Below are 45,334 nucleotides of genomic sequence, written 5' to 3'. Positions count from 1 at the left end.
AGAAGTCCTGTTTGGCTTCTTCTTTTTCCATTTTTATAGAAAAAAACGCCCATCCCTCTTCTTTCTCATGGAGGGATCGGCGTTTTTCGACAGTCTGGCACGTGACTCCTCGTCACGTGCTTTTTTATTAATTTCCACCAAACCAGCCGCTGATTTCATCTGTCACTTTGCCGCCAAATTCTTTAACTTTGCCAGCACCTTTTTTGATCGTTTCTCCAGCTTCACTGGCCTTGTCTTTCACCGAATTCCAGAAATCATTGCTTTCTTCTTCTTTTTTCGCTTCATCTGCTTTTTTCTTCTGCGTTATCTGGGCAGCACTCTTCGTTGCAAAGTCCTCCGGTTTCAAGTATCTCAGACCACTCTTCATGACATAGTGCGCCAAGTTTGCCACACCGCTTGAACTATTCGTTTTCAAATAATGGTTTTCATCCGTTTTGTCATAGCCCATCCAAACAGCCCCAACAAGATTAGGTGTATAACCTACAAACCACTGATCTTTCGTTCCACTCTTATCATCGAACGGCACCTGTGTCGATCCCGTTTTACCAGCCATTTCATAGCCAGCTACAGCTGCATTTTGCCCGGTTCCATTATTCACAACGTCAAGCAGCATCGAAGTCATTTCATTGGATACATCTTCTGAAATAATTCGCTTTGTTTCAGGTTCATGCTCATAAATCGTATTTCCAGATGGATCAACAATTTTGCTAATGACGTAGCCTTCCGTCGGTTTTACACCTTTATTGGCAAATGTTGCATAAGCCGTGGCCATTTCTACTGGCGTTGCCCCTTTGCTCAGTCCACCAAGCGCAAGTCCAAGCGTATCATCGCTTTCTTCAAGTGGGATCCCAAATCGTTCTACGGACTTCATGCCGCGCTTAATGCCAACTTCATTCAAGGTCCAAACAGCCGGCGCATTAATTGACTGTGCCACCGCCTCGTACATCGGAACTTCGCCTTGATAGGTGCCGCTCACATTTGTCGGCGTATAATTACCTTTATAGGTTTTCTTTTCATCTTTCAGCATGGTATCGACATCCCACCCTTTTTCAAGAGCCGGCACATAAGCTGCAAGAGGTTTCATTGTCGAACCAGGTTGGGCACGCATTTGTGTTGCTCGATTGAAGCCACGGAATGTGTGCTCACCACGACCGCCAATCAAAGCTCTAATGCCTCCCGTTGCTGGATCCATCAAGACCGCTCCCGATTGAATCAGTGTCCCGTCACTCGCACTTTGTGGGAAATTGTAATTGTTATCATAGATGCTTTCTAATGACGTTTGATAGTTTTGATCGAGCTCCGTATAAATTTTATAGCCTTTACGCATAATTTCATCTTGCGAAACATCCGCTTTATTCACTGCCTCATTAATGACAGCATCCACATACCACGGATATTTGTTAGCAAGCGGATCGGACGCTTTATTGTTTAGCGCTACTTTAGTATTCCGATACGTATTATATTCACTTTTACTGATTTTTTTATTTTCAAGCATGGTTTTTAAAACGACATTCCGTCTCTCAGTTGCTCGTTCTAAATGTTTGTACGGATCATAAGCACTAGGCGCCTGGAGCAACCCAGCAATCATTGCTGCTTCAGGAACTGTAAGCTCGGAAGCCTTTTTCCCAAAATATTTTTTCGAAGCATTTTCAACGCCCCATTCACCATTACCAAAATAAGAACGGTTTAAGTACATTTCCAAAATTTCATCCTTGGAATATGTCCGCTCAATTTCGCGCGCCATAAACAATTCTTTCGCCTTCCGCGTAAACGTTTGTTCTTGACTGAGGAGCGCATTTTTCGCAAGTTGTTGTGTGATCGTACTACCTCCGCCAGTGATTCCACCAGTTTTTACTAAGCCAAATGCCGACCGGAAAATTCCTTTTAAGTCAAAGCCATTATGCTCATAAAACTTTCGGTCTTCGACAGATACCACTGCATTTTGCACGTTTTTGGATATCTTATCAATTTTGACAAAAGTCGCATCCGTTGACGAAAGCTCCCCTGCCTTGTCGCCGTCTTTGTCATAGACAATTGTGGCCGTTTCCAGACCTTTTTTAAGCGCATCAATATCTGCAGACTTGGCTACAACCGTTAAATAAATAATGAATCCTAAAATCGCAAGTAGTACAAATAAAATAATCCATTTAATTACATGTTTATTTTTCATAAAGCGGCGTAATTTATTCCAAAAAATCTTAAGCCATTTCCAGATAAAGCTGAAAAATTGTTTGATTGATTTTAAAATCAGCTGTTTAAAATTTTCCAAACTTATCTCCTAACTTTCCTTTAAATTTAGTTCCAGTGTCAAATCGCACATTGAACTACGACTATTTTACGCTAAACGAAGAATTTTTTCTACCGCCCTAAGCCTCATTTTTTTCTCTTCCCATTTTCCTATGCCAAAATAGCTGAAAATAAAAAAGATGTTTCCCAAAAAACGAAACTGGGTAGACAACAAGTATGGACAGAGGGACTTTTTAGAAAGGCCTGCACAAAGACAACACGGAAAGGAATTAAAAATGCCAAAAAAATTGATTTATTTCTTGTCACAATCGCATATTCGCAGCTTGATCGCGGAAGCGTGGGCGAAGAAACTCAAACTTCCTGATGTGACCTTCATCAGCGGTTCTTGGCTTAAGGCTCGCAAAACACATTTTGTGTCTGAAGCGCTTCAAGAGTTTGCAATCGATACTCCGAGTAGTTTGTCTTATGTACCTAGTCAAAAACTTCTGGCAAAGGCCGATTTAATCATCACAATTTATGACTCCACTTATGAAATCGCGCCGCACTATCCAGAAGCACTTCAGAAAAAAGTTGTCTACTGGGATATCAAAGATCCAGAGCATGCTAAGAGCACTCATTCAAAATGGGCGATATATCAGGAAATTTGCGAACAAATTGCCGTTCTTGTTAAGAGTTTAAAGAAACAGTTTATTGAAGTTTAAATTTGTCTCTCCGAAACATTTCGGGGAGATTTTTGTATTGGAGGGCATTTAAATTGGAAGGCTATCAAGATATTAAAAAAGGAGAAAAAGCAGCTTTGCTGAGTATTTTAGCCTATCTATTCTTAGCTGCAATCAAAGTAATTGTTGGGTTACTTGGGCATTCTGATGCTCTTTTCGCCGACGGATTAAATAACACGACCGACGTGATCGCCTCAGTCGCCTTATTGATCGGACTTCGAATATCGCGCATCCCGCCCGATGCCGATCACGCTTATGGGCATCGCAGAACGGAAACGATTAGTTCGCTCGTCGCTTCTTTCATCATGCTACTCGTCGGTCTCGAAGTTATTTTTAGTTCCGTATCTAACTTATTTAAAGGAAATTTTGCTGCACCCAATACTTTGACAGCCATTGTTGCTTTTTTCTCCGGCATTTTCATGTTCGGTATTTACCTTTATAACATTCGTCTTGCGAAAAAAATCGAGAGTCAAGCAGTAAAAGCTGCCGCACTGGATAATCGCTCCGATGCTTTGGTAAGCTTTGGCGCTTTTATCGGCATTATTTTTGCACTATTTGGTCTCCCTTGGGTTGATGCGGTGACAGCACTTCTTGTTGGTATTTTGATCGGTTATACCGCAGTCAAGATTTTCTTCGATGCCGCACACAGTTTAACAGATGGTTTTGATGTCTCAAAACTTGAAACCATCCACGCTCTTGTTCACGACGTAGCAGATGTGAAAGAAATTAAAGATATCAAAGCTCGCTTCAACGGAAATCGCATTTGGATTGACTTAACCGTCGCCGTTGATCCCGATTTAAATGTCGTTCGCAGTCACGAAATAACGGAACAAATTGAGCAAGCCATTCGTTCTAAATTTCCAACAGCTTATACGCTTGTTCATATTGAACCCTTTTTTGAAAAGTAAAAGATTATTGTGTTCTTTTTCATTCTCCATTATAATTTAATTAACTTTACCATTTCGGAGAAGGAGGGGATTTTCGAATGGGGCAGTGCAACTAATTTTAAATTTAATTCATTATCCATCCAGTAGGCACTTCGCTTTGAGAATTTTCTCCTCTCAGCCAGACAGCCTACTTCTTTCTAAAAATTAAGTTTACCTAGGAGGTGGCAGTCATTTATAGATTCTTTCTATAAAATGACCTACGATTGATACTTACCATTAAATTTTTAATCATCGCACTTTTGATCGGCGTTTCGGCTTTTTTCGTAGCTACTGAATTCGCGATTGTTAAAATGCGACCAAGTCGACTCGATCAGTTGATAGCAGAAGGAAGTAAACGCGCAAACTTGGCTCGTTACATCTATAATCATCTAAATGCATACTTATCAGCTTGTCAGCTTGGAATCACGATCAGTTCACTTGGATTAGGTTGGCTCGGGGAATCAACTGTTGAAGCCGCTCTACATCCACTTTTTGAACTCTTACATGTACCAAGTTCAATTGTTACATTGCTTTCTTTTGTGATCGCTTTTATTCTCATCACATTCTTGCATGTTGTTGTCGGAGAACTTGTTCCAAAAACGCTTGCGATTGATAAAACAGAAGCTGTCGCACTTGCGGTTGCGCGACCACTTCATTATTTCTACAAAATCATGTTCCCATTCATCTGGTTACTAAATGAATCTTCCGTTCTTATTTCGAAGGCATTTGGACTAGAACCCGCGAATGAGCATGAAGTTGCACACACAGAAGAAGAGTTGCGTATTATCGTCGGAGAAAGCTACAAAAGTGGCGAAATTAACCAATCTGAATTCCGCTATGTAAATAAAATATTTGATTTTGACGAACGAATGGCAAAGGAAGTCATGATTCCGCGGACAGAAATCGTCACGATTGATGCCGGGTCGAATATTTCTGACCTATCCGATATTATGAAAACCGAGCGCTATACGCGTTATCCCGTGATTGATGGGGATAAAGATCACATTATCGGCGTTTTAAACTTAAAAGAAATTTTATCGGCTTACGTAGAACATGGTTCCGATAAAAAATTCAATATTGATCCTTATGTCAAACCGATTATTCGTGTGATTGAAACCATTCCGATCAAAGAACTTTTATTTCGAATGCAAAAAGAACGTTCGCACATCGCGATCTTGCTCGATGAATACGGCGGCACATCTGGACTCGTAACCGTTGAAGACATTATCGAAGAAATCGTTGGCGATATTCGAGATGAATTCGATGCAGACGAAATTCCAGAGATTCGCCGCATTAAAGATGGCCATTATATTGTCGATGCCAAGCTTTTAATTGATGAAGTGAACAACATTCTCGGAACTGATATTGAAGAAGAGGAAGTTGATACGATTGGTGGCTGGTTCCTAACGCAAAACTACGAAGTGGAAGTCGGCGATGAAATCGAATACGGCGGCTATATCTTCCGTGTTAAAGAAGCCGAACCGCATCACATTGAATACCTCGAGATCATCAAAATGGACAAACCTAAACCAGATCAAGATGATGATGAAGAAGATGACGATTAAAAAGGTTAAAGCTGGAGCTTTGCAGAAAGTTCCAGCTTTTTGCTGCCAAGGAGGCTAAGAAAAATGCTGAAAATCACCGTTCTCCCTGAATGGGAAAATCAAACGCTAACCGAACTTTTTCGGGATACTTTTCATTTAGGAAAAAAAGCACGGCATGAACTTCGGATGTCACCTGAGTTCACACTGGATGGCTCAGATAAGCCTAACTGGGAAGGGAAGCTTTCCGCCGGACAAATTTTAACAGTCCCGCTCCAGAAAGAGAATGCCGCAAAAATTGAGTCAGGCCCACTTGAGGTTTCATACGAAGACGATTTTATTCTCGTTTTAAATAAACCCGCTGGCGTCAAAACGCATCCAAACAGCCCGAGCGAAACCGGGACGCTCGCAAATTTTGCGGCAGCATATTTGAAGCATGATCCCACATCTTCTCCGTTTGCAGTGCACAGGCTCGATCAAGAAACGTCGGGGCTCGTCTTATTTGCCAAGAATCTCTTGAGCCTCGCAGCTTTTTCTTGGCAACTTGAAGCCCGCAACATCCACCGGACCTATCTCGCGCTTGTTAGTGGCAAAACCCCGGAAGCCCTTACCATCCAAGAACCGATTGGCACCGACCGCCATCATCCGAACAAAATGCGCATTAGTGCCAGTGGAAAAAACGCGATAACGCATCTGGAACGGCTTAAAACCTATCCGAATGACACCAGCCTTGTTCGATTGAAGCTTGAAACTGGGCGGACTCACCAAATTCGTGTTCATTTAAGAAGTATCGGGCACCCGATCATCGGAGACTATTTATACGGCGGTGCGAAACTTGCGAAGCGTACTTTGCTACATGCCGAAGAGCTCGAATTTTTCCATCCGTTTTTAAATCAAACATTAGTCGTAAAAAAAGAGCCGCCAAATGATTTTACAATCAAAAAAGCACCGACAAACGAAGCCTAACATCGTTTGGCGGTGCTTTTATTAACCATTTTCACGAGCATTTCGAAGTTGCTCTTCTTCGCGCTCCATACTTTCAAGAAAGTAAGCTAAGTCATCTGGATCTGGCCCTACATATTTTCCAGTCTCCAATTTACTCATCTTATACAAATCTTCACTGTCGAGTTCAAAGTATGCTAACTTCGAATTTTCTTTGATTCTCGAGGAGGCAATCGATTTTGGAATGATGATCGTATCTCGAAGCAAATGCCATTGCAGAATAACTTGATCCACCTGCGCCCCGTGCTTTTTCGCAATAGCTTGGATCACTGGATTTTGCATGAGCGTTCCCTTCGCAAGTGGCGACCAAGCAGCATGCGCAATCCCGTATTTTTTTAGGAATGCTCGCAGTTCATTTTGTGGGAGAAGCGGATGCGTCTCTACTTGGTTTAGGACTGGCAGTTCGTTCGCAACAGCCAAAAGGTCTTCTAGATGATGCTCTTTAAAGTTCGCCACACCAATTGCTTTCACCGCTCCCTCAGCGTAAAGTCGCTCCATCGCACGCCAAGTGTCCCGATACTTTCCTGCAAGTGGCCAATGAATTAAGTACAAATCGAGTTCGCTCAAGTTTAAGTTTTTGAGCGTCCGCTCGAAGGCGAACAGGGTTTCATCGTAGCCTTGATCCCCGTTCCAAATTTTCGAGCTGATGAAAAGTTCACTCCGTGAAACCCCACCCGCTCGAATCGCTTCACCAACTTCGCGTTCATTATTATAAACAGCTGCTGTATCAAACAAACGATAACCTGCATTGATCGCTTCTACAACAGCTTGGGTAACATATTTTTCTTCACTCATTTGAAAAATTCCAAGCCCAATATAAGGAATCTCACTTCCATTTTGCAGCCGGTACTTATCTTGTACGGTTTTTACCATCTGAAAGCCTCCTTCAAGCCGCTTTTTTCTTCAGAAAGTTCTATTCCCAGTATAACGAATTTCCGCTTTTCTTCCTAATAATAAGTTAATTTTTTGTGACAAAAAAAATAGTTGTTGCGCTATTCAACCCATTGTAACCGATTGCAGTCTTTTCACGCCTTATTTTAACCCAAAAAAAGTTTCCTATTTCGGTGCTCGATATGTTAGTATTATCATGTGGTAAATTTCAAGTAGATACGTTTTAATTTTTTGTAAGCAAATTGTTAAGAAAAACCTTTTAAATGTAGGGAATTCATTTGCAAAAATTACTTACTTAAAAGATCGGGGGAATTTAAGAAAATGGCTTTTAAAAATAAGAAAGACCGCTTTGCATCTTTGCTACATGATATTGCTGTGAATCTTCATGAAGGAGCAGACTTTTTTGCTACCTACAACATTGACTCACTTGGGGACTTACATACTTTTTCAGATAAAATGAAAGAATATGAAACTACCGGCGATACAATGGTTCACAAAATGATCATGGAACTAAACGATGCCTTCATTACACCTATCGAGCGTGAAGATATGCTTGAACTTACGAACCGTTTGGATGATGTAATGGATGGTCTTGAACAAACTGCTTTTTCACTTGAAATCTGTCAGATTACACATTATGACGAGTACATGTTGAAATTCATTAAAGCGATCCAAGAAAGCACCGTTGAGATCGAAAAAGCAGTCGATCTTGTTTTCAATAAGAAATTGAAAGAAGTGCGTAAGTTAGCCATAAAAATCAAAGATTATGAATCACAATGTGATGAAGTTTACCGCGAATCACTTATTAAATTATTCCAAGAAGAAACAGATGCGATTAAAATTATTCGTAAAAAACAAGTTTATGAAGATCTCGAAGAAGTTGCAGACAACTGTCAAAGTGTTGCCAATACACTTGAATCAATTGTCATGAAGAACGCATAAGGAGCCGAACAATGGAAGGATTATTTCTGATTACAGTGGTCATTGTACTTGCTGCACTTACGTTTGATTTAATCAACGGATTTCATGATACAGCAAATGCAATTGCTACAAGTGTTTCCACAAAAGCCCTTAAGCCTAGGCATGCTATCTTACTAGCGGCTGTGATGAACTTTATTGGTGCGATTTCTTTTACTGGTGTAGCAAAAACCATCACAAAAGATATTGTTGACCCGTTCAAAATCCCGCATGGTGAAATTGTCATTTTAGCTGCCCTTCTTGCTGCAATATTCTGGAACCTACTTACTTGGTACTTTGGAATTCCAAGTAGCTCTTCGCATGCGTTAATTGGCTCCATCGCCGGAGCAGCCATTGCTTCTGCTGGTTTTGCATCGATTGAGTACGGAGGTTTCGTAACCATTATTATCGGTTTGCTTGCTTCGCCGTTTCTTGCATTTATTGCCGGTTACACCATCTATACGCTGTTTAAGGTTTTCTTAAAGAACTTGAACTTATCGACAACAAATCGTAATTTCCGGTTTCTTCAAGTAGCAACAGCGGCGCTTCAATCTTATACACATGGTACGAATGATGCGCAAAAATCAATGGGGATCATCACCATGGCCTTAATTGCAAACGGCTTCCAAACGCAAGATGATGTTCAACTCTGGGTACAAGTTTCCTGTGCGCTCGCAATGGCAATCGGAACAAGTATCGGTGGTTGGAAAATCATTAAAACAGTTGGCGGCAAGATCATGAAAATCAAACCTGTTAACGGAGTTGCAGCAGACCTTGGTTCTGTTATCGTGATCTTTGGAGCTACTTTCATCCATCTACCCGTAAGTACCACTCACGTTATCAGTTCTTCTATTCTTGGAGTAGGAACTGCTCACCGCGTGAAAGGTGTAAAATGGGATACAGCGCAACGAATGATTGTAACATGGATCATCACCCTGCCAATTTCGGCTGCGGTAGCTGCACTCATGTTCTTCATCTTAAATCTGTTCTTATAAAATATCGAGTCATGACCCACACGCGGTTGTGACTTTTTTGTTAGCTTGATATCGTTTTAGCTCGTAAAAAGCGGGAATAAAACCCAAGAAAGGAGCAAAATTAATGCGCTATTATTTTAAAAAACCTCTGGCTCTCGTGAATAAACTGCCCGTAAAAGTGAATAAAGAAAACGGTAAACCTATCGGCACAATTATAAAATTCCCAGATAAAATTTCGTTTTTTCGTGATGCGAATCTTTTTTCAAGTGAACGACGTGAAAAACAAGAACTCGCGGCTTTAACATTTGAAATTGCTTGGCGCGAGGGCGATAATGCAGCAGTTGTTTTTCATGACTTAGAAAACGACAAAAAGCTTGCCTTTTATGAAGATGAAACCTCAATAGACTTCCTTCACCTATTTACAACCGAATCTGAATTCCCCATTGAAATCATCCAAAAAAATACAATGGACCGCATAACTATACTTTTTCACGGACAAGAAAGTGCTTTTATTATCATCCAAGATCAGCAAATCCTCTTACAGCTTATCGATGAGAATACGAATGTTCCTGATAGCTTTTTCTTTCTGAGTTATTTCATCGCTATTTTAAGCAAAATCGGTTTATAAAATACATCATTTATACATATAAATCAGTGCTTCTCTCCTTAAAATAAAAGTTTTTTAAATCTGCTATTGAATATTTAATCAATATCGTGTATTATTATTACATAGTAAATTTAGTAAAACGAGAAGGAGTTGCAGATATGCTTAATGTTAAACACCCTAAAAAACTAGCCATCATCAGTTTTATCGTCATTTTTATGCTTTCGCTTTGTATGCCGTTTCTTTCTGTCAAAGCGGCTAGCGATGATTCGCTGCAACAAATCAAAGATAAAAAAGAATTGGTAGTTGGCTTGTCGGCGGATTACCCGCCTTACGAATTTCATCAAACCATTAAGGGAAAAGATGAAATTGTCGGCTTTGATATCAGTATCGCTCAAAAAATCGCAGATGATATGGGTGTAAAACTGAGCATTAAAGAAATGGGCTTCGATAGTCTGCTTGGTGCTTTAAAGACTGGTAAAATCGACTTAATCGTCTCGGGAATGTCCCCCACACCAGAACGACTAAAAGAAGTTGATTTTTCCGATCCTTACATGGATGTTGAGCAAGAGATCGTCATTCGAAAAGCAGACAAAAATAAACTAAAATCCACAAGTGATTTTGGCGGAACAAAAGTAGGTGCACAGAAGCAAACTACTCAAGAAGAATTAGCTCAAAAAGAGTTGACCGGTTCAACAGTCACTTCTCTTCAAAAAGTTCCCGATTTAATTTTGAACTTAAAAAACAACAAAATTGATGCTGTTGTTCTCGAAGGACCCGTTGCTGAAGCCTATGCGAGTCAAGATGATACACTTGCGATTTCCGATGCAAGATTTGTGAACGGTGGGAAAGAAACATCTGTTGCTATGGAAAAAGGCGCAACCTCTTTAAAAGATCAGGTTAACCATTCGATCAAAGAAATCAAAGATAAAAAGTTGCTAAAAGAATATCAAAAAGAAGCAAATGAATTAATGTTTCAAAAAAGTAATTTCTTCAGCCAATATGGCAGTTACTTTTTAAAGGGAACTCTCTATACGATCGTTTTAGCAGCCATCGGCGTCTTTTGCGGCGCGATTTTCGGGGCTCTTCTAGCACTAATGAAGCTTTCCAAAACAAGATGGCTCCGCTGGCCTGCGACGTGGTATGTAGAATTCGTTCGCGGCACGCCGCTTCTTGTCCAAATTTTTATCGTCTTTTTTGGAACACAAGTTTTCGGGCTGAACCTTTCAGCTTTCGTTTCCGGCTGTATCGCGCTTTCACTGAACAGTGCTGCTTACGTCGCTGAAATTATCCGCGCGGGCATCACAGCGGTGAATAAAGGGCAAATGGAAGCCGCACGTTCACTTGGCATGACACAAAACCAATCAATGCGCTTTATCATATTGCCGCAAGCCATCAAAAATATTTTACCTGCTTTAGGAAACGAATTTGTCACAGTCATCAAAGAATCTTCCATCGTTTCGGTTATCGGTGTTGGCGAACTTATGTTTATGACTGGCGTTGTTCAAGGCGCAAGCTTCAAGCCATTTGTTCCGCTAATCATCACTTCACTCATTTACTTTGTCCTTACATTCAGTCTCTCCAGACTTTTGGGCATTGCGGAAAGGAGATTCAAAACTAGTGATTAATGTTCTGAACCTACACAAACACTATGGAAAAAATGAGGTTTTAAAAGGAATTGATTTAGAAATCGATGCTGGTGAAGTTGTCGTTGTGATTGGTCCTTCTGGTAGTGGGAAAAGCACTTTGCTTCGCTGTCTCAATTTACTCGAACAGCCTTCTTCTGGCCATGTTGTTTTCGAAGAGAATGACTTGCTCGCTAAAGGCACAAATATCAACAAGCTCCGCCAGCGCATGGGCATGGTTTTCCAGGCTTTTAACCTCTTCCCGCACAAAACCGTTCTTGAAAACTTAACCTTGGCGCCGACAAAAGTAAAAGGCGAAAGCGAAAAAGAAGCTAGCAAGAAAGCGATGGAATTGCTTGAAAAAGTTGGTCTTGCTGAAAAGGCCTCAAGTTACCCTGCCAATTTGTCGGGCGGTCAACAACAACGCGTAGCCATTGCGCGAGCACTTGCGATGAATCCAGATGTTATGTTGTTTGATGAACCGACGTCAGCACTTGATCCAGAAATGGTCGGTGAAGTGTTAAACGTTATGAAAGGACTTGCAAAAGAAGGCATGACAATGGTTGTCGTCACCCATGAAATGGGCTTTGCCCGTGAAGTTGCTGATCGTGTTGTTTTCATGGATGCCGGCGTTATCCAAGAGGAAGGAACGCCTGATGAAGTTTTTGGCAATCCGAAAAATGACCGTACGAAAGATTTTTTAGGAAAAGTACTCGCTTAATTTATGTTAAAATAAAAAGAAAAAGGAATGCAGCATTGCGTTCTTTTTTCTTTATGAGGAGGAATTAGGATGGATAAAAGCAACATCGCAAAGAAATTTCAAGAAACGCCTGTAAACATCTTAGCGGACATCGGCACTTTAGCTAAAAGAACGCCTAACATTCTGGATTTATCAATCGGCGACCCCGATTTAATCACGGATGAGTCCATCATTAATGCAGCATTTGCGGATGTTTCACGTGGCGCGACAAAGTACACAGAGTCCGGCGGCGACATTGAATTGATCCAAGCCATCCAATCGTTTTTCAAAAGAACATACAAGCTCGATTTTGCCGAAAATCAAATTCGGGCAACGGTTGGTGCGCTTCACGGCATGTATTTAGCACTTCAAGTTCTTCTTGATCCAGGCGATGAAGTCATTATTCACGAGCCATATTTTTCGCCTTACAAGGACCAAGTTTTAAATTCAGGTGGCACTCCCATCTTTATCCCAACCTATGAAAAAGATGATTTTATGATTAATGCGGACATTTTAGAAGCTGCTATCACCGAACGAACGAAAGCGCTCATTTTGAATTCGCCCAACAATCCAACTGGAGCCATCTTCTCAAAAGAAACACTTGAAAAAATTGCAGAGCTTGCGAAAAAACATGATTTCTACATACTTTCTGATGAAGTGTATGACGGCTTTTGCTTTTATGAAGATTTCACACCGATGGCTTCCCTTGCACCGGAGCATACCATTACTTTCGGTAGCATGTCGAAAAATTTCGCCATGACTGGTTGGCGTCTCGGGTACATGATTTCTCCACCATATATCAACGAAGCCGCTAAACTTCTGAACGAAGGCATCACCTATTCTGCGCCAACGCCTTCACAACGAGCTGCCATTTACGCTCTTAATCATGCAGAAGAGCTTATTCCAAAAGTGGCTGATATATTTAAAAAGCGACTCGAATACGTTCAAAAACGCGTAGCAAAAATCCCTTATCTGTCGCTCCATCCAGTAAAAGGTTCGATTTATGCCTTTTTAAACATCAGCCGAACCGGGATGGATTCCGTCACTTTTAGCGAATACCTTTTGCAAGAAACACAAGTCCTAGTCATTCCTGGACGCGCTTTTGGAGATAGTGGTGACGAATATGTTCGCCTCGCCGTCACCCAAGATCTAACAGTGCTAAAAGAAGCCTTTGACCGGCTGGAAAGCCTTAACTTTAATTAAATTAAAAAAACGGCTGGAAACTACCAGCCGTTTTTTAAAAATGATAAACATATTTCGTATATTGATGCCCTTTTTCTTGCATCACTGTCATCCATACCTTCGTAAGATCCGCAATATCTCGTGATGGCGTCTCAAAAACAATTTGGCAAGGAATCGCTTTCCCAAATTTTAGAACTGCAGAATGTCCATCTTCATCCAAAATATCTAACGCCTGACCTGAGCTCGCTTTTTCTGATGAAAGAAAAGTCTCTCCCAGCAGCTGACTTCTTATATTTTGATGCTTTTTATTTTCAATCAAAACAGAAACAATCAAATTCGACCAAGCCAGTTCCCCAGCTTCCTTTTGCTTCTCCTCTTTCACATCTAGCACTTTCAGCTTATAATCAGCCGTTTCTACCCACTTATCTTTCACGATCTTCTTCTCGCTCACCGCAAAATCGCGAAATGGTTGATTCGCATGAAGATATCCTAAAACAAGTAAAACCCCTAGCACTAGAACTGCAGGTATCGCTACCAATAATTTAATTCTACTCATTTTCATACCTCATACTGCTTGTCTATCAGTTTTCCACTTTTTATTTCAATCACTTCATCACAAACGCCTTCCAAAAAAGACCGATCGTGACTTGTCAAAATTAACGTTGCCCCATTTTCCCTTGCTTCCAGTAATAAGTGTTTCAAGTTTTCAACACTATCCTCATCTAATCCATTTGAAGGCTCATCTAGAATAAGTAATTCTGGATTTCCTATCAAAGCTTGAGCAAGTCCCACTTTTTGCTTCATCCCAAGTGAAAAACGCTTCACACGCCTTTTATCTTTTGGATCAAGTCCGACTTTTATAAGCAAGGCGCCAAGCTCCTTATCCGTTATCTTTTCTTCTTTCAGCGCCGCAATCAATTGCAGGTTTTTATAGGCGCTGAATTCAAAAACAAGCGAGGGGTTTTCTAGTAACAATCCTGTAGAAACAGGAAACCGCTTTTCAGCCAAAATCGGCTCACCGCAAACTTCTACTTTCCCGTCATTTAATCGAATCAATCCCAGAATGGCCCGCAAAAGCATTGTTTTCCCCGAACCATTTGCCCCTCTTAATCCGTATATCGACCCTTTTTGCAAGGTTAATGTGATCCCTTCAAGTACCATTTGCCCCTTTATTTTTTTGGTCACATTAAACAATTTAATATAATCCATGTTTCCCCTACTTTCTCAAGATGTCTTTTTGTCTGTAGATAAAAATAGCAAGATATATAAGCAATAAAAGTATGAAAAGTGCCATAAACAGCATTTTGATGCGTGTTAGTTCCGGATAATCCATCCAGCGACTACTAAACGTTGCGTTAACAATAGAATAAAACAAATAAAATCTTGTGGACAAAATCAAGAAAATACATGTCAGTAAAAGTGCTGAAATCGTGTTAAAAACGAGCTGAATCATAACTCCTAGAACATTAAGTAGCAAGAGCGCAAGCAAAAAGAAAGCAAGTTCTTCCAATTGATTTAAGCTATATTGACCAGTTTTAGAAAGGGAGAACAAGATATTTAAACCAACAAACACAAGCCAATATAGCCCTGCAAAACTCATAACAGTAAGCAACCTACTGCTGATAATCATTCGGCGATTCATCCCGTTTGCAATAAACATGGCTTTATCTTGCTGCTCTTCCCGTCCAAGATAATTATAAAGATGGAACAACTGGATAAAATAAAAAGCAAACCAGAGGATGGGAAATTGATAGAAGTTATTATCTAAATCCACTTTTGAAGGGCCACTTAACAACTTAGCCAGTAAGTTTTCATGCTCACTTATCTGACTAGCCTGCAAGAAAACCAGCAAAAATAATAAGATGAATGAGCATAAAATCTTCCATTTTTCTCGAAAAAAATAGACACTTACTTCTTGCTTATAAAGTTTAAAAATCATCTTTTCACATCTTTCTTATAAAAAATCATCCAAATACAAGCAAGAAGCAGACACGCTTTCCCCATAATTTCAAGTTGTTCCGTTAATTGAATAGCGAGATCAAAATTCGTGATTTTCGCAAATGTTGTTTTCCAAAAAAAGCTCCAACCAAGCTTTCCTGATATAAAAAGAGCATCACAAACGAATATTGAATAAGTGAGCATCAGCGCTATTCCCTTGTTTTTAATAAGAATAAGGAAAAACAAATAGAGAAGTTCTAGCAGTGAAAAGGCTTCAAGCCAAATTAAAGCATATGAACCGCCTACTGCCAGTAAATCAAGCCCTTGCAAATGAAGAAGCTTATATAGGTAAAAAACATATTGTAAGATGCACGGTAGTAAAACGACTAAGAATACTATAACAAATTTGATAAGATGAAAAGTTAAATAAAGTTGCCTTTTCCGGTAAATAGCCATTTCTAAAACGCTCACTTCAGGCAAAATGGTCATAAAAATGAGCAGACACGGGATAAAAACAAATAGAATGCCAGCTAAAGGGCTTAAAGCCATTAAAATTTGACTATCTGTGAAAGCATCATTAGACTCTGCCTGCAAAAAGGTCAAAACAAAATAAAGAGTGGTGAGACCACCAAAAAGCAAATAAATTCCGTAAAAGCGAGACAAGCGGATTCTTGCAAATTTTAAACTCTCAAAACGCTTCATTCTTTTTAACTCCACGAACGTATAGAAATAGTGTAATCAAAAAAAGGATTAGCCCATAAAGAAGCATTGCTAAAAAGCTTTTATCATACGTTGTTATCGCTTCTGGCAAAAAGCCAAAAGGTGAGAAGGCAACGTTTTTCAAGACAAATGAATTTACTGCAATGCTCAACAGTTGCAAGCAAAAAGGAAGAAGCAAAATTACCATTTTATTTTTAATATAAAAGGAAGCCGCAAGTGCAAAAGTCACAAAAAGTCCTGCAAATACAAAGCTGATGGCAATGTTAACGAGGGCATATATAAGTGGATGCGCATAAAACAAGTGGGGAAATAAATCACCGCTTCCTTCATAAATTCCAAGATTTACATTGATAAGTGGATCTGGTTTTAAGTTTGGAAGTAATAAAAAGCAACCAATCAAATCGATAATCAGCGGAAGCGCAACAACAACTGCACCCGTTAAAAAAGTTTTTAAGAATAACATCGAAAAGTATTTTTTTCGGGAAAAGTTCAATAAACCATAACAAATTAAATGATTTCTTTTATCTTCTAAAAAAATAGTTGAGGCAGAAAGCGAAGCGATAATCGGCAAAAGCAGATAAAAAAGAAGCATTAAAGCGCTCGTACCTGAAAAGTCCATTGAAAGCCAAGTCGTATATGGAGTAAAAGCGACATGTTGCTTAACAGACAAACTGTAAACTTTTAAAAGGTGAACACCAACCATAGCTAAACCGATTAAAAGGGCTAAAAGACGTTGATTTGTTTGTAATCTTAGTTTTAAAAAGTCGTTCATTGATATTGATGTCCTCGTTTCTTGGTGTCTTAAATGTGTATTATTAAATCAAATGACGAGTGCTTAATAGCTCATCATCTCCTTGAATCTGGGCTCCATACTCCCCACATAGCAAAAGACTCAAATCGTGCGGATTCAACTCTTACTTTTATTGGATAGTAGTTATTCCATTCCAGCGCCTTATTGTACAAATGAAGTGGCTTATTTCCTAATCGTTGTCTATAAACATGCCCATCAGATACGTCTTTTCCATCGCCAAGTGCAGCCCAAAATTTAGCATAGTTATTTAAACTACTACCTATGACTTTATTGTAATAGGCACTGGTGTTAAACTTCATTCTTGCTGGTGAATGGTCATAAGGGCTCCAAAATCTGTACTCATTGTGCCATCTCGTATCCGCTGTATTTCCTTTAGCAAAAGCGGTTATCGAACCACTAATAACTAATAATAAAAGGCCTGCCATAACTAATAATCTAATTTTTTTCATGTTGTTTCATCTCCTCTTGATGGTATTACTATTATGTATTTTCTAATTAAGCACTCGTAATTGTTTTGAATTATACATGCCTGCTCTTCGGAAAGCAATACCCTTTTCTGTCAAAAAGTAGCTATATAGCAACGTTTAAAAGCTCATAAAATTAAATTTTTTTATCTTTTTAAGTCCTTTTTTCTTTTGTTTTTATAAAAAAAGCTCTAAAAATTAAGGTTTAATTTTTAGAGCAAATTTTTTTATTTAGTTTGCAAAAACTTTTTCGAGCGGGATTGAATCAAAATCCGGAAAAACAGCCACTCCTTCCGGGAATTTAATATTCGCCGTCGCTGCATTTGGCACTGCTAAAACTTTTAAGCCGGCCTCTTGTGCTGCAATAACACCATTTAGTGAATCTTCCACTGCATAAACGTGCTTGCTCCCGAGTTCAGCGGCTGCTTGAAGATAAAGCGCCGGATCGGGCTTGATCCGCGTCACATCATCCGCAGTTTGAATGCTTGAAAAATGCGGAAATAAATCAAATTTCTTAAGTATGGGCTCCACCCAATCTCGACCAGAACTCGTTGCTAGACCAATCTTAAAGCCATCTGAAACTGCGTAATCAAAAACGCGCTTGAATCCTGGGCGAAGGTTTAAATGGGCAATTCCTTCTAAAAGTTCGTTCGAAATGTGTGTCGTAAAAGCTTCTACATCGAACTGACCATTTGTAGCTTCTGTCAAGTAATGATGCAGTGGCTCTTCTGTCGTTCCAATGATCTGCTCGTATATCACAGCTGGAACTTCAATCCCATACGTTTCTTTCACATAGTTCATCGTCGCATCATGCCATAAATTTTCTGTGTCGATCATCGTTCCATCAAAATCAAAAATAATCGCCTTCAAATCGCACTTCCTCCTTTTTCAGGTGAAATCATCTTCATTATAACATAGACCTATTTACTTTTCCTTTACCGCAAAAACACAAAAAACGGGGTTGCATTTTCCCTGAAAAACGAATATTATAATATAGTAATCATTAATTGTTCGTAAATGATATTAAAGGGAGTGTCCAAATCTTATGTTTCGATTAAAAGAAAACGGAACAGATGCAAAAACGGAAATTATTTCCGGCTTTACTACATTCTTGACGATGGTCTATATTATCGTCGTAAACCCAGCAATCCTTTCTGCCGCAGGTGTTCCATTCAACACCGTTTTCATGGCAACCATTATTTCTGCTGTCGTTGGTACACTTTGGATGGCGCTTTTCGCTAATTATCCAATCGCCATCGCCCCAGGTCTTGGTATGAATGCTTATTTCGTGACAGTTGTAACGACTCAAAAAATGGATTATTCCGTTGCTTTCGCTGCAGTCTTTGTAGCTGGAATCATTTTTCTTATTTTATCGTTAACACCTTTCCGTGAAAAAATTATTACGGCGATTCCACATAATTTAAAAGCTGGGATCACAGCCGGAATTGGTCTTTTTATCGCGTTTTTAGGTTTCCGAATGACTGGGATCATTGTTAAAAATGATTCTAACCTAGTCGGACTTGGCAACTTGCACTCGCCTGAGGCTTTACTTGCCATTGTAGGGCTTTTAATCACACTTATTTTTCTTGCACTAAATGTAAAAGGTGCTTTATTTATCGGAATGATCGCAACCGGAATCATTTCTTTCTTTACAGGTGAACTTAAATTTACTGATGGCTTTGTTAAATTGCCGCCAATGCCTGAATTTGTTTTTACAAACCCGATTCATGCGTTTTCAGATGTTATTTCACATAGCCTTTATGCTGTTATCCTTTCGTTCCTTCTAATCACTATTTTTGATACGACAGGAACAATGATCGGAGTTGCTAAAAAAGCTGGTTTGATGAAAGGTGAATCGCTACCAAACGCTAAACAAGCTTTGCTAGGTGATGCCATCGCAACAACAGTTGGTTCGATTTTTGGTACTACACCAACAAGTGCGTATGTAGAATCCTCAGCAGGTGTTGCGACTGGCGGACGTACCGGACTTACAACACTTACAGTTTCTGCATTGTTTGTAGTTTCTGCTTTCTTTGCTCCACTTGTCGGCGCTGTTTCAGGAATTTCAGCTATCACTGCTCCAGCGCTTATTATTGTCGGTAGCATGATGATCGGTGCTGTGAAAGAAATCGATTGGGATACATTAGATGAAGCTTTCCCAGCTTTCCTTGTTATCCTTGCGATGCCACTAACTTCAAGTATCGCGATCGGGCTTGCTTTTGGCTTTATCTCATATCCGATTCTTAAAGTCTTCACTGGTAAATGGCGCGAACTGAACTGGTTCCTTATTTTAATCGCTATTTTATTCTTTATTCTCGTTGCCTTCTTACCTCATTAATCGTGAAGCGCCTGTAGCTTTTGCAGGCGCTTTTAACTAGACAAAGCCGGGCGCATTTGCTATAAAGAAAGTAAACTCTAGAAAAGGATGTCATCGCTTTGTACTTAAAATCATTTCTTGCAGGAATCGGCATAGCTGTGCTTACTTTCCTCGCAAGCTTCTTACTTCCAAATTATACGCTCGCCACAATGTTTTCCTTTGTAGCGATGCTATTAATTTTCATTTCCATTGCTTGTTCCGCCTTTGTTTCACTGGGTGGACGTAACAATCGCGAAGCACGAAGCAAACAGCTTCGTTGGAGCATCATGCTTTTCTTAGCAGCTGTTCCAAATTTCATTGGCTTCATTATCAGCTACTATTTCTAAAGCAAAAGAGCCATTCTACTTCTATTCCTAGTTGGAATTTAGTAGAATGGCTTTTTTCTTTTTAATCAAAAGCAGCAATCAAAGCTTTTAAATACTCCGGTAAGTCTGGCGGACGACGGCTTGAAATAATATGCCCATCCGTTACAGCTGGTTTGTCATGCCAAATCGCACCTGCATTAGTTAAATCATCTTTGATTCCAGGCGTACTAGTTACATTTACACCTTTTAAAATACCAGCAGATGCAAGAACCCATCCTGCATGGCAAATTTGTCCGATTGGTTTTTTCTGCTCATCAAAATAGCGAATAAAATCTAGCACTTCATCAAAGCGACGCAGTCTATCTGGAGACCAGCCTCCAGGAACGATGATCGCATCATAATCTTCTTTATTAATATCTTGAAAGGCAAAATACGATGTGGCAGGCACACCGTATTTTCCGTGAAACACGCGTCCTTTTTCTTCCCCCACAAGATCTACTGTTGCACCAGCTTCTCTAAGTCGCAGAACTGGATACCATAGCTCTAAATCTTCAAAGTCATCACTTACTAAGGCAATAATTTTTTTACCTGTTAAAGTCATTCTCTCAACCCCTTTCCGATACTTTTAGTATAACAAGAGCTTGCCTTGAACAGAAATCATCTGTTTTTATGCAAAAAAATACGCTGGACAAAACGTCCAGCGTCGCCATCATGCTCGATTGTCTATGCATAACGGGATGAGGCATAGACGGAGACTACATGGCAAATGAGATGAATGAAAACAAATAATGGTTCGGTGTTAAAACAGATGATTAACAAAATGTTAATCTATTGGAAGATGGATACACCGAAAGCCACTATAACCATGATAGGGTCTTATCCCCATGAAAACCAAAAAAACTTTCTAGCTTTCATCGGGATAAAACGCTATATATTCATTGTACTATTCTTCTAAAAAAAATCAAGTGCCTAATTGTGGACTTTTTGTGACAATCCAAAAAAAAGCACCTCAAAATAAAAGATTAATAGTAGACTTGATTATTTTAACGAATCGTTCAATAAAAATCCAGTAAAAAGACTTACTAACGTTAAAATTTTATCAATCAAAAATTGTAATTAACACTCCACTTAGAATCGCAACGATTGGAATAAGGACCCAAACTTGTCCACCTAAAATAGAGCCTGTTTTTTTTGGCTGCTGTTTAAGTTCATAGACTTGTTGTTTTAAATCAAGAACCTCTAACTCTAAATCTTGCACTTTATCTTCTAGTTCATAAAGACGTTCTTCCATTTTAAAAGCCCTCCTTTTTCTACTTACTTTCATTATAGCCAAGCGATTCACGCCAAGGATCCTTCTTAAGGCTGATTTTTCAAGAAAAAGCCGCATGCCTCTTACAAAGAGACATGCGGCTTTAAATTTTATTTAACGAATTCCAAGTGCGATCTTTGCGTAACGTGACATCCGTTCTTTTGTCCAAGGTGGATTCCAAACGATATCAACATGTGTATCTTTCACTTCTGGAATATCAGCAAGTGCAGCATGAACTTGATCTGTTAAAATACCAGCAAGCGGGCATCCCATTGTCGTTAACGTCATTGTGACCGTACACAGCCCATCTGCATCCAAATCAACATCATAGACAAGCCCAATATTCACAATATCTATTCCTAGTTCGGGGTCAATCACTTGTTCAAGTGCGCCCATAATATTTTCTTTTAGTTCCTCATCCATGAAGAGCGAACCTCCTTTTGGCTGTTTGTAGAGACATTGTAACACAACTCACAGAGATTTTCATCACCTATAAATTTTTTTGGAAAAACACGGTCGTCCGATTGATTCCATCAATCGACACCTTATGTTTAGCTTGTTCGTCAATGACGAATTCAACATTTTCCGCTAGGTTTTCCAAAGTAAGCGTATCAACTAGTTTTTCACTATATTTAAAAGGCACAACATCATCCTTTTTACCATGCCAAAGAAGTAACGGCCGATTTCCCAACCGGTCTAGATGTTTACTTAAATCATAAGGTTCAAGTTCTGAAATCCTTGCTTCGACATCATAAGGAAATTCCATTCCTTCCGCTTCAGCTGCTGCAACTAGTTCTCTTGCAAAGTCTTCATAATAAGCACTTCCCATTAAGCTTACAGCAGCTTTTACCGTTTCAAAACGTGCTAAAATACCAAGTGTCGTAATAGCGCCCATCGAAACGCCAGCCACACCGATCCGGTCTTCATCCACGAGTCCCTTAGCAACTAGCTCCAAATGCAGTTCATTAAACTCTACAATATTCGCTGTAACAGTATCCCAAAAATATGCGGCTTGCTCAGTAGCCGAAATCTGTCCTTGGCGCTCCCCGTGAAATTTCGCTTCCGGCAAAATCACACGAAATCCCCGTTCCGCCAAGAAATACCCGTAGTGGAGATAAAGCTCCTTTTCCGACTGAAAACCATGATAAAAAAAGACCGTTGGCAATTTTTCTCCTTGTAAATCGTGTCTAACAACATGAAGTAATGGAATATTTTTGATTTGTTCATTCGTTACTTGAATCACTCTTACAGCCTCATTTCTATTCATTTTTGCTGATTTACTGCAAAGCAACGCCATTTACAAAGCTCGCTTTACAGTCTATCATAGAGATACCTTCATTTTAGCACGAAGAAACAAAGAGTCGCTAATAAATGAATTTATAAATAAAGGAGTCAATTATGGATAAAAAACTAATCGTATTGGACCTTGATGGGACAACCTTAAAAGAAGATCAAACCATTTCAGCGCGAACAAAAAGCGCTTTAAATCGAGCACGCGAAAAAGGACACGAAGTAATGATCGCAACTGGACGACCATTTCGACTAAGCAGCCAGTATTATCGCGAATTAGAACTAAAGTCTCCGATCGTCAATTTTAATGGCGCTGTTTTACATCACCCGCTTGATGCTTCATATACTGGAAGTTACCACCAAGCGATTGATCTTGCCATCGTTCACGAACTACTTGATTACACAAAGCAATTCCCGCTTTCAAATATTGCCGCAGAAGTAGAAGATAGCGTTTTTCTCGCACGTGGCGACGACAGCGTACCCGCAAACTTTAAGACAGGAACTGGGGAGGTTTTCATTGGTAATCTAAGAAATAAAATTACGGCGAACCCTACTTCCGTGCTTTTCTTTGGACAAACTGAACAGCTCAACACCATCAGCCGCCATCTTGATGATGCATTGTCTCATGTGATTTCCTATCACACGTGGGGAGCAAGCTGGCCTGCAGTGGAAGTCGTGAAACACGGTATCCATAAAGCAATCGGCGTTGATAAAGCTGCTAAAACACTTGGTTTTGAAACCAAAAATGTAATTGCATTTGGCGATGAAGCCAATGATCTTGAAATGCTTGATTATGCTGGTGTTGGCGTAGCGATGGGAAATGCCATTGATGCAGCTAAGAGCGCTGCAAACACGGTCACAAAATCTAACGAAGAAGATGGCATTGCGATTTATCTTGAAGAAAACTTACTATAAAAAAAGGCTGGAGTGCACGCACTCCAGCCTTTTTTTAAAATAGTGGCGCTCCACCTGATAAATAAAAACCAAGCGCAATAGTGATAACTACAGCAACCACAAATAAAACTAAGAACAAGCCAGTTGGGCGCTTTTTCTTGCGAAAGCTAAGTAGCATTTCGATAACGCCAATCGTCACAATGCCCATCAAAATCTTGAAGATTGCAACAAGCCAATTTGTTTCAATACTGTACTGAATCATCATGATCCCGCTCAAAATCAGCACCAAATAGAAAACGCGGTCAATCATCGCAAAGATGGTAAAACCCTTTTCTGATTTCGGATAGCTGATCCAAGCAGCTAGCGTCAAAATAATGATGGCAGCCCAAGAAATCAAATGAAGATATCCCCACATAAATTTGTCCCTCTTTCTATACACTTTAAATTCAATAGCATTATCATACCACGTCGCCAAATGGAACTCAAAGTTCAAGCAAATCTTGACTATCGAAGAAATAAAGATACGTTCCACTAACGGGCTTCTCGAGGATGGCTTCTACTGCTTGGCGATACAATTTCAATTGAACTTCATAACGCCTTTTCATTTCCGCCATCGCATTTTCCTCGCTTGGATACTTACCTCGAATTCGATCCGTTTTATAATCCACTAGCACAACATGGTCCGCGTAAACGAGAATTAAATCCACAACTCCTTGAACAAGAACTGAGCTGTCCGTTTTCGCTTCCGAATGAATTTCATGAGCAGGAATTTGATAGACAAACGGCACTTCTCGTTTAATTTCGCTCGCTGGGTCAAACAAGGCTTCCCCCAATTCTGTATCAAAAAACGCACAAATTTGTTCAACGTTAATGGCTTGTTTCTCGACTTCTGTTAGTTTCTCCTCTTCGACCATCCGCGTAAGCAGCTGCGTCAAGCTTTCTCTTGTCGGCGGCACATCGAGCGGAACGGCTTGCATAACCGTGTGCATTGCAGTCCCAATTTCTGCACCTGTCAGTTTCTTTTCGGTCTGTAAAAACTTCGGACGCTCAAGAGACGCTCCCTTCAACGTTTGAACAAATCGATCATCACTAAAACTATCTTGAATTTGGAATTGTCGTTTCAGCTCGGTTACCGATTGCTTGGAATAAATGCCAGTTTCTGCGCTATGCGGATACTTAAACTCAAGAATCTGCGCAATTTCCGCGGTATCCTGACCAATTGGAACCTCTTGAAACGCTTGAACTTCCTTCATAAAATTGGCTGCTTCCGCTTTTTCAGCGGCAGGCGTAACCATATCTTGCGTCAAGATCGTCACTTTGAGTTTCATGGCCGTCGAAAGTGGTGAAATGGTCTCCGAACCGCTTGCCTCTGTTTGCCGCAAAAAATCAGGATGGCGGACAAAAGCACGACCAACCCAGTCCAAATAAGTCGATGCGCTCAAACGCACACTTGCTGGGAGAAGGGTAGTTTCCGTATCTTTCACCGCAAGAAAGTGCGCCAAGGTATCCTCCCACTTCGGAACAGTCCCTACTAAAATGAGTTTTTCTTCCGCGCGCGTCAAAGCGACATAAAGAACTCGCATCTCTTCAGCGAGCATCTCGCGCGTTTTTTTTGCCTTCACGGCGCGCTGCATGATCGTTGGATAGGTAATCCGTTTTTCTGTATTCGTGTAGCTTGCTGCAAAGCCAAAATCTTTGTCTAGCAAAGTTTTTGCCGTAATATCGCGGCGATTAAATTTGCGATTCAGTCCTGCTAAGATAACAACTGGGAATTCCAAGCCTTTGCTTGCATGAATCGTCATCATCCGAACCACGTCTTCTTTTTCGCCGAGGGTTTTCGCAGTTCCCAAGTCTTCCCCGCGAAGTTCTAACCGCTCAATGAAGCGAATGAAGCGGAACAAACCGCGGAAAGCTGTTTTTTCATATTGCCCAGCACGTTCATAAAGCGCCCGCAAATTGGCTTGACGGGTTTTACCGCCAGATAAGCCGCCAACAAATTCGTAAAACTGCGTATCTTCATAAATTTGGCTGATTAGTGCGGTCAAGCTTTCACGAATTGACAAGTCCCGCCATTTTTTCAGCTTAGTCAAAAATTCGTTTAGTTTGTCCGAAAGCGCATCCCCGTTTTCTTGCGCATATTCTTGTAATCCAGCAAAGAAGTAGCCTTGCTTTTTCTGTAAGCGAATTTGTGCGAGTTCTTCTTCGGTAAGGCTAAAAATCGGCGAACGTAAAACGGAAGCAAGTGGGATATCTTGGTACGGGTTATCGATTAGTTTAAGAAGCGAGATCATTACAGCTACTTCAATCGCTTCAAAATAACCTGTTTGGCTGCTTACATAAAAGGGAATATCCCGTTCACGCATTGCTTCTTCCATATCGGTTGCACTTGTCATCGAACGCGACAAAATAACGATATCCCGATATTCAACCGGGCGAAACTGTCTAGAACTTTTATCAAAGACTTGGAAACGCGACTCAACAAGTTCTTCAATTCGCCGAGCAATCGCGCGTGCCTCTAATTGATCTTTTTTCATTTCATCAGCAGAACTTGCCGCTTCAGCTTTTTCTTCTTGATTGCGATCTACAATTAAGAGTTCTGTTTCCATTTGTTCTGCTTCTTCATAATTCGCCCCAAGATAAAGCTCCGCATCGGCATCGTAGTCGATTTCACCTACGCTTTGGTCCATAATTTGTCTAAAAATAAAATTAGTAGCATCTAAAACTTCTGCCCGACTACGAAAGTTTTTCGACAAATCAATCTTCAAGCCACCACTTTGAGAAGCATTTCCCTTCGAATAGCGCCGGTACTTTTCCATAAATAAAGTTGGTTCAGCTAGTCGGAAACGGTAAATCGATTGTTTCACATCACCAACCATAAATAAGTCGCCAGATGCTTCATTTGGAATCGTCAATAGCGAAAGAATCATTTCTTGCACAAGGTTTGTATCTTGATATTCATCAACGAGCACTTCTTTAAATCGCTCGGTCATTTCACGTGCAACGATGGATTTCGAACCGTCTTGTTCTTGCAAGATGGCTAACGCGAGGTGCTCCAGATCATTAAAATCCAATACGCCTTTTTGCTCTTTTACCGCAAAAAATTCAGTTGAAAATTGTTTTACAAGTTTGGCAAGTGTTGCCACGTCTTTTTGCATGCTCGCAAGGTCAGCTAAGTATTCGCTATCTTTTCGCTTGAACCAGCTTTCAGTGGCTCCTTGAATCGCCTTTTTAGCCGCATCTCGAGCTTTCTTAGCGCGCTCAATCAAGGCTGGATCAAGTTCATCTTTATTTTTAAGGGTAGCAATTCGTTTAAAAGACACCCCTTGAAAAGCTTCTCCTAGCTCATCAAACGACGCTTGCTGCATTAAAGCTTGCAACTCCTCTACTTGTCTCAGATCATCTTGGAAGGTCTCTAAATACCCTTCTGGGCCTCCTGGTGCCTCGCTCATGTGTCTTGCTAGTTCCAATTGATCTTTTGCTTTTTCAATCTCTGCTCGAATGCTTTCGACAATCAGTGAATAATAAGGTAAATCGCTAATTTGTTTACCATCAGTTTCCTCATAAAAGGAAACCATTTCATCAAGCCATTTCGCAGGATCTGGATTTGCTGCCGAAAAATCATAGAGCTTGGAAATAAGATCCGCTAAATTTTGATCCGAACGGTCATCTGTCACCGTGTCTGCCAAGTGAAAGAACGCTTCATTCCCTTCTTCAGCAAACTCACGCTCCAAAAATGCATCCAAAACCTCATCCCGCAAAAGCATACTTTCCACCTGGTCCATCAAGCGAAAATCGGGATCTACTTCCGTGCGGTAATAATATTTCCGAATCAAGTCTAGACAAAACGCATGCAAAGTTGAAATCGTGGCCGTATTTAGCAGCGCAATTTGCTTTTTCAAATGAAGTGAATCCGGATTTTTTTCCAATTCCTTTTCAAGAGCTTGCCCAATCCGGTGCTTCATTTCAGCTGCTGCAGCATTCGTAAATGTAACCACTAAAAGTTCATCCACATTGCAAGGATTCGCTTCATCTAACAAGCGGCTAATAATGCGATTAACAAGCACAGCTGTTTTCCCGGACCCCGCTGCTGCTGCAACCAAAATATTTTCTCCGCCCGCATGGATAGCTTGCCACTGCTCATCTGTCCAAGTTGCATTTTCAGGTTTTTCAGGAATTGGTCTCATTCGCTTCACCTCCCTCTTCTTTCATTTTTTCTAGAATCGATTTAGGGTCTTCATTTTTCAAATAGCGATACTTTTCGCTTTCCGCGCCAGGATCAAATTGACAAACCGAACGGAAAGGGCAAAACTGACAAGGCGTCCGGTCTTGCATATTATAAGGATTAATTGCCACTTCACCATCTAAAATTTTATTCCCAGCTTCTTGATACTTGTGCCGAACAAAGCGGCGCATCTCATCAAATTCCGCTTTACTTGCAGTTTTTGAACGCGCGCTTAAAGAGCCATCTTTCTTAATTTCTGCTGGAATAATAAGCGAAGAACCGCCATTTTCCAATTCTTCATCCATTAATGTAATCGTAACAGGATCTCGTAAAACAAGGCCTTTCATTTTATAGCTTTTCTTCACTTCTTTTAGCAGCTCAGCCTCATCAAGTGGCGTATCTGCAGAAATCAATTTGTTGTGCATATGGAAATAAAGAACGCCTGCTGGTTCAGCTTGCTTGCCAATAAATTCAGCCGCATTACTAACAACCACATCCAAATACGTCAGCATTTGGAGTGCGATCCCGTAATAAATTTCAGGTAGTTTCAAGTCATGTGCACTTGATTTATAGTCAATAATCCGGAGAAAACTTCGTCCATCTTTTTCCGCTTCATCCACGCGGTCAATTCGGCCTTGAAGAAGCAACTCGTGCCCCCCTTTAAGCGGGATTTTCATCGCAGGAATTTGACTGCTCCGACCAAAATCCACCTCTAAACCAACCGGGCGAAAAGCGCTCACTTTTGCCTGCTCATTTAACACGATAGCAGCCCGCGCAATAATATGGAAAAGTTTATATTTGATATAAGCCATCCGCTTTGTACTTAGTAAGATTTCGTGCTGCAATTTAGGAGCCAAATAATTCATCGCCTGTTCAGAAAAAGCAAGGCATTCTTCCTCCGTCAAATTGCCCCATTCCGTACCGCGTTTTTTAAGTTCAGCTGAAATCCATTCCATCGCCCCGTGAAAGATCTCGCCCATATCCACCGCTTCCAGTTGATAAGTCGCCCGTTCTTCAAGCCTTAACCCGTAACGCGCAAAGTGCTGGAACTCGCAACTGAAAAATTTCTCCATTCGCGAAACGCTGGCATGAATTTCCTTACCGAATAAGCCAGAAGCCGTTTCTTCTGCAAGAACGCCGGTGTTGTTTTGATAATTTAAGCTGCTTAAAATCCGCTCAGCCCCTTTATCATTTTGAGTGGCAAAATAATTATAGACTTTCCACCAAATGGGCATAATCGGATAACCACGTTTGTACATCCCAAGAATCGATGTCAGAAGTCCAAGTGTTTCTTCTCGCGCTTCGATATAATCTTTCTGTTCTTCTTCCGTGAGCAAACTCGGATCCGCCAAATAAACTTCTTCTTGAAGTCCAGTAAAAATCGCTTTTATTTTGCGGATATAATTGGAAGGAGCAAGCAATTTCCCTTCTTCATCCGCTGCCGGATAGCTTAAATAAAGCGCGTCCTTTGCCGAAGTAAATACGCGATATGCAATGAATTCTTCATGGAGCAGCGCACGGTGATTAGATGGTTTAAGCGAAATTCCTCGTTCTTGCAAAATTGCTCGGTCTTCTTCCGATAAAATCCCTTTATCGCTCACTCGTCGCGGTAAGACACCGTCATTTAAGCCAACCGCAAATACAACCTTCGCTTCAAGCAAACGTGCGTGTTCCATATCGGTCACAATCAACTGATCGAGTGCAGGCGGAAGTAGCGAAAATTCCAAAGCTTCTAGTCCCGTTTGAATCACCTCTAGAAAATCCTCGCGTGTCAGTTCTTCTTCACCGAGCACTTCCACAAATTCATCTAAAAGCGAAATAACCGCTTTCCAAGCTTGATCGTGTTCACGCGCAAGTTCAATAAACCCTTCTCGCTCCGCTCGGGCACGCCAAAGTTCCATCCGCTCAGCAGCTTTTACGTGCTCCAAGTAAGCAAATAACCCAGCTGCAAGCGACTTTCCTGTACCTTTACGCGCCACCTGCTCTTCCAAAAACAAGAGCGGCTCCGTGATCATACCTCGCACTTCATTGATCCGTTCTTCCATCTCAAGTTCAGCATCTGTTTGGACGCCAACATTAGTGGCCAGCCCACGTATCTTGCGGTAGTGCCACTTTTCACTGGCAAGAAAACGATTCCTGTTGTAGATTCCGTTTTCCAAGAGATAATTTTCAAATTGATCCACTTTAAAACGAAGAGTTTCTTGGCTTTCTTCGAGCGGAAATAGCATTTCCGTTCGAACGGCCTGAAAAAGCGGTTCGTATTGCCAATTTTGCCAAACAGCTTCCAAACTTGAACGAATAAATTCAATCAAAGGATGCCTTGCCATCCCACGTTTTTTATCCCAAAAGTAAGGAATCGCATCACGTGTCATAACCGAGTGCACAATTTCTTCATAATCTGCCATATTACGAATCAAAATTGCCATATCAGAATAGCGATACTCATTCGTTCGCACGAGTTTTGCCGCTTCACGAGCAACGCCTTCTATCTCAGAACGACGATTATTTGCTTGGTGTAAGTTCACACCTTCAGGAGAGCCTTCAAACGCTTCAAATGCATTTCCACTCCAAGCTTTTTCTAGACGCGATAAACCTTCCTTCGTAGATCGTTTGAAATCTGTTAAGTAAACAGCTGGTTCAATCCCGATGCTAGCTGTCTCAGCAATTTGCGTGATAGCTTGATAGGATTCTAAATTAAAATCAAACATGCTAAATAAGTTATTTCTGCCTCCAAGTGAAGCCTGATCGAGTGACAAAGCAATCTTCACTTGATTCGCTTGTTTGAGTAACGCTTCAATAACTGAAAGTTCTTGTTTCGAGAAACTATCAAAACCGTCTAAATAGATTGAAGCATTTTGAATGTAAGAACTGCTCGGCATTTTATCAATTAAAAGTTTAAGATAGTCTTCGCTTTCTAAAAATTTTCCATACAACTTTTCTTGGTATTTTTCGAATAGCAAAGAAACATCCAACATTTTTTCTTTCGTTGCTGGATTTTCAATTTCTGTTTTAAAAGCTTCTTGTTCCACTTCATATTGTTTAAATTCCTTGAACAGCTCCGTTAATTCTTTATAAAAGCCGCGCTTCTTAGCGGATTTATGGAAGACATGTAGCCGGTCTGCCTCTTCTTTTACGACTTCGCGCAGCAGCATTTCTGTCCCTGTTCTTGTTAAAAAAGTTCTTCCAAGTCCACCCGTTTCTGACAAGACTCGCCAAGCAACTCGGTTAAAACTGTAAACTTGAATATTCATTAATCCTTTGGCTTTTGTTTCATTAAAAAGAAAGCGTTCCATTTGGTACGTCATTTGGTCTGGAACAATCAAAATCTGTTGTTCATTTGGATACTGTGCCTCGTTTTTTTTCATTTCTTGAATGAGCTTAGTTGTCTTTCCTGATCCTGCTTTCCCAAGTATAAATTGAAGCGTCATCTCATCACCACCGAACGTATGTTTTTATTTCTTATTGTAACGGATTTTCTTCCTTCCGTAAAGTTGCTAAAATCGAATTTTCATGACGCAAAAAAACTAAGATAGCTTGCACTATCTTAGTTTTTCACAAATTTCATTTAAATTCCAGCATTTCCTTCTTTAATTTTAGCAATTTATTCGTAAGCTCTCCAAAACGTTCTGCATCTCCATCATCAAGCGCCTGATCAATTTCAAGTTTTAGCTGTTCTTCTTTCCGTTTTTCTAGGAGCATTGTCATGTAGCATTCAATAAAAACATTGGTCAGTTCTTTCTCGCCCTTTAACAGACCGACTTGATTCATTAATGAATTTGAAAAATCACGCATTTCCACGACTAATCACTCCTTTTCAAGATTTTCATGGCCAAGTTCGCTTGAAAAATGCTTAAATTGGCTTCAAAAATCATCAAAAGCTTCAAAAATTCAACTTTTCTAAATTCTACTGACGCAGGAAAACTTGTGTGCTATAATAGCCAACAAATAACTAGCTGACATAAACAGATGGCTAGAAGTTTCTTATTCCAAACTTCTTTTCATAAATATTAAAGACAATCTTAGAAGGAGATGCTTGAAATGAAGAAAATGCAAGATCAGCAAATTTATGAGGTGAATCCTCATACGATGATTATTTTGCCCTATAAAGCAGGTGGGTCGCTTTACTCAGAGGTAATGGAACTTGGTTCTCACTCTATATCAAAGTTTACCCCCTTTGAATTAATTAAAACTAGTTGCAAATATTTCGGCGCCAATTATGACGGTCGCAAGGAAGGAACTAAGCATCTGATCGGAATTACTCACAAACCACCAATTATTATTGATCCGATTTCATTCACCTATGCTTTTCCTACTACTTCTCCGCAAAATCCTCATTGTGTATGGATATTCCCACAACACATTAAAGATTATCAGTCCGCCGATAACAATCAAACTTTTATTCGTTTCGCCAATTTAGAAACTGTGGTCTTAGATATTTCGATTTCTTCATTTAATAATCAAATTGCTCGCACTTCGATGCTACACATGAAATTTTCTCAAAAGATGAGGAAAATCGAAAGTCAAATCCCGCAAACTTCTATGTTTTTCCCACCTTCCAACTATGTGGCGGAAAGTTTCCTTGGCTACAGGAGAACGCCACCAAGTAGTAATCAGCCTCCCGATCGCCCCAAGAAATAAAAAAATGAGTTTTCCTAGTTCTTAGGAAAACTCATTTGCTTTGTTTTAAAATCACATCTGAAATTTCTTTTATTAATTTTAAATCTTTTTCTGAAAAGGAATAAGGCAATTCGAGATACCACTTTTCAAGTTCTGGATTGCCGATAAGTGGAAAGGCATTAACCGAGTTTTTTTCTCGAAGCGCTGCTACGTCATCAAGCAAAAAATCTGTTGTGGTTCCAAGCGTTTCCGCTAAAAGAGCCAACATAAAAATAGGTGGTTTGTGCGTCCCGTTTTCATACTTACTGATCGTAGACGGTGTGACGCCAATTTTTTTCGCTAATTCTTTTTGCGTTAACCGATTTTTCTTACGTAAATTTATCAATTTTTCACCGAAATTCAAAACGCTCACCTCTCCTCCTTTCTATTATAGCAATCCTTTGCTCAGATTTCGACTCCATGTTTTCAATTCATTAAAATTTACTTTACAAATTTAATAAAAAGGCTTATATTATCTTTATTAAACGGGAGGTGACGAGCTTTATGACAGCTCTTACTCAAACGTTCCAGGCAAAGCCTTTTTAATGGCGATACTTTGTTTGGAATGGTTCAATTGTAAAATCGCCAAGTAAAATGGTTTTGCCGATTTATTATTTGACCAAATAATAAAGGAGCGAGCCAAATGAAATATCAATCTGTCGAAGATGTGCTTCCAGAATCCCTTATTGAAGAAATTCAAAAATACGCCGCAGGGACAACGCTTTATATTCCCGCTAGAAAAAAACGCGCGTGGGGGGAAAATTCAGGAATCAAATCAAAATTAAAAAAGCGAAACGAAGCGATTAAACTAGCTTTTGAAGAAGGAATCTCTATGCAAGAGCTAGCTAAAACTTACTTTCTATCGGAAAATACCATTAAGAATATCATCTACCAAAAGACCTGTTGACTACTAGCAGGTCTTCTTTAAAACAGTTAAGAAATGTTTTCAGTACTATACAACGATGCTTTTCTTCCTTTAAAATGAATTATGGAGGTGTTGAACTGTGGAAGCTTTTATTCCCAATCATCTTTTTAATGCCATTATGCGTCATGCCAAGCAAGTCTTGGATGCGGAACGAAGTGTAAATGATGTTCAAATAAAAAAAGAATTTGCGTTTTACTCGCTAAGTAAAGCAGAAAGCCTTTTTGAAGCGTTAACTCAAGAACAAGCTGCTCTTTTAAAGCCACTTGCTGAAATTAAAAACGAGCAAGATCTGGAAAAATTTAAAGAATCGCTTACTTCTTATATTTATCCATTTCCTTCAATTAGTGAAGCACAACTCAAAAAGATGTTTAAAAAAACAAAAAAACTACATCCGCCAGAACTTACAGATGAAAAACGGAAACAGCTTACTTATTTAAGCTGGCTCGATGCCGGTTCGATGAAAAAATTCATGGTTTATGAGTACGAAGGCAAATTAGCCGCTTTAAAAGGAAGCTTTTTGCCTAGTCAAAAGAAAGATATTTGTCATTTTTGTAATCAAGTAACAGAAGTGGGTTTATTCACAGTAGATGTAACTTTAAATTCGAAGGCAAATACTTATAAAGCACTTAGTAATTATATCTGCCAAGATGCAGAAAGTTGCAATGCCCATCTGACCAATACGGAAAAACTAGATTATTTCGTGGCGTATAGTCAGTCTGCTAAAAAATAAAGAATGAATCTAGAAGCAGTCCCTTCATCGCTTAGGATGAAGGGACTGCTTTTTATACAATACAAAGAGAAGAAATTGTATAAAAATACGACAACCGCCAAAGAATAACTCTAAAAATCGCTGTTATCCATTTTCGTTATCTCTCTTTATTTCATAATTATAACTTTAAACGTTTAAATACATACAAGTAAATTGACTTTCAAAAAACTATCTATTATTATTTTAATGTATTATATTTCACTAAAAGAGGGATGATATGAATTTTGTTGATGATCACAGTGCTGCACTAAAAATGCAAGAATTGCTCAACTATCTCTATACTTCCTCTGATCTTGCGACTCGTTACATCCAAGAAGTTTCCTTTCGAAAAAACGATATTATTGTTGAGCCTAATGATTCTTCTAATTTCTTTTATTTGGTTCAATCAGGTGTTGCATTCGTCGAAGCTTGGACTGAAGGTAATGAACGTGAAGTGCTTTACCTTTTAACTTCTAACCAGCTTTATTCACCGGAAAGTTTATACGATAATTTTAAGGGTTGCTTGAATTTATTTCCAAGACAACTTCGGGCAGCTTCCAACTTATCCGCCTACAAAATTGACTGTGACTTTATGATGGATCACCTTTATGCGCAGCCTAAGCATTTGAACTTTCTTTTTTTAACTGCCCTACGTGAGCTTAGCTCTGCTCAGCTTATCTTTCATATTCATAAGTTTCCAACCGAAGAACGGATTGACCGCATGCTTCAAGTCATTGCTAGCGCTTCTGGGGAACAAACTGGTGAAAGCATCTTGCTTCCTTCTGCTATTAACCAGTCTGTGCTTGCTTCTTTGTGCGGTTTGTCACAGAGTGCTATTTCGATACACTTGAAAAAACTCGTTAAAGAAGGAACTCTTTCTTCTACCCATACGCCTTTACAAATTTTGAAGCCTAACTTCTTACCACATTAATAATAAAGAGGGCGCCCTTTGTGGCGTCCTCTTTTCGCATTAAAAATGGTCATAAAATCGTGGGGAAGTTTGTGGGATGATTGCTTCCAGTAAACTAATCGTTTCTTCACTTGCTGTGATTTTGTGATACGCATTTAACATCCGCGGACGAACAGCCCCTAGGAGCATTTGGCTCAAGGTCCCAATCTCTATTTCTAGCAAGTTTTCATAAGTTTCTCCATTGTCGTTTTCTTGTAAGACTCCATCTTCAATTTTATAAACACCACTATTAAATGGAGCTACTTCATCAGTTACTCGGATATATAGTGGTTTTTCATGGTTTTTAAATGGATAGCGTCTTAAAAATTCTTTGACGTCCACAATTCGCAACATGTAGGAGAGCTCTTCTTCCACTTTGAGAGCTGTCGGATTAGTCAATCCTAGTGCCAGTTCTTGGATGTCTCCAGTGTTCTCTAATTCAACGATATCAAACATGGAATCGTGGCTTGAGATAAATGCCCACAACTCGTTTTCAGCTTCGCTTGTCAGCGCGATCAATTCGCGGATGATCATTTTGGTTCCTTCAAACCCAAAGGATAGATAACCTTTTGCTTCGCCATTTTCGTCGAAGTATAGTGCCATTTCCTTAGTGAAGCCACGACGAGTTAGCCGTGCCCACCAAGCTTCATCGTGGACAAGCATGCCTTGATGCGCGCTCGAATATTGATGGTAAACTTCTTTTATAAAAGCAAACTCTGGGCTGGAATGGTTGATTCGCTTGATTTGACCGATTCCGCTTGGCTTGCGAACAAATTGATCCAGTTTTAAATGAAGATGCGCCATATGAAACCCTAATTCGTAGCCAAATTTACGATAAAATCTGACGTCAAATGGGTGAAGATAGGAAACGATTTGTCCTTTTTCTTTCATCGCTTCAATGGATTTTGTCATCAGTTGTCGGATCAAGCCGCCACGGCGATGCTCTGGATAGGTCGCCACATAGGCAATCCCACCCATTTGATAACGTTCGCCAAATAGCATGACTTCAAGCGGATAAGTCACAACTTGTGCAGCTAATTCGTTATCTTTGAAGGCACCTAGGCGATTTCCATGGTCCATCCAGTAGAAAAAGTCTTCTTCTCCACCTCCTGATGAAGTTCTAAATGCGTAATCTCGTAATTTTTTCATTTGATGAATTTCTTCTTTTTGTATTTCTCTGATTTCCAAGTCGATCAACTCCTATCTGTTTTATTTTAGCATTTTTAAGTGAGAAATGCTGTTTCCTTTGTTTCTTGCTACTAACTTTTTGTAAGCTTTTAACTTGCCAATGTTAACGCATTCAGCTACACTAATAAAAGGACTTTATTTTTAGGAGGAAAAAACAAATATGTCAAATGTACTATTTATCAAGGCTAATGGGCGTCCAGCTGACAGTTCTGTTAGTGTAGCCTTGTATGAAAATTTCTTAGAAAGCTACAAAGCAAGCCACCCAAACGATCAAGTAACGGAAGTAAACTTATTTGAAGTTGATCTACCTTATTACGATGGCACAATGATGAGCGGACTACATAAAGAAGTGGCTGGCGAGCCTCTTTCATCAGAAGAAAAACGTCTTGCTGATATTGCGAATGGTTACTTAAATCAATTTCTGGAAGCGGATAAGGTCGTTATGGCTTTCCCTCTTTGGAATTTCAGTATTCCAGCGCAATTCTTAACTTATCTATTTTACTTAAATCAAGCGGGAAAAACTTTCAAATACACGCCAGAAGGTCCAGTCGGGCTTGTAGGCGATAAGAAAGTGGCATTACTCAATGCACGTGGTGGGATTTATTCGGATGGTCCACTTGAAAGTCATGAAATGTCTTTAAGCTATGTTAAAAACATCTTGAACCATTTCGGTGTAACTGATGTTGAAACGCTTGTTGTGGAAGGACACAATGCCACTCCGGATAAAGCACAAGCGATTATCAAGGCAGGTTGCGATGAAGCTTGCCGTCTTGCCGAAACATTTTGATCATTTAGATGTGAAATGAATTTTAAATAAAAAAAGCAGAGAACTTGGTGCTAGCCATTGTTTAAAATGGATACCAAGTAACTCTGCTTTTTTATTTGTGTAACTTTTTAGTAGCGATTATCTTGTTGTTTTTTCTTCGAGTTTGTCTAATATTGAATAACAGCCACGAAAAAGCCAAGAAAGTTCGAATGCACCTTCTTGGCTTTACTTTTATCTACTTTTTACAAGCAATTGAATCGCTTCTTCGATATAGGCATCCGTTTGATCCGTTCCATCTTGTTCAGCATTTTCTATACAAGCTGCTAAGTTTTGAGCTACAACCAGCCCAATCACTCGATCTACGCTTGTTCGAACTGCACTTAATTGCGTCACAATTTCACGACATTCTTTTTCTTCTTCCATCATTTTTAAAATACCGCGAATTTGCCCTTCTGCCCGCTTCAAGCGATTTTTCATTTTAGCATCATAGATTAATTCTCCAGATCGCCCTGCCATGCGCCCATTCCTCCCATTACATTTGTGACTTGATACCCTTTGCCACTTAGAAAAATCGAAGCTTGCTCCGAGCGTCCGCCAGCGTAGCAAATGATCGCATAATCCGCTTCTGGATCAAGTTCAGTGAACCGTTCTCCTAACTCATGAACCGGGATATTTTGTGCTTTTGGGATGTGTCCTTTTTGAAAATCTTCTGCATCACGTACATCTAAAATTTGATAGTTTGCTAAGCTTTGACGAAGCTCAGCTGTTGTTGTCGATAAATACATTTATTCCACCTCTTCCGGCAAGATTGTTTGATATAAACTAAATCCGCCATCTAAATTTTTAGCTTGATAGCCAGCATTTTTTAAAATCCGTTCCGCTAAATAGCCACGTAGCCCTACTTGACAGGTTACAACAATCGGGACGTCTTTTTCAAGTTCCAAAACCCGCGCACGAAGCTCGTCAAGTGGAATGTGGATCGCCCCTTTGATTTTCCCCTTTTCGATTTCAGCTTGACCGCGGACATCTAGCAAGACTGCTCCTTTTGCTCTTTCGGCTTCGAGCTCGTGCCACTGGATATTTTCAGATAGCCCTTCAAGCAAATTCAAGCCCGCATAGCCCGCCATATTGACCGGGTCTTTCGCAGAGCCAAACGGAGGTGCATAAGTAAATTCAAGTTCCGGGAGGTCACAAATCGTCATGCCCGCTTTGATCGCCGTCGCCAAAATATCGATCCGTTTATCAACGCCGTTTTCACCAACCGCTTGTGCCCCAAGAATCCGGCCACTCTCTTTTTCAAACAGCACTTTCAAAAGAAGCGGCGTGTTCCCTGGAAAATAACTCGCATGACTTTTCCCCTGGATATGCACGGCCATGTAAGGAATTTCCGCCTCTTGAAGCGCCTTTTCATTTAGTCCTGTCGCTGCCGCTGCAAGATCAAACACCCGAACAATCGCCGTTCCAAGAAAGCCTTTATTCGGTCGAGCTTTTCCAAAAATGATATCTGCAAGCATTCGACCTTGACGGTTCGCAGGAGAAGCAAGCGAAATGAGGGCATCTTGCTGACTCACTTCTTGCTTGACCACGATCGCATCCCCGATCGCATAGACGTCTTTCGCACTCGTTTCATAATTTTCATCTACGATAATGCCCCCACGAAGCCCCGTCTCAATTTGAGCTGCCTGCGCAAGACTCGTTTCCGGTGCAACGCCAATCGAAAAAATCGTTAAGTCACTAACAAGCACTTCGCCGTCTTCAAGTTCAATCTTGCGTCCTTTATCCTGAAAGGCTGCGGCACCTTTTCCAAGCTGTAAATTGATGTTGTTTTTTGTAAGCTCCTGCTCAACTCGAACAGCCATTTCCGCATCTAGCGGCGGAAGCACGTGGGGCGCTTTCTCAACAATCGTTACTTGCATCCCCCGCCTCGCAAGACTTTCCGCCATCTCCATGCCAATAAATCCCGCGCCAATCACAACAGCTTTTTGAGGGATTTCTTCTTGGATGAAACGCTCGATCGCATCAACGTCCGGAACCGACCGCACCGTAAACAAGTTTTTCGTGTCATTTAATCCCGGAATTGGTGGTGTGATGGGTTTTGCTCCTGGAGATAGGATCAGCTTATCGTAACTCATTTCAAATGTTTCAGTTTGATTTTGAACTACCACTTGTTTTTTATTAGGCTTGACTTCAAGAACTTCATGAAACGGCTTCACGTCAATCCGAAACCGGGCCCGCAAACTTTCTGGGGTTTGAACAAGCAAATCTTCACGTTCGCTAATTTCACCCGAAATGTAATAAGGCAATCCACAATTAGCGAAAGATACATAAGGTCCTTTTTCTAGCACGACAATTTCTGCTTCTTCATTTAATCTTCTTAATCGCGTTGCTGCGGACATTCCGCCTGCGACGCCTCCAACAATCACAATTTTCATTTTGCTCCTCCTTTAGTCGGGCCTTGCCACTGGCTCATGCCGCCACGAATATTGATTACATCATAGCCTTTTTTGAGAAGCATTTTCGTGGCGCGCTTACTTCTCATGCCAGATGCACAAATAAGATAGGTAGTTCCTTGTGGCTCGTAACTTGCAATCTTTGAAAGCGGAACATTTTTTGCTTTCGGAATGTGCCCTGCTTGAAACTCATAACTTTCCCTGACATCAATAATCACTGGATTTTTAAGCTCTATAAGCTCTGCTACTTGGATGGATGGTATTTTTTGAAACATCAAATTCACTCCTTCATCGCTTATAATACCCTACGGGGTATAAAAGAACAAATAAGATGCTCATCCAAAATAAAAACCCCCGAAAGAAAATCTTTCGGGGGTTTACTTAGACGGCTTGAGCGCCTGTAAATTGACTATTATAAAGATCGGCATAGAAGCCATTTTCGGCTAATAGTTCTTGGTGCGTGCCTTGTTCGATCACATTTCCGTGATTCATGACAAGAATCAAATCGGCATCGCGAATCGTCGACAAGCGGTGGGCAATCACGAAACTCGTGCGCCCTTCCATCAAGTTCCCCATCGCAAGTTGGATGTTGAGCTCTGTCCGCGTATCCACGCTTGATGTCGCTTCGTCCAAAATGAGAATCGACGGATCAGATAAAATCGCTCTTGCAATCGTTAAGAGTTGTTTTTGTCCTTGCGAAATATTTGATCCTTCTTCATTGAGCATCGTATCATAGCCACCCGGCAAGCGACGAATGAATTCATCAGCATAAGCAGCTTTTGCAGCTTGAATGACTTCTTCTTTTGTTGCCCCATCGCGGCCATAAGCAATATTCTCAGCGATTGTTCCATTAAAAAGCCAAGTGTCTTGCAAGACCATCCCAAATTTCGAACGAACATCATCTTTCGTCATATCGCGTGTATCCACACCTTCGATTCGAATCGCGCCACCATTTACATCATAAAAGCGCATTAGCAAATTGATGATCGTAGTCTTCCCAGCACCTGTCGGACCCACAATTGCAACCATCTGACCTTCGTTTACTTTAATGTTCAAATCATTCATCAGCGGTTTGTCAGGCGTATAGCCAAATTCCACGTGGTCAAACACAATGCTCGTTTTTTCCGATTCTACGACTGGGATTTGTTCTGGAATCGTATCTGTTTCTTCTGGTTCATCCATAATTTCAAATACCCGTTCTGCAGAAGCAATGGTCGATTGAATGACGTTCGCGATATTCGCAACGCTCGAAATTGGTTGCGAGAAGAGTTGAACGTATTGCGTAAAGGCTTGGATATCCCCAACTTGGAGTGTTCCGTTCGTTACGAAAATCCCCCCACCAACGCAGACTGCCACATAGCCCAAATTCCCAACAAATTGCATCATCGGCATCATGATTCCTGAAATAAATTGTGCTTTTTTAGCAGCTTTGTAGTAATCATCATTGACCGTTTCAAACGTATCCAGTGTGTTTTTTTCTTGCCCAAACGCTTTGACGATCGTTTGCCCGCCGTAAGTTTCTTCCACGGTATCATTTAAAATCCCGAGATTGCGTTGTTGGGCTGCAAAGAAAGCTTGCGACTTCCCTGCAATAATCGCCACAATGATGATGCTAAGTGGCACCGTCGCGACAACAATCAATGTCATTTGCCAGCTGATCGTAAGCATCATAATCAGAACGCCGACAAGTTGGACAACTGCTGTGATCGCTTGTGTAAGCGACTGTTGCAAAGTATTCGCGATGTTATCCATATCATTAACAGCTCGGCTCAAAATATCCCCATTTGAACGAGTATCATAGTAGCGAAGCGGCAAACGCGCCATTTTTTCTTTTAAATCTTTTCGCATATCATAAACTGTTCGTTGGGCAACGCTTGACATCACGAATTGTTGAATGAAGTTAAAAATCGAGCTTCCAAGATAAAGCAAGAGAACTACAAATAAAATATCAAAAATCGCATCATCATTAATTCCAGCTGGACTCATAATACCTTTAAAAATCTCTGTCGTTGCTTTCCCGAGTTCTCGCGGGCTAAAGATATTAAAAATCGTTGAAAGAATCGCAAATAGGAAAACCACTGAAATAGCAATCGTTCTCGGCTTCATGTAGCCAAGTAGACGCGATAAAGTTTTACCAAAGTTTTTCGGTTTTGAGGTCACTCCCATGCCTCCACCATGACCGTGTCCTGGACTCATGCTATCTCCTCCTCTGAAAGTTGCGAACGCATAATTTCTTGATAAATTTCGTTCGACTCTTTAAGTTCTTCGTGTGTGCCGATACCTGCTATTTTACCTTCGTTTAGCACGATAATTTGATCCGCATCCACCACCGAAGTAATCCGCTGTGCCACAATCAATGTGACTGCATCTTCTGTTTCTGGTTTTAACCGTTTTCTAAGTTCAGCATCCGTTTTAAAATCGAGCGCTGAAAAACTGTCATCAAAAATGTAAATATCTGGTTTACGAATGAGCGCTCGCGCAATCGCAAGCCGTTGTTTTTGTCCGCCAGAAAAGTTATTCCCACCTTGCTCAACGCGCGCTTGAAGACCTTTAGAACCGCGTTCGACAAAGTTTTTCGCTTGGGCAATTTCGAGAGCTTCCCAAATTTCCTCTTCTGTGGCATTTTCTTTCCCGTACCGCATATTCGATTCAATATCACCCGTGAATAAAACAGCTTTTTGTGGAACTAAACCGATTTTTTCACGTAAAGCAGCTTGACTCATTTCACGCACATCGACGCCATCCACTTTGACACAACCTGTTTCGACGTCATAAAAACGCGGAATCATATTAATTAGCGTAGATTTCCCTGAACCCGTGCTTCCGATAATTGCCACCGTTTCCCCCGCTTTCGCCTTAAAGAAAATGTTTTCGATAACCGGTTTTTCAGCACCTTCATAGCGGAAAGATACTTGATCGAACTCGAGACGTGTTGGTTTTTCACCATTTTTCGGTGTGGCAGGATCAATGATCTCAGCTTGCATTTCGAGCACCTCGTTGATTCTTTCAGCTGAAGCCCCTGCACGTGGAATGAAAATAAAAACAGCTGAAAGCATCATGAAGCTCATCATAATTTGCATCGCATATTGAATGAACGCCATTAAATCGCCGACCATCATACTGCCGTTACTGATAAAATGCGAGCCAATCCAAATGACAGCAATACTAGTTAAGTTCATAACCAGCATCATGATCGGACTCATGAGAGCAAGTAAACGGTTGACGCCAATGGCTGTAACCGCATAGTCATTGTTGGCTTCTTCAAATTTCGCAAGTTCATCCTTGTTGCGGTTAAACGCGCGAATCACTCGAATCCCAGTAAGACCTTCCCGAATCACTCGGTTTAATTTATCCATTTTCTTTTGTAATTTTTTAAACATCGGCATGGCTTTTCCGCCAAGTCCAATTACAAGTAAAAGTAAGATTGGCAATACGATGACGAAAATCAATGATAATTTGGCATCATGACTGACGGCCATAATAATCCCACCAATCAACATGATCGGCGCCATTACCATCATCCGTAACATCATATAAATTACATTTTGAATTTGCACCACATCATTGGTTGTTCTTGTAATAAGCGAAGCCGTTCCAACTTTATTAAATTCCTGCAAAGAAAAGTTTTCGACTTGATTAAAAATTTTATCCCGTAATTCTCGCCCAAAGCCCATCGAAATTCTTGAAGCAATGTAAACGATGATGACAGAAAGCAGTACCGCTCCTGCTGAAATAAGTAGCATGAACGAACCCGTTTTCCAAATATAGCCTTTATCGCCTTGTACAATCCCTTTATCCACAATGTTGGACATTAAAGTAGGCAAATAAAGCTGACCTAAAACCTGAATAAAAGTAAGTAGTAGTACAACTGCAATCCCAAGCCAGTAGGATTTCAGCCGTTTCATTAAACGCATCACTTGGGAATTCCTCCTTCTTCATGATTTGCTTTGCTGTTCAGATAATCTGTCAGCTTGCTTAGTAGTCGGATCAAAGTCCGCATATCGTCCTCGCCCAGATAACTCTTCATGTCGATAAAGCTTTCATGAAAGTAATGAATGATCTGATCCGTTAATTTTTCCCCTTTTTCCGTAAAATTGAGGTACGCCGCGCGCTTATCTTCCGGATTTTGAATACGCGTAATCAGTCCCTTTTTCTCGAGGGCATTAATCTGTTGCGTCACACTCGGTCTAGAAATGCCCAGCCGTTTACCAATTTCGCTTACGCTCACGCCAAGTTCTGAGTTACTAATTCGCATCCCCCGAAACAATGTAAACATGAAGCGAATTTCTGCCTTCGTAAAGCCATCAATATGAAAGTTCATCATTTCCGCTCGCTTAAAATTCATAAACGCCCGAATAACCGAATATCCCAATTCACGCTCTTCTGATTGCATTCGACCTTCCCTCCTTTTTAATTAGTTTGCCTAACTAATTATATGGATATTGAAAAAAAAGTCAAGAGAAAACTTTTTCATCTACAAAGCACCATTTCGCTTAAAAAATCCAAAAGAACCATCTGTATGCTTGAACAGACGGTTTTTTTGGATTTTTACTAAACTTTCATTCTACAAAAAGCTAAAATAATTGGGGGCAATAGTCAAAGTAATAGGTCTTTTCTTGATGATTTTAATCGCCCCTTTTTCAACTAAGCTATCCTTAATTTGGTTAAAAATATAGATGGAAGGAATCGAATGGTCGTATTTTAAAATATCATCTTTAGTAACGCCTTCTGAAAATTCACCATAAATATATTCTTGAAATAAAATAAACAGAACAGAGGCTTCCCTATCACTTAGTTCTACATCATCTTGTAAATGCTTATGAATTTCTTTTAAACGCTCTCTTTTTTCTTTAAGATCTGCTATGATTGATGTTTGTTCGCGATTTAATATATCAAAAAAAGCATCAATAAAATAAGTTAAATCCCCAGCGCTCTTAAAACTATTGGTACTAGAAAAAGCATCAACATATATTTTCAAATTATCTTTACACGCCTTCGATAACGATAGCGAAGTAATCGGATTCAATAATTTTTTCAGATAGATACTAGAAATATACCTCGCAGTTCTGCCATTTCCATCATAATAGGGATGCAAATAGCCAAAGATAAAGTGACCAATTGCGATCTTGTGGAGACAAGGTAATTCGTCGTCATTCATGAAATGGATCATTTTTTGAATTTCTTCTTTCAACGTTTCCTCTGTCATTGTATTTCTATGAACAACTTTCCCGCTATTCGATTTGGTTAATTCAGAAGGCCCTCGTCTAAATATCTCCCCATCAGGAAGATCCTCTTTTTTAATTTCATCTAAAACTAGATAATCATAAATCTCTCTTACATCTTGAGGAGTCGATAGCAAAGCTACTTTTTCTTGCTGTAATTTTAAATAACTTTTGATCAAGCTTTTATGTCTAAGCAGCTCAGCATTATCCTGAATAATCTTTCTTAGCCCCGTTCTCATTTCTGCTCTGGAACTTCTCACACCTTCTATTTCATTAGTTCCTTGCATTTCTTCTACCAAAGTATTAATTTGATAAGATTCCTTGGCAATTCCAGGAAGATCTCTGGCTATTTTTTTTATTTTTTCGCTATCTACCATTATTTTCTCAGCATTTGCCATCATTTTGGGGTGACTATAAAAAAATAGTTTAAACTTATCTGGAAAGCCAAACGTTTTTATTTCAAAATCTAAGCGAATAGCTCCATATCCTTCTATTCTCTTCTTTTTTTCTTTTTGATACGCTTCACTGCTCATCTCATTGAAAATTTTATGCAAATATTTATAATTCATGACCAACCCTCTTTTATAAAATGAAATATTAGCTGTTTTTTAATTTTACATTAAGTCTAATTCTTTGTAAACCTAAAAAATCTCGAATTACATTTTTTCATTATTATACCAACAAATCTTAGAT

At 40.1% G+C, this 45,334-nt stretch carries 45 protein-coding genes; 18 read left to right on the top strand and 27 right to left on the bottom strand.

Annotation, left to right across the window (positions count from 1 at the left end; translation table 11 throughout):
- Positions 1-127: 127 nt before the first annotated feature.
- A complete protein-coding gene (locus HCK02_RS05760) occupies positions 128-2,269 on the bottom strand; it encodes a transglycosylase domain-containing protein (protein ID WP_167629141.1) in 2,142 nt (713 codons plus the stop codon).
- A 253-nt stretch (positions 2,270-2,522) separates the two neighbouring features.
- Here HCK02_RS05760 and HCK02_RS05755 point away from each other — a divergent pair, with 253 nt between their 5' ends.
- From HCK02_RS05755 to HCK02_RS05740, 4 genes are all read left to right on the top strand, one after another.
- Positions 2,523-2,948: an arsenate-mycothiol transferase ArsC gene (locus tag HCK02_RS05755; RefSeq protein WP_115753131.1), complete on the top strand. Its 426-nt coding sequence runs from the start codon at positions 2,523-2,525 to the stop codon at positions 2,946-2,948.
- Between the two features lie 53 nt (positions 2,949-3,001).
- Positions 3,002-3,874 carry a cation diffusion facilitator family transporter gene (locus tag HCK02_RS05750; RefSeq protein WP_167629140.1) on the top strand — a complete coding sequence of 291 codons (873 nt, stop codon included), beginning with the start codon at positions 3,002-3,004 and terminating at the stop codon, positions 3,872-3,874.
- Positions 3,875-4,116: 242 nt separating this feature from the next.
- Positions 4,117-5,457, top strand: coding sequence for a hemolysin family protein (locus tag HCK02_RS05745; protein WP_167629139.1), 1,341 nt, complete (start codon positions 4,117-4,119; stop codon positions 5,455-5,457).
- A gap of 63 nt (positions 5,458-5,520) precedes the next feature.
- The gene (locus HCK02_RS05740) at positions 5,521-6,399 is read left to right on the top strand and encodes an RluA family pseudouridine synthase (RefSeq protein ID WP_167629138.1); all 879 of its coding nucleotides are present in this window, start codon (positions 5,521-5,523) and stop codon (positions 6,397-6,399) included.
- A gap of 21 nt (positions 6,400-6,420) precedes the next feature.
- Here the strand turns inward: HCK02_RS05740 and HCK02_RS05735 are convergent, their stop codons facing one another.
- Positions 6,421-7,308: an aldo/keto reductase gene (locus HCK02_RS05735; protein WP_167629137.1), complete on the bottom strand. Its 888-nt coding sequence runs from the start codon at positions 7,306-7,308 to the stop codon at positions 6,421-6,423.
- Between the two features lie 339 nt (positions 7,309-7,647).
- Between HCK02_RS05735 and HCK02_RS05730 the strand changes: the two genes are divergently transcribed.
- From HCK02_RS05730 to HCK02_RS05705, 6 genes are all read left to right on the top strand, one after another.
- Positions 7,648-8,268: a DUF47 domain-containing protein gene (locus tag HCK02_RS05730; protein WP_167629136.1), complete on the top strand. Its 621-nt coding sequence runs from the start codon at positions 7,648-7,650 to the stop codon at positions 8,266-8,268.
- Positions 8,269-8,279: 11 nt separating this feature from the next.
- Complete coding sequence (locus HCK02_RS05725) at positions 8,280-9,278, top strand: inorganic phosphate transporter (RefSeq protein WP_167629135.1); 999 nt, start codon at positions 8,280-8,282, stop codon at positions 9,276-9,278.
- A 103-nt stretch (positions 9,279-9,381) separates the two neighbouring features.
- Positions 9,382-9,885: a hypothetical protein gene (locus HCK02_RS05720; RefSeq protein ID WP_167629134.1), complete on the top strand. Its 504-nt coding sequence runs from the start codon at positions 9,382-9,384 to the stop codon at positions 9,883-9,885.
- Between the two features lie 137 nt (positions 9,886-10,022).
- The gene (locus tag HCK02_RS05715; RefSeq protein ID WP_425482858.1) at positions 10,023-11,489 is read left to right on the top strand and encodes an ABC transporter substrate-binding protein/permease; all 1,467 of its coding nucleotides are present in this window, start codon (positions 10,023-10,025) and stop codon (positions 11,487-11,489) included.
- Positions 11,482-12,207: an amino acid ABC transporter ATP-binding protein gene (locus tag HCK02_RS05710; protein WP_167629133.1), complete on the top strand. Its 726-nt coding sequence runs from the start codon at positions 11,482-11,484 to the stop codon at positions 12,205-12,207. The genes HCK02_RS05715 and HCK02_RS05710 overlap by 8 nt, the downstream gene beginning before the upstream one ends.
- A gap of 69 nt (positions 12,208-12,276) precedes the next feature.
- Positions 12,277-13,428: a pyridoxal phosphate-dependent aminotransferase gene (locus tag HCK02_RS05705; protein WP_167629132.1), complete on the top strand. Its 1,152-nt coding sequence runs from the start codon at positions 12,277-12,279 to the stop codon at positions 13,426-13,428.
- Between the two features lie 34 nt (positions 13,429-13,462).
- Here the strand turns inward: HCK02_RS05705 and HCK02_RS05700 are convergent, their stop codons facing one another.
- The 7 genes from HCK02_RS05700 to HCK02_RS05670 all read right to left on the bottom strand — a co-directional run bounded on the left by HCK02_RS05700 (position 13,463) and on the right by HCK02_RS05670 (position 18,210).
- Positions 13,463-13,963 carry a hypothetical protein gene (locus HCK02_RS05700; RefSeq protein ID WP_167629131.1) on the bottom strand — a complete coding sequence of 167 codons (501 nt, stop codon included), beginning with the start codon at positions 13,961-13,963 and terminating at the stop codon, positions 13,463-13,465.
- A 2-nt stretch (positions 13,964-13,965) separates the two neighbouring features.
- The gene (locus HCK02_RS05695; RefSeq protein WP_167629130.1) at positions 13,966-14,616 is read right to left on the bottom strand and encodes an ABC transporter ATP-binding protein; all 651 of its coding nucleotides are present in this window, start codon (positions 14,614-14,616) and stop codon (positions 13,966-13,968) included.
- A gap of 7 nt (positions 14,617-14,623) precedes the next feature.
- Positions 14,624-15,346: a hypothetical protein gene (locus HCK02_RS05690; protein ID WP_167629129.1), complete on the bottom strand. Its 723-nt coding sequence runs from the start codon at positions 15,344-15,346 to the stop codon at positions 14,624-14,626.
- Positions 15,343-16,047 carry a hypothetical protein gene (locus tag HCK02_RS05685; RefSeq protein ID WP_167629128.1) on the bottom strand — a complete coding sequence of 235 codons (705 nt, stop codon included), beginning with the start codon at positions 16,045-16,047 and terminating at the stop codon, positions 15,343-15,345. Before HCK02_RS05685 ends, HCK02_RS05690 begins: the two co-directional genes overlap by 4 nt.
- Positions 16,034-16,837, bottom strand: a complete 804-nt coding sequence (locus tag HCK02_RS05680) for a hypothetical protein (RefSeq protein WP_167629127.1) — start codon at positions 16,835-16,837, stop codon at positions 16,034-16,036. Before HCK02_RS05680 ends, HCK02_RS05685 begins: the two co-directional genes overlap by 14 nt.
- 74 nt (positions 16,838-16,911) lie before the next feature.
- Positions 16,912-17,325 (bottom strand): hypothetical protein, encoded by a 414-nt coding sequence (locus HCK02_RS05675; protein ID WP_167629126.1) that lies wholly within the window; start codon positions 17,323-17,325, stop codon positions 16,912-16,914.
- A 246-nt stretch (positions 17,326-17,571) separates the two neighbouring features.
- Positions 17,572-18,210 carry an HAD family hydrolase gene (locus HCK02_RS05670; RefSeq protein ID WP_167629125.1) on the bottom strand — a complete coding sequence of 213 codons (639 nt, stop codon included), beginning with the start codon at positions 18,208-18,210 and terminating at the stop codon, positions 17,572-17,574.
- Between the two features lie 175 nt (positions 18,211-18,385).
- Here HCK02_RS05670 and HCK02_RS05665 point away from each other — a divergent pair, with 175 nt between their 5' ends.
- Both HCK02_RS05665 and HCK02_RS05660 read left to right on the top strand, forming a co-directional pair.
- A complete protein-coding gene (locus HCK02_RS05665; protein ID WP_167629124.1) occupies positions 18,386-19,678 on the top strand; it encodes an NCS2 family permease in 1,293 nt (430 codons plus the stop codon).
- A 98-nt stretch (positions 19,679-19,776) separates the two neighbouring features.
- Positions 19,777-20,043 carry a hypothetical protein gene (locus HCK02_RS05660; RefSeq protein WP_115753148.1) on the top strand — a complete coding sequence of 89 codons (267 nt, stop codon included), beginning with the start codon at positions 19,777-19,779 and terminating at the stop codon, positions 20,041-20,043.
- 61 nt (positions 20,044-20,104) lie between these two features.
- Here the strand turns inward: HCK02_RS05660 and HCK02_RS05655 are convergent, their stop codons facing one another.
- The 4 genes from HCK02_RS05655 to yjfP form a co-directional block, all read right to left on the bottom strand.
- On the bottom strand, positions 20,105-20,623 hold the full coding sequence (locus HCK02_RS05655; RefSeq protein ID WP_167629123.1) for a type 1 glutamine amidotransferase domain-containing protein: 519 nt from the start codon (positions 20,621-20,623) through the stop codon (positions 20,105-20,107).
- 498 nt (positions 20,624-21,121) lie between these two features.
- Positions 21,122-21,313: a hypothetical protein gene (locus HCK02_RS05650; RefSeq protein WP_167629122.1), complete on the bottom strand. Its 192-nt coding sequence runs from the start codon at positions 21,311-21,313 to the stop codon at positions 21,122-21,124.
- Between the two features lie 132 nt (positions 21,314-21,445).
- Positions 21,446-21,754 carry a metal-sulfur cluster assembly factor gene (locus HCK02_RS05645; protein WP_115753151.1) on the bottom strand — a complete coding sequence of 103 codons (309 nt, stop codon included), beginning with the start codon at positions 21,752-21,754 and terminating at the stop codon, positions 21,446-21,448.
- Between the two features lie 67 nt (positions 21,755-21,821).
- The gene (gene yjfP / locus HCK02_RS05640; RefSeq protein WP_167629121.1) at positions 21,822-22,574 is read right to left on the bottom strand and encodes an esterase; all 753 of its coding nucleotides are present in this window, start codon (positions 22,572-22,574) and stop codon (positions 21,822-21,824) included.
- Between the two features lie 155 nt (positions 22,575-22,729).
- On the opposite strand from yjfP, the gene HCK02_RS05635 reads away from it, so the two are divergent.
- Entirely contained in the window at positions 22,730-23,536 is an 807-nt protein-coding gene (locus HCK02_RS05635) for a Cof-type HAD-IIB family hydrolase (protein WP_208970445.1), read from the top strand.
- 34 nt (positions 23,537-23,570) lie between these two features.
- Here HCK02_RS05635 and HCK02_RS05630 read toward each other — a convergent pair whose 3' ends face one another.
- The 4 genes from HCK02_RS05630 to HCK02_RS05615 all read right to left on the bottom strand — a co-directional run bounded on the left by HCK02_RS05630 (position 23,571) and on the right by HCK02_RS05615 (position 31,535).
- Positions 23,571-23,930, bottom strand: coding sequence for a YisL family protein (locus HCK02_RS05630; protein ID WP_115753154.1), 360 nt, complete (start codon positions 23,928-23,930; stop codon positions 23,571-23,573).
- A gap of 67 nt (positions 23,931-23,997) precedes the next feature.
- A complete protein-coding gene (addA, locus tag HCK02_RS05625; RefSeq protein WP_167629120.1) occupies positions 23,998-27,699 on the bottom strand; it encodes a helicase-exonuclease AddAB subunit AddA in 3,702 nt (1,233 codons plus the stop codon).
- Entirely contained in the window at positions 27,683-31,165 is a 3,483-nt protein-coding gene (gene addB, locus HCK02_RS05620) for a helicase-exonuclease AddAB subunit AddB (protein ID WP_167629119.1), read from the bottom strand. Before addB ends, addA begins: the two co-directional genes overlap by 17 nt.
- Before the next feature lie 133 nt (positions 31,166-31,298).
- Positions 31,299-31,535: an IDEAL domain-containing protein gene (locus HCK02_RS05615; protein WP_115753156.1), complete on the bottom strand. Its 237-nt coding sequence runs from the start codon at positions 31,533-31,535 to the stop codon at positions 31,299-31,301.
- Between the two features lie 240 nt (positions 31,536-31,775).
- Here HCK02_RS05615 and HCK02_RS05610 point away from each other — a divergent pair, with 240 nt between their 5' ends.
- On the top strand, positions 31,776-32,375 hold the full coding sequence (locus HCK02_RS05610) for a competence protein ComK (protein WP_167629118.1): 600 nt from the start codon (positions 31,776-31,778) through the stop codon (positions 32,373-32,375).
- A gap of 31 nt (positions 32,376-32,406) precedes the next feature.
- Here HCK02_RS05610 and HCK02_RS05605 read toward each other — a convergent pair whose 3' ends face one another.
- Positions 32,407-32,757, bottom strand: coding sequence for a helix-turn-helix domain-containing protein (locus tag HCK02_RS05605; RefSeq protein WP_036071350.1), 351 nt, complete (start codon positions 32,755-32,757; stop codon positions 32,407-32,409).
- Between the two features lie 279 nt (positions 32,758-33,036).
- On the opposite strand from HCK02_RS05605, the gene HCK02_RS05600 reads away from it, so the two are divergent.
- The 3 genes from HCK02_RS05600 (at position 33,037) to HCK02_RS05590 (ending at position 34,997) form a co-directional block, all read left to right on the top strand.
- Complete coding sequence (locus tag HCK02_RS05600; protein ID WP_167629117.1) at positions 33,037-33,300, top strand: CD3324 family protein; 264 nt, start codon at positions 33,037-33,039, stop codon at positions 33,298-33,300.
- A gap of 97 nt (positions 33,301-33,397) precedes the next feature.
- Positions 33,398-34,048 (top strand): FusB/FusC family EF-G-binding protein, encoded by a 651-nt coding sequence (locus HCK02_RS05595; RefSeq protein ID WP_167629116.1) that lies wholly within the window; start codon positions 33,398-33,400, stop codon positions 34,046-34,048.
- Positions 34,049-34,304: 256 nt separating this feature from the next.
- Positions 34,305-34,997 carry a Crp/Fnr family transcriptional regulator gene (locus HCK02_RS05590; protein WP_167629115.1) on the top strand — a complete coding sequence of 231 codons (693 nt, stop codon included), beginning with the start codon at positions 34,305-34,307 and terminating at the stop codon, positions 34,995-34,997.
- Positions 34,998-35,036: 39 nt separating this feature from the next.
- On the opposite strand, the gene HCK02_RS05585 is transcribed toward HCK02_RS05590, so the two are convergent.
- Positions 35,037-36,203 carry a GNAT family N-acetyltransferase gene (locus tag HCK02_RS05585; protein ID WP_167629114.1) on the bottom strand — a complete coding sequence of 389 codons (1,167 nt, stop codon included), beginning with the start codon at positions 36,201-36,203 and terminating at the stop codon, positions 35,037-35,039.
- Positions 36,204-36,363: 160 nt separating this feature from the next.
- Here HCK02_RS05585 and HCK02_RS05580 point away from each other — a divergent pair, with 160 nt between their 5' ends.
- The gene (locus HCK02_RS05580; protein ID WP_167629113.1) at positions 36,364-36,990 is read left to right on the top strand and encodes an FMN-dependent NADH-azoreductase; all 627 of its coding nucleotides are present in this window, start codon (positions 36,364-36,366) and stop codon (positions 36,988-36,990) included.
- Positions 36,991-37,200: 210 nt separating this feature from the next.
- Here the strand turns inward: HCK02_RS05580 and HCK02_RS05575 are convergent, their stop codons facing one another.
- The 8 genes from HCK02_RS05575 to HCK02_RS05540 form a co-directional block, all read right to left on the bottom strand.
- Entirely contained in the window at positions 37,201-37,485 is a 285-nt protein-coding gene (locus HCK02_RS05575) for a metal-sensitive transcriptional regulator (protein ID WP_115753175.1), read from the bottom strand.
- Entirely contained in the window at positions 37,461-37,754 is a 294-nt protein-coding gene (locus tag HCK02_RS05570; RefSeq protein WP_167629112.1) for a rhodanese-like domain-containing protein, read from the bottom strand. The genes HCK02_RS05575 and HCK02_RS05570 overlap by 25 nt, the downstream gene beginning before the upstream one ends.
- Positions 37,755-39,401 carry an FAD-dependent oxidoreductase gene (locus HCK02_RS05565; RefSeq protein WP_167629111.1) on the bottom strand — a complete coding sequence of 549 codons (1,647 nt, stop codon included), beginning with the start codon at positions 39,399-39,401 and terminating at the stop codon, positions 37,755-37,757.
- Positions 39,398-39,694, bottom strand: a complete 297-nt coding sequence (locus HCK02_RS05560) for a rhodanese-like domain-containing protein (RefSeq protein ID WP_167629110.1) — start codon at positions 39,692-39,694, stop codon at positions 39,398-39,400. Before HCK02_RS05560 ends, HCK02_RS05565 begins: the two co-directional genes overlap by 4 nt.
- Positions 39,695-39,800: 106 nt before the next feature.
- The gene (locus tag HCK02_RS05555) at positions 39,801-41,615 is read right to left on the bottom strand and encodes an ABC transporter ATP-binding protein (protein ID WP_167629109.1); all 1,815 of its coding nucleotides are present in this window, start codon (positions 41,613-41,615) and stop codon (positions 39,801-39,803) included.
- Entirely contained in the window at positions 41,612-43,336 is a 1,725-nt protein-coding gene (locus tag HCK02_RS05550; RefSeq protein WP_167629108.1) for an ABC transporter ATP-binding protein, read from the bottom strand. Before HCK02_RS05550 ends, HCK02_RS05555 begins: the two co-directional genes overlap by 4 nt.
- On the bottom strand, positions 43,333-43,812 hold the full coding sequence (locus HCK02_RS05545; protein ID WP_167629107.1) for a MarR family winged helix-turn-helix transcriptional regulator: 480 nt from the start codon (positions 43,810-43,812) through the stop codon (positions 43,333-43,335). Before HCK02_RS05545 ends, HCK02_RS05550 begins: the two co-directional genes overlap by 4 nt.
- 171 nt (positions 43,813-43,983) lie before the next feature.
- The gene (locus HCK02_RS05540) at positions 43,984-45,210 is read right to left on the bottom strand and encodes a Fic family protein (protein WP_167629106.1); all 1,227 of its coding nucleotides are present in this window, start codon (positions 45,208-45,210) and stop codon (positions 43,984-43,986) included.
- Between the last annotated feature and the right edge of the window lie 124 nt (positions 45,211-45,334).

Source organism: Listeria valentina (assembly GCF_011800755.1).
GTDB lineage: Bacteria > Bacillota > Bacilli > Lactobacillales > Listeriaceae > Listeria > Listeria valentina.
The sequence above is the reverse complement of the archived record's forward strand: the minus strand, read 5'-3'. Positions and strand labels throughout refer to the sequence as shown.

Bases quoted from the DNA above. Each gene is read 5' to 3' on its own strand.
- HCK02_RS05695 (WP_167629130.1), bottom strand. From the start codon at position 14,616: ATGGATTATATTAAATTGTTTAATGTGACCAAAAAAATAAAGGGGCAA.
- HCK02_RS05560 (WP_167629110.1), bottom strand. From the start codon at position 39,694: ATGTTTCAAAAAATACCATCCATCCAAGTAGCAGAGCTTATAGAGCTT.
- HCK02_RS05565 (WP_167629111.1), bottom strand. From the start codon at position 39,401: ATGAAAATTGTGATTGTTGGAGGCGTCGCAGGCGGAATGTCCGCAGCA.
- HCK02_RS05590 (WP_167629115.1), top strand. From the start codon at position 34,305: ATGAATTTTGTTGATGATCACAGTGCTGCACTAAAAATGCAAGAATTG.
- HCK02_RS05650 (WP_167629122.1), bottom strand. From the start codon at position 21,313: ATGGAAGAACGTCTTTATGAACTAGAAGATAAAGTGCAAGATTTAGAG.
- HCK02_RS05655 (WP_167629123.1), bottom strand. From the start codon at position 20,623: ATGACTTTAACAGGTAAAAAAATTATTGCCTTAGTAAGTGATGACTTT.
- HCK02_RS05580 (WP_167629113.1), top strand. From the start codon at position 36,364: ATGTCAAATGTACTATTTATCAAGGCTAATGGGCGTCCAGCTGACAGT.
- HCK02_RS05570 (WP_167629112.1), bottom strand. From the start codon at position 37,754: ATGTATTTATCGACAACAACAGCTGAGCTTCGTCAAAGCTTAGCAAAC.
- HCK02_RS05690 (WP_167629129.1), bottom strand. From the start codon at position 15,346: ATGATTTTTAAACTTTATAAGCAAGAAGTAAGTGTCTATTTTTTTCGA.
- HCK02_RS05705 (WP_167629132.1), top strand. From the start codon at position 12,277: ATGGATAAAAGCAACATCGCAAAGAAATTTCAAGAAACGCCTGTAAAC.
- HCK02_RS05700 (WP_167629131.1), bottom strand. From the start codon at position 13,963: ATGAGTAGAATTAAATTATTGGTAGCGATACCTGCAGTTCTAGTGCTA.
- HCK02_RS05725 (WP_167629135.1), top strand. From the start codon at position 8,280: ATGGAAGGATTATTTCTGATTACAGTGGTCATTGTACTTGCTGCACTT.
- HCK02_RS05715 (WP_425482858.1), top strand. From the start codon at position 10,023: ATGCTTAATGTTAAACACCCTAAAAAACTAGCCATCATCAGTTTTATC.
- HCK02_RS05665 (WP_167629124.1), top strand. From the start codon at position 18,386: ATGTTTCGATTAAAAGAAAACGGAACAGATGCAAAAACGGAAATTATT.
- HCK02_RS05645 (WP_115753151.1), bottom strand. From the start codon at position 21,754: ATGGATGAGGAACTAAAAGAAAATATTATGGGCGCACTTGAACAAGTG.
- HCK02_RS05735 (WP_167629137.1), bottom strand. From the start codon at position 7,308: ATGGTAAAAACCGTACAAGATAAGTACCGGCTGCAAAATGGAAGTGAG.
- addB (WP_167629119.1), bottom strand. From the start codon at position 31,165: ATGACGCTTCAATTTATACTTGGGAAAGCAGGATCAGGAAAGACAACT.
- HCK02_RS05755 (WP_115753131.1), top strand. From the start codon at position 2,523: ATGCCAAAAAAATTGATTTATTTCTTGTCACAATCGCATATTCGCAGC.
- addA (WP_167629120.1), bottom strand. From the start codon at position 27,699: ATGAGACCAATTCCTGAAAAACCTGAAAATGCAACTTGGACAGATGAG.
- HCK02_RS05575 (WP_115753175.1), bottom strand. From the start codon at position 37,485: ATGGCAGGGCGATCTGGAGAATTAATCTATGATGCTAAAATGAAAAAT.
- HCK02_RS05720 (WP_167629134.1), top strand. From the start codon at position 9,382: ATGCGCTATTATTTTAAAAAACCTCTGGCTCTCGTGAATAAACTGCCC.
- HCK02_RS05545 (WP_167629107.1), bottom strand. From the start codon at position 43,812: ATGCAATCAGAAGAGCGTGAATTGGGATATTCGGTTATTCGGGCGTTT.
- HCK02_RS05635 (WP_208970445.1), top strand. From the start codon at position 22,730: ATGGATAAAAAACTAATCGTATTGGACCTTGATGGGACAACCTTAAAA.
- HCK02_RS05540 (WP_167629106.1), bottom strand. From the start codon at position 45,210: ATGAATTATAAATATTTGCATAAAATTTTCAATGAGATGAGCAGTGAA.
- HCK02_RS05630 (WP_115753154.1), bottom strand. From the start codon at position 23,930: ATGTGGGGATATCTTCATTTGATTTCTTGGGCTGCCATCATTATTTTG.
- HCK02_RS05680 (WP_167629127.1), bottom strand. From the start codon at position 16,837: ATGAACGACTTTTTAAAACTAAGATTACAAACAAATCAACGTCTTTTA.
- HCK02_RS05730 (WP_167629136.1), top strand. From the start codon at position 7,648: ATGGCTTTTAAAAATAAGAAAGACCGCTTTGCATCTTTGCTACATGAT.
- HCK02_RS05685 (WP_167629128.1), bottom strand. From the start codon at position 16,047: ATGAAGCGTTTTGAGAGTTTAAAATTTGCAAGAATCCGCTTGTCTCGC.
- HCK02_RS05555 (WP_167629109.1), bottom strand. From the start codon at position 41,615: ATGAGTCCAGGACACGGTCATGGTGGAGGCATGGGAGTGACCTCAAAA.
- HCK02_RS05740 (WP_167629138.1), top strand. From the start codon at position 5,521: ATGCTGAAAATCACCGTTCTCCCTGAATGGGAAAATCAAACGCTAACC.
- HCK02_RS05610 (WP_167629118.1), top strand. From the start codon at position 31,776: ATGAAGAAAATGCAAGATCAGCAAATTTATGAGGTGAATCCTCATACG.
- HCK02_RS05600 (WP_167629117.1), top strand. From the start codon at position 33,037: ATGAAATATCAATCTGTCGAAGATGTGCTTCCAGAATCCCTTATTGAA.
- HCK02_RS05675 (WP_167629126.1), bottom strand. From the start codon at position 17,325: ATGAAAAAAATTAGATTATTAGTTATGGCAGGCCTTTTATTATTAGTT.